Here is a 56398-nt window from a genome sequence, read left to right as displayed (position 1 = left end):
TGGCGCACCGAAAGCCCCTCCTCGACGATCCGCTTGGCCAGGCCCGCCGGATCCTGCGCCGTAACCAATGTGCGGGCGTGGCCGGCCGACAGCGCGCCGTCGACCAGCATGTCACGGATCACGTCGGGCAGCTTCAAGAGCCTGAGCGTGTTGGCGACATGGCTGCGGCTCTTGCCGATCACCTGACCGAGATCGGCCTGGGTGTAGCCGTGATCGTCGATCAGCTGCTGATAGCCCATCGCCTCCTCGACCGGATTGAGGTCGGTGCGCTGGACGTTTTCGATGATCGCCAGCTCAAGCGCCGTGCGATCGTTGACATCGCGCACGATGATCGGGATCTCGCTCAGCCCGGCGCGTTGCGCCGCCCGCCAGCGCCGCTCGCCTGCGATAATCTCATACCGGCCAGCTTGCGTCGGCGACGGCCGCGCCACCACCGGCTGCACGACACCATGTTCGCGGATCGACTGGGCAAGATCGGTGAGGTCGGCGTCGCCGAAATGCCGGCGCGGATTTTTAGGATTCGGGCTCAGGAACTCGATCGGCACCTTGCCGTCAGCATTCATGCCCTGCTTTTCCGGCGCCGCCGGACGATCGATTTCGCCGATCAGCGCGGCCAGTCCTCGCCCCAGTCTTTTTCTTGAAAAGTCTTCGCTCATCGTCTGTCCAGATCGTTTCGGTATCGAATCAGCTTCTGCAAGTCGTTATCCCTAGGCGGCGCGCAATTTGCGCTCGCGGCGGATCACCTCGGAGGCAAGCTGCAGATAGGCCTGGCTGCCCGAGCATTTGAGGTCGTAGAGGATCGCCGGCTTGCCATAGGACGGCGCTTCGGAAACACGCACATTGCGCGGGATGACGGTTTCATAGACCTTGTCGCCCATATGCGCCCGCACATCCTGCACCACCTGGTTGGCGAGGTTGTTGCGGCCATCATACATGGTCAGCACGATGCCCTGAATGATCAGATCGGGATTGATCGAGCGGCGCACCTGCTCGACCGTCTCCAGCAACTGGCTCAAGCCTTCAAGCGCGAAGAATTCGCATTGCAGCGGCACGAGGACCGAATCGGCCGCCGCCATCGAGTTCAGCGTCAGCAGATTGAGCGATGGCGGGCAATCGATCAGCACATAGCCGAAGGGCGCGCCACGCTCGCTCGCGGCACGTAGCGCATTGCGCAGCTTGAGCACCCGGTCGGGCGCGGAAGCGATCTCCATCTCGATGCCGAGCAAGTCGAGTGTCGACGGCACGATCGACAGGCCGGGTACGGCCGTCGGGATCGCCGCTGCTTCCAGTTCCAGATCGCCGGTCAGCACGTCATAGGACGAGACGGTACGGTCCTTGCGGTCGATGCCAAGGCCTGTCGAGGCATTGCCTTGCGGATCGAGGTCGACGATCAGCACCTTTTCGCCGATCGCCGCCAGCGCCGTGGCCAGATTGATGGCCGTCGTCGTCTTGCCGACGCCGCCCTTCTGGTTGGCAACGGTGATGATTCGGGGGCCATTCTTCATCATGGGTCTATGCCAGAAATTCATTCCGAGGTCGCCGATCTAGTCAGTTGGCGCAAATCAGACAGTTCGAGTATGACGCCATGAGCGTCGGTCGCGCTGGCATGTTCTACCAGATCGAACGACCATCGTTGAGCGCTTTCTGCCACTTCGGCGCGGTAATCCCGGCCTTTGTGGAACAGGCCGCGCGCGCCCGCCGTCAGCCACGGCGCTGATAGGTCAAGCAACATCGGAAGCGAAGCCAGCGCCCTGGCTGTGACGATTTCAGGTGTCGAAACAAGCGAATAAGCATCGTCGATGCGCCGCGCAATGATTCTCGCGGGCAGATTGAATTGCCCGACGACCGTTTGCAGGAACGATGCTTTTTTCCGGTTGCTTTCAACCAGGTCGATGCTGGCGCCGTCACGGTCGGCGAGCAGAAAGGCAAGCACAAGGCCGGGAAAACCGCCGCCAGAGCCCAGATCGACCCAGCGCTTCGCGCCCGGTTTGATTCGCGCCAGCTGCGCGCTGTCGAGGATGTGGCGGCGCCAGACATCGTCTAGCGTCGATTGCGCCGCCAGGTTTATCCGGCGGTTCCATTTATGGAAGACCGTCTCAAACTCGACCAGGCGTTCGAATGTTTCACGTGAAACGGGACCTGCAGCCTCTTGCAGGCTCGCCCACCAGGCAGCGCTCACGCTACATTCCTTCGCGCAGCAGCCTCGGCGTTGCGGACATGCGCGACGATGATCGCCAGCGCCGCCGGCGTCATGCCTTCCATGCGCTGGGCGTCGGCAATGGAACCCGGCTGCCGCACCAGCATCTTCTGCTTCAGCTCGTTGGACAGGCCGGGAACAGAAGCAAAGTCGAGCGAAGCCGGGATCAGCCGGCTCTCTTCATGCCTGATCTGCGTGACATCAGCCTGCTGGCGATCCAGATAGACCGAATATTTCGCCTCCGTTTCGAGGCGTTCGGCCGTTTTGGCGTCGATTGCCGCGAACTCCGGAGCGATTCGGGTCAGCCAGGCGACATCGACCCCGGGATAAGCCAGCAACTCGTAAGCGGAACGGCGCACACCGTTCCTGTTGATCTCGAGCCCATGGCGCGCCGCTTCGTTGGGAGTCATGGTCGTGCCAAGCGCAATGTCCCTCGCCTTTTCAAGGTCCTGCACGACCTCGCTGAACCGATGCATTCGCTCCGGCGAAGCGATACCGAGCCTCACAGCCAGTGGCGTCAGCCGCTCATCGGCATTGTCGGCCCGCAGCGACAGCCGGAACTCTGCCCGTGAGGTGAACATCCGGTAGGGTTCGGCGATGCCGCGGCTGGTCAAATCGTCGACCATCACCCCGATATAGGCCTCGGTGCGGCTGAGCACGATCTGATCGCTCGCCGACGCTTGACGCGCGGCATTGAGGCCAGCCAGCAGCCCTTGCGCCCCGGCCTCCTCGTAGCCGGTGGTGCCGTTGATCTGTCCAGCAAGGAAAAGAGCGCCGATTCGCTTGGTTTCCAGCGTCGGCTTGAGCTCGCGCGGATCGACATGGTCATATTCGATGGCGTAGCCGGGCTGCAGCATGGTGGCGCGTTCGAGGCCTGGGATGGTTTTTAGAATGTCGAGCTGCACGTCCTCGGGCAGCGAGGTCGAAATGCCGTTGGGGTAAACGGTGTCATCGTCCAGCCCTTCCGGCTCCAGAAAGATCTGGTGGCCTTCGCGGTCGCCGAACTTGACGATCTTGTCCTCGATGGACGGGCAGTAACGCGGCCCCACCCCTTCGATCGAGCCGGAATACATCGCCGAACGGCCCAGATTGGCGCGGATCAGCTCGTGTGTGGCTGCGGTCGTACGCGTGATGCCGCAATGGATCTGCGGGGTGTCGATGCTGTCGGTTAACAGCGAGAACGGCACCGGGTCGTCATCCGCCGCCTGGCTTTCCAGCGAGGCCCAATCGATGGTCCGGCCATCCAGCCGCGGCGGCGTCCCGGTCTTCAGCCGTCCGAGCTTGAAGCCGGCACGGCTCATCGTCGCCGACAGGCCGAGGCTGGCCTGCTCGTTCATGCGGCCGGCAACGATCTTCTTCTCGCCGATATGGATCAGCCCGCGCAGGAAGGTGCCGGTGGTCAGCACCACGGCGCCGCAGGCAAGCCGGCGGTCACCCGCCAGCAGCACGGCCGCTATGCGTCCATTGTCGATTTCGAAATCCAGAACTTCGCCCTCGACCACGTCGAGGTTAGCCTGCTCGCGAATCGCCGCCTGCATGGCGAGCCGGTACAGCTTCCGGTCGGCTTGCGTCCGCGGCCCGCGCACCGCCGGTCCCTTGCGGCGGTTGAGCAAGCGGAATTGGATGCCGGCCGCATCGGCAACGCGCCCCATCAAGCCGTCCATGGCGTCGATCTCGCGAACCAGATGCCCCTTGCCGAGCCCGCCAATCGCTGGGTTGCAGGACATGACGCCGATCGTCTCGAAGCGCAGCGTCACCAGTGCCGTTCTCGCGCTGGCGCGCGCGGCGGCGCTGGCCGCCTCGCAACCAGCATGGCCGCCGCCCACCACAACAACATCATAGTGATCGGCCATTTCAGAATCCCGAATTCAAGTGGACCGACACATGTCCCCGAGAGCCTGCGCTGTCAAGAACGCTCAGTGAATCGTTTCACGTGAAACAATGCAACTGGTGCCTTGGCACCGAGATTTGGCGGGCGGCAACCAAAGTTCATCGCTGAGTTATCGCGAAGCTTTCGAGATTAGCCAAGGCTTCCCCTCCCTTCGTCATCCTAGGGCGGAGCAGGAGCGAAGCGACGCCGCGAAGACCCTAGGATCCATGCCGTTACCTCACGGCAGTGCTCTGTCGGGCTAGAACAGAGCGGGCGGCGGCGGCGTTACGAACGCAAGCGTCATTCCAAGCCGCCGCATTCTTCGGCCGGCGTTACGGCATGGATCCTAGGGTCCATGCTCCCGCTTCGCGTTCGCTCCGCCCTAGGATGACGAAGTGATGGAGGCCTACGCTAGTCGCAGACGTCGAGATTGGCGGCTGGCGGCTGGCCTCCTCCTGCCCGTCAACGCTCAGCGTTTCACGTGAATCATCCGAAGCCTGCCTGCCTGCAATGTTTCACGTGAGTCATTTGCCGATGCAGAACTGCGAAAAAATGACGTCCAGCATGTCCTCGACATCGACTGCCCCGACAATCCGGCCAAGCCTATCCGCTGCCAGTCGCAATTCCTCGGCCCGTAACTCCTGTCCGCGCTCGGTCCCTGTCACTGCTACAAGCAAGTAGCGGTTCGTCTCGTTGAGGAGTTCGACGTGCCTGAGACGCGACGGCAGGATATCGCCGGCCTGGCCGATCTGCGCGGCGGCGCGGCGGCCGATCTCCGCTAGCAATTCCGCCAGCCCGCTGCCGTCCCTGGTCGAGATTACCGCGTCGTAGCGCCTGGCAAGCGCCGGCGGTTTATCTTGCAGCAGATCGACTTTTGTCCCAACCCGCAATGTCGGGATATCGGCCGGAATCGCGCCGATCGGGACCGGCGCCACCAGATCCTCCAGCACGAGCAACAGACCGGCAGTACCGGCCTTGCTCCTCGCCCTTTCAATGCCGATGGCCTCGATCCTGCCGGGCGTCTCGCGCAGGCCGGCGGTATCGGTTACCCTTATACGCATCCCCTCCAGGTCGAGCACCACTTCGAGCAGATCGCGGGTGGTGCCGGGCTCTTCGGTGACGATCGCCGCCTCGCGCCGGGCCAGAGCGTTGAACAGGCTGGATTTGCCGGCATTCGGCGCGCCGAGGATGACGACCTCGAAGCCGTCGCGGATGATTTCGGCGGCCCGGAACCCTTCGACATGACGCTCGATCTCGCCGATCATCGCGCGGACGTCCGACCAGACCGTCTCCGCAACGGAACCCGGCACATCGTCTTCGTCGGCAAAATCGATCTCGGCCTCGATCATCGCCCGTGCATGAATGAGCCGACGGCGCCAGTTGAGATAGAGCTCGCTCTGCGCCCCTTCGGCATTCTGCATGGCAAAGCGCCGCTGCGCCTCCGTCTCGGCATTGACGAGATCGGCCAGCGCCTCGGTCTCGACCAGATCGACCTTGCCGTTGAGAAACGCACGGCGGGTGAATTCACCCGGTTCGGCATGCCTGACGCCGTCGAAGCCGGCGATCGTCTCCAGCATCCGCGCCACCACGGCGCGCCCGCCATGGACATGGAATTCCGCGATATCCTCACCGGTAAAGCTGTTTGGGCCGGCAAAGAAGACGACCAGGCCGCTGTCGAGCACCGATCCGTCCGGCGCCCTGAACTTGCGATAGGCGGCAGCACGATTCTGAACCATTGAACCGGCAATCGTTTCAACGACAAATCGACTTTGCGGGCCGGAAATGCGGATCACGGCAACACCAGCGGGCAGGCGGCCGCTCGACAGGGCAACTATGGAATCACCTGAAATCATTTGCCGACCCAGCACAACCGCCCTAGCTTCGCTTATTCATCGACAATTCGCCGAGTGCCCGACCGTGACCGCGCAAAATCTGCCCGCGCAAAATCTACTTGCCGAAGAGGCCAGCCCCTACCTGCAGCAGCATAGCGGCAACCCGGTGCATTGGCGGGCATGGTCGCCGGCGTCGCTCGCCGAAGCAAAGGCGCTGCAGCGGCCAATCCTGCTCTCGGTCGGCTACGCCGCCTGCCACTGGTGCCATGTCATGGCGCACGAAAGCTTCGAGAACAACGACGTCGCCGCCGTCATGAACCGTCTCTTCGTCAATATCAAGGTCGATCGCGAGGAGCGGCCGGACATCGACCAGATCTATATGGCCGCGCTGTCGTCGATGGGCGAGCAGGGCGGATGGCCGCTGACCATGTTTCTGACACCGGACGGAAAACCTTTCTGGGGCGGCACCTATTTTCCGCGCCAAGCCCGTTACGGCCGCCCGGGCTTCGTCCAGGTGCTGGAGGCGGTCGACAAGGCGTGGCGGGAGAAGAAAGAAAGCGTTAACCAAAGCGCCGACGGCCTCACCACGCATGTCGAGGCGCGGCTGGCGGGCACGCATGCCAAAGCCGTGCTCGATCGCGACACGCTTGCGACGCTCGCCAACGGCATCGACGGCATGATCGACCGGGAGCTGGGCGGCATGCGCGGTGCGCCCAAGTTCCCCAATGCGCCATTCATGCAGACGCTCTGGCTGTCCTGGCTGCGCGACGGCGCCACAGCCCATCGCGACGCCGTCCTGCTCAGCCTAGAAAAGATGCTGGCGGGTGGCATCTATGACCATATCGGCGGCGGTCTCAGCCGCTACTCCACCGATGCCGAATGGCTGGTGCCGCATTTCGAAAAGATGCTCTACGACAACGCCCAGCTCATCCGGCTGTGCAACTGGGCCTATGCGGCATCAGGCAATGAATTGTTCCGGGTGCGAATCGAAGAGGCGATCGACTGGCTCTTGCGCGAGATGCGCGTCGATGGCGGTGCTTTCGCTGCCAGCCTCGACGCCGACAGCGAGGGCGAGGAGGGGTTGTTCTACACCTGGAGCAGGGATGAGATCGAAACCGCTCTCGGCGACGAATCAGGCTTATTTTTCCAACACTTCACACTTTCCAGCCCGCATGGTTGGGAAGGCAAGCCAATCATCCACCAGACCGAAGCCCAGCAAACACAAAGCGTCGCCGATCGCGACCAGCTCATTCCGCTGAAAGAAAAGTTGCAGGCAGCCCGGGAGCAGCGCGTCAGGCCCGGGCGTGACGGCAAAATCCTGACCGATTGGAACGGCCTGGTGATCGCGGCTCTCGCCGAAGCCGGGCGTGCCCTGAAACGGATCGACTGGATCGAGGCGGCGGAACAGGCCTTTGCTGCCATTGCCAGCGCTGGTCGAGACGGCCGGCTGCCGCATTCGATGCTTGGAGCAAAGAAGCTGTTTCCGGCACTGTCGAGCGACTACGCCGCCATGACCAACGCCGCGATCTCATTGTTCGAGGCTACCGGCACATCGAGTTATACCGAGCTGGCCGGCCAATTCATCGCGCAGCTCGATCAATGGCATAGCGATGAGAACACCACCGGCTACTATCTCACCGCGTCGGACAGCAGCGACGTGCCGATCCGCATCAGGGGCGATGTCGACGAGGCCATTCCGTCAGTGGCCGGCCAGATCATCGAGGCCATGGTTCGATTGTCTTCGCTTTCGGGCGATCTCGAATTGCAGGAAAAGACCTTGAAGGTCGCCGAACACGCGGCCGGCCGTGCGGCGCACCAGGCCTATGGCCAAGCGGGTGTCGTCAACGCCTGTGCCTTGGCGATCGAGCCGTTGAAGCTGGTGCTGGTGGAGAACCCGGAGGATCCGGGGCTTGTTCCGGTCGCGAATCGAAATCCGGACCCGCGCCGGATCGACACTATCGTGCCAGTCGGTTCGGCGACAAACCTGCCGATGCTCCCAGGCGGCGTTCTGCCGCCAACGACCGAGCCTGGCGCCTGGCTGTGCACCGGGCAGGTCTGCCTGCCGGTGATAACGGACGCCGAGGAGCTTGAGCGACGGTTGCGGCGCCAGTAGGTGAAGGAGCTGCGCGGCTCTCCCTTCTCCCCTTCTTGTGGTAGAAGGTGGCCGAGCGATAGCTCGGTCGGATGAGGGGTGTTCAGCTTGGCACCAACCGCGTTCCGTCCAGCACCCTCAACCGTCTGGCGCGCCACTCCACCTTCTCCCACAGGGGAGAAGGCAAGAGAGGGCAGCGCCTTTTCCCCTTTACGTATTCATCGAATCGAAGAAATCCGCGTTGGTCTTGGTCTGCTTGAGCTTGTCGATCAGGAACTCGATGGCGTCGGTGGTGCCCATCGGCGCCAGGATGCGGCGCAGCACGAAGATCTTCTGCAGATCCTGGCGGGCTACCAGCAGGTCTTCCTTGCGGGTGCCGGACTTGAGGATGTCCATGGCCGGATAAATGCGCTTGTCCGCCACCTTGCGATCGAGCACGATTTCCGAGTTGCCGGTACCCTTGAACTCTTCGAAGATGACCTCGTCCATGCGGCTGCCGGTATCGATCAGCGCGGTGGCGATGATGGTCAGCGAGCCGCCTTCCTCGATGTTGCGGGCGGCACCGAAGAAGCGCTTCGGCCGCTGCAGCGCATTGGCGTCGACACCGCCGGTCAGCACCTTGCCGGATGACGGCACCACGGTGTTGTAGGCACGGCCGAGGCGGGTGATCGAATCCAGCAGGATGACGACGTCGCGCCCGTGCTCGACAAGGCGCTTGGCCTTCTCGATCACCATTTCGGCGACCTGGACGTGGCGCACCGCCGGTTCGTCGAAGGTCGAGGAGACGACCTCGCCCTTCACCGAACGCTGCATGTCGGTGACTTCCTCCGGCCGCTCGTCGATCAAAAGCACGATCAGATAGCATTCCGGATGATTGGTGGTGATCGAATGGGCGATGTTTTGCAAGAGCACCGTCTTGCCGGTGCGCGGCTGCGCCACGATCAGGGCGCGCTGGCCTTTGCCGAGCGGCGCCACCAGGTCGATGACGCGGGCCGAAATGTCCTTCGAGGTCGGAACATCCATTTCCATCTTCAGCCGCGAGGTCGGGTAAAGCGGCGTCAGATTGTCGAAATGGATCTTGTGGCGGATCTTTTCCGGGTCGTCGAAATTGATCGTGTTGACCTTGAGCAGCGCGAAATAGCGCTCGCCCTCTTTCGGGCTGCGGATCGGGCCTTCGACCGTATCGCCGGTCTTCAGCGAGAACCGGCGGATCTGCGACGGCGAGATGTAGATATCGTCCGGACCCGGCAGATAATTGGCATTGGCCGAGCGCAGGAAGCCAAAACCGTCCTGCAGCACTTCGACAACGCCGTCACCGATGATCTCTATATCCTGGGTCGCCAGCCGCTTCAGGATCGCGAACATCAGCTCCTGCTTGCGCATCACACTGGCGTTCTCGACCTCGAGCGATTCGGCATAAGCGATCAGCTCTGGCGGTTTCTTGTTCTTGAACTCGGTGAGTTTCATTTCTTGCATCATTAGACGGACTCTGAGTGAGTAAGCATGGGGAAAATATCGGCGGGATGCGACAAATGCCGGGCGCGGCCGAAGCGATGAATGGGCGGCGCATGACGGGAAGGAAGACCCGTCTTTTATCGTCGGTCGACTAAAAGAGCAAGCCGCCTTTTGTGGCCGCTGCGCGTCTCTCTTGACGCGCAAAGGGACGCTGTAAGACTTTTTGAGTTCCGCATCGTGCTTTCCGAAAATCAGTTCCGATTTCTGGCCGATGCGGCGGCGTCAAAACGGCTTCACGATGACCAGCACGACGACGACGATCATCAGCAATGTGGGGATCTCGTTGACGATCCGCCAGTGCTTCGCGGGCTTTTCGTTGCGGTCCTCGGCGAATTTACGAACCGCACCGGCCAGATAGCCGTGAACGGCCGACAGGCCAAGCACCGCGGCGATCTTGGCATGCAGCCAGCCGCCCTGAAAACCGAAACCCTTCCAGGCAAGCCAGAGGCCGAACGCCCAGGTGATGATCATGGCCGGATTGATGATGCCGCGCAGCAGCCGGCGCTCCATCACCTTGAAGGTTCCCGACTGGCGGGAGCCTTTCTCGGCGTCGGCATGATAGACCAGCAGCCGCGGCAGATAGAGCATGCCCGCCATCCAGGAGATGACGGCGATGACATGGATCGCCTTCGCCCAGGGATAGAAATCATCCGGCCCGAACAGGAACAGAAGCGCAGCCAGGGCGAGGAAGATGACGATGGCGATCGCTGCTCGACGCATCGCTCCCGCCCCGCTGCTGTCCGCACCACTGTTGGCGTTATTCGTGTCGGTCATCGACGTGCCCGCACCATCTTCACCATCGCCTCGACATGCGCGATCGGCGTCTCCGGCGTGATGCCATGGCCGAGATTGAAGATCAGCGGCCCATCGCCCAATGCTTTCAGGATTGCGTCGACGCCGTCGGCTAGCGCCTTGCCGCCGGCCACCAGCCGCAACGGATCGAGATTGCCCTGTACGGCGCCACCGCGCTGCAGTTCCTTCGCCGTCGTCAACGGCACGGTCCAGTCGAGCCCCAGCCCCGTCACGCCGGTCTTCTGGCGATAGCTGCGATAGTGGGCGCCGGCGCCCTTGGGAAAGCCGATGATCGGAACGTTCGGATGGACGGCCCGAACCTGCCTGACGATCTCCGCCACCGGCCCGACGCAAAAGGCCTCGAACGAAACTTCATCGAGCACGCCGGACCACGAGTCAAATATCTGCACCACATCGGCGCCGGCTTCGATCTGGCTGATCAGATAGGCGGCCGAATGATCGGCAAGGACGTTCAGCAGCTGCAGGAAAGCCGCCGGCTCGCGATAGGCAAACAGCCGCGCCGGCGCCTGGTCTGAGGTGCCGTGGCCGGCGATCATATAGGTCGCCACCGTCCACGGCGCGCCGCAGAAACCGATCAGCGTCGTTTCATCTGGCAGCTTTGCCCGCAAACGTCTGACCGTCTCGTAGACCGGTTCGAGATTCACGTGAAACGTTTCGCCGTCGAGAGCCGCAATCTCCGTTGCCGAGATCGGCGTCAACAGCGGCCCGCGTCCTTCCTCGAAGCGCACGTCGCGGCCCAGCGCATGCGGCACGACAAGGATATCGGAAAACAGGATCGATGCATCGAAGCCGAAGCGTTCGATCGGCTGCAGTGTCACTTCCACGGCAAGATCGGGATCGTAGCAAAGGTCGAGGAACGATCCGGCCCGCCTGCGTGTCTCCCGATATTCCGGCAGATAGCGGCCAGCCTGGCGCATCATCCAGATCGGCGGCGGAAACGCAGCCTTGCCGTTCAACACGTCCAGCATGATCCGGTTTTCAGGCATTCAGCACTCGCCTCTCCAGGCTTCTCTATAATTAAATATTCTATTTCTAGGAATCTTATGATTCTAAGAGTCTGTTGGTATCGGTGGTTGTCTGCTGTCCCGCTTTGCCCCGGAAAAGGCCAGCCAGCATATTGTCGCGTGCTTCTTCTGCCGGATAGGAGGGTTTTGGGGACAGTTGGAAATTTCCGACTGGAGTCAATGCGTTGCCGCCCGCGCAAAGAAAATGGGCCTGTGGATAAGGCCAAGTCAAAAAAGCCCATCCCCGGACTTGTCCCCAGCCGCCCGACGAAGCCGACAGCGCATCGAATTGTGGACAAACTGGCATCTGATACAGTCGCCCCGAACCGGCCGATCTTTCCGACCGACCTTATCCACATCGGCCCACAGCTTGGAACGAACCCCTGTGAACAAACCCCAGAGCTTCTTTCACCTTCACCTGATTTCCGATGCCACCGGTGAAACGCTGCTGGCGGCCGGGCGCGCGGCTTCGGCGCAATATAAGGACGCGCGCGCCATCGAGCATATCTACCCGCTCATCCGCACCGAAAAGCAGGTGACGAAAGTGTTCGAGGACATCGAGGAGGAGCCGGGCATCATCCTCTATACGGTCGTCGACCAGAAGCTCGCCCGCGGCATCGACGAACGCTGCGCCGCCATGGGCCTGCCTTGCGTCTCAGTGCTGGAACCGGTGCTGACCGTGTTCCAGTCATATCTCGGCACGCCGGCCGGCCGCCGCGTCGGCGCCCAGCATGTCCTCGACGCCGAATATTTTCGCCGCATCGACGCGCTCAACTTCACCATGGAGCATGATGACGGCCAGCTGCCGGCCAATATGGACGATGCCGACATCGTGCTCGTCGGCATTTCGCGCACCTCGAAGACGCCGACCAGCATCTATCTCGCCAATCGCGGCATCAAGACCGCCAACATCCCGATCGTGCTCGGCGTGCCGGTGCCGGAAAGCCTGGTCAACGCCACCAAGCCGCTGATCGTCGGGCTGATCGCCACCGCCGAGCGCATCTCGCAGGTCCGCCAGAACCGCATCCTCGGCAATACCAGCGCCTATGAACCGACCGACTATGTCGACCGCGCCGCGATCGCCGAGGAACTCGCCTACGCCCGCCAGATCTGCACCCGGCATGGCTGGCCGATGATCGACGTCAGCCGCCGCTCGATCGAAGAGACGGCGGCGGCCATCGTTGCCCTGCGCGGAAAGACAAGATAATGAGGCCAAGGAGTTGGGCGAGGTGTTGCCCAACCATTCAGCGCTGCGAAGATCGAAGGTCATGGATCCTAGGATCTCCGCTGCGTCGCTTCGCTCCTTGTTTCGCCCTAGGATGACGAAGTGAGGAGCGTTTCAGCCAATTACGAAGGTCTGCGATTTGGCATTAGCCGCCACCCGCTATGCGCGACGCAACTGCCAATCTCGGACATCTGCGATTGGCCTATATCACTATGCCTTCGTCATCCTAGGGCGGAGCAGGAGCGAAGCGACGTAGCGGAGACCCTAGGATCCATGCCGTTACAGTGGCCGAAGGATACTACGATCCAGCAGATGCTTGCACGTCCGTCTCCGGATCTGAATCTCGACACACCCCAGTGAGCGTCAGAAATCGGGAGATAAAAATGACCGAAAAAATCATCCTTGCCTCGGGCAGCCCCTTCCGCAAGGCGCTGCTTGTCAATGCCGGCGTGGCGGTCGAGGCGGTTCCGGCGGAAGTCGACGAGCGCGCGCTCGAAGCACCTTTGCAGGGCAGCGGTATCTCGCCGGAGGATGTTGCCCTGGTGCTCGCCGAGGCGAAGGCCACCGAAGTCAGCGAGCGAAAGCCCGGCGCCCTGGTGCTCGGCTGCGACCAGACGCTGTCGCGCGGCGACGAAGTGTTCCACAAGCCGGCCGACATGGAAGCCGCGCGCCGCCATCTTTTGGCGCTGTCGGGAAAGACCCATCAGCTCAATAGCGCCGTGGTGCTGGCCCGCAACAGTGCGGTTCTGTGGCGGTATGTCGGCATCGCCAGCCTGACCATGCGAAAGCTCGACCCGGCCTTCATCGGCCGCCATCTGGCGCGGGTCGGCGCCAAGGCGCTGTCCAGCGTCGGCGCCTACCAGATCGAAGGCGAGGGCATCCAGCTGTTCGAAAGAATAGAAGGCGACTACTTCACCATCGTCGGCCTGCCGCTTCTGCCCGTTCTGGCCAAGCTGCGTGACCTCGGAGCCATCGATGGCTGAGGCCGAAAAAAAGGCCTTCGTCACCGGCCACCCGGTCGCGCATTCCCGGTCGCCGAAGATCCACTCCTATTGGCTGGCGAAATACGGTATCGACGGCAGTTACCGGGCGATCGACGTCGCGCCGGAGGCGTTTGCCGAATTCGTCAAAACGCTCGAGGCGAATGACTACCGTGGCGGCAACGTCACCATCCCGCACAAGGAGGCCGCCTTCGCGCTGGCGACGCACCGCGACGATGCGGCCGAACAGATCGGCGCCGTCAACACGCTATGGTTCGAAGGTCGAAATTTGTGGGGCGGCAACACCGACGCCCATGGCTTTGCCGCCAATCTCGACGAGCATGCGCCGGGCTGGGCAGACAATGGCCCGGCCGTGGTGCTCGGCGCCGGCGGCGCCTCCCGCGCGGTCATCCATGCGCTGATTGAGCGCGGCATCGGTGACATCCGCATCGTCAACCGGACGCTCGCCCGAGCCGAGGAACTGCGCCACCGCTTCGGCGCCGGTGTTTCCGCCCACGGCACGGCCGCAACCGGCGAGCTGCTTGCCGATGCCGGCCTGCTGGTCAACACGTCAGCGCTCGGCATGCATGGCAATGAAGGCCTGTCCGCCGATCCGGCCAGGCTGCCGGACCATGCCATCGTCACCGACATTGTCTATGTGCCGCTGGAAACGCCGTTGCTGGCCGCGGCCAAGGCGCGGGGCCTGAAACCCGTCGACGGGCTCGGCATGCTGCTGCATCAGGCGGTGCCCGGCTTCGAGCGCTGGTTCGGCATCAGGCCGCAGGTCACTGCCGAATTGCGGCAGATGATCGTCGCCGATCTTGGCGCCCAAGCAATGACCAGGGAATGAAAGGCATGATCGTGCTCGGCCTCACCGGATCGATCGGCATGGGCAAGTCGACCACGGCGAAGATGTTTGCCGAGGCCGGCGTACCCGTCCACGATTCGGACGAGGCGGTGCATCGCCTCTACGCCGGCAAGGCGGCTCCGCTGGTCGAGACGGCGTTTCCCGGAACCACCAGATCCGGCGCGGTCGATCGCACCAAGCTGGCCGAGCGGGTGCTCGGTGATGCAGCCGCGCTGAAGCGGCTGGAAGTGATCATCCACCCGCTGGTCCGCGCCGACGCCGACGCCTTCCTAGCCAGGAACCGCGCCGCCGGCGCGCCGCTTGTCGTTCTCGACATCCCTCTGCTGTTCGAAACCGGCGGCCGCGACCGCGTCGACAAGGTCGTGGTCGTCACCGCGTCGGCCGAAATCCAGCGCGCCCGGGTGCTTGCGAGGCCGGGTATGAGCGACGAGAAACTGGCGTCGATCCTGGCCAGGCAGGTTCCCGACGCGGAAAAGCGCAAGCGCGCCGATTTCATCATCGACACCGGACAAGGTTTTGATGCGGCGCGCGCGGCGGTCAATGCGATCGTCGCCGAACTAGCCGGGGATAAGGCCGGCAAGCCTGCTTAACGACGCTTGCATCCGGCGTAATATGTTGCCAATTTGTTCCCCTCATGATTCGGCTGGAATGACGCCGGAACCAACGGACTGATTCGATGCGCGACATCATCTTCGACACGGAAACCACCGGTCTCGATTTCCGTGATGACCGCGTCATCGAGCTTGGCTGTATCGAGCTGGTCAATCGGTTCCCGACCGGCCGCACCTTCCACCATTACATCAATCCGCAGGGACGACCGATTCATGCGGAGGCGCAGGCCGTTCATGGCATCAGCGCCGCCGACCTCATGGGAAAGCCGACCTTCAGCGATATCGCCGAGGAGTTTCTTGCCTTCATCGACGGCGCCAAGCTGGTCGCCCACAATGCCACTTTCGATATCGCTTTCCTCAATGTCGAGTTCGGCCGGCTTGGCCACCCGCTCGTTGACCCCGGACTTGTCGTCGACACGCTGGCGCTGGCGCGCCGCAAGCATCCGATGGGTCCGAATTCGCTGGACGCGCTGTGCCGGCGCTACGGCATCGACAATGCCCGTCGCACCAAGCACGGCGCGCTGCTCGATTCGGAATTGCTGGCCGAGGTTTATATCGAGCTCATCGGCGGCAAACAGGCGGCGCTCATCCTCGACAGCGCCACGGCGCCGGCCGGCGGCAGGAGAAATGTCGACGATATCGACATCAGCATCGGCGCGCGGCCGATAGCGCTGCCGTCTCGTCTGACCGACGCAGAACGCACCGCGCACGCGAGCATGGTCGGCACCTTAGGCGAAAAGGCGCTCTGGCTGCGCGTCGCCCCGGAAGCGAGTTCCGCGGCATAGCGATTTTTGGCGGGGCGGATGCCGATCGGCGGGCGGACGTCGATGGTTCAGTTCCTGGCAAATCGCAAACCTTCTAGATTAGCTGAAACACCCCTCTCGCTTCGTCATCCCAGGGCGAAGCAAGGAGCGAAGCGACGCGGCGCAGATCCTGGGATCCATGCCGTGACATCAGCCGAAGAATGCAACGGCCCAGAACGGCGCTTGCATCCGCAACTGGCTCGCTACCGTTCCGCCTTGACCGGCTATGCCTATATGACCGCGAGCCAGAAGCGCGGCACGATCTACATCGGCGTCACCAATGATCTTGGCCGCCGCCTGCCGTAGCACAAATCTGGCGAAGGCTCGCGCTTCACCAGCCGCTACGGCGTGCAGCGTCTGGTCTGGTATGAAGAACATTTCGACATTCGCGATGCCATCCAGCGCGAGAAGTCGCTGAAGCGCTGGCCACGCCAATGGAAGATCGAACTATCGAGGAGACCAATCCAGAATGGTTCGAGCTTTTTCGCGGAACGGGGTGGTAGTGTTCGGTTCCGGTCCGCTGCATTCTTCGGCTGAGGTAACGGCATGGATCCCAGGGTCTGCGCCGCGTCGCTTCGCTCCTTGCTCCGCCCTGGGATGACGAAGTGGAAGGGTGTTTCGGCCAATCCTAGATGTTTGCGATTTGCCACTGAATTGGCCGCTGACAGGGCTTATCTACGTTCGCGGCCGATCGGCATCCAACTTGTAGGATCGAGGAGCTCGTCTCAAAACAAAAAAACCCGGCGCGAGGCCGGGTTTTTCAAACCTCACCGAGCACTCGCCTCAGCTCACCTTGACCTTGCTGGCAGCCTGGTCCTCGGCCAGCTTCTGCTGGAACATCTGGGCGAAATCGATCGGGTCGAGCATCAGCGGCGGGAAGCCGCCATTGCGCGTCGCCTCGGCAATGATCTGCCTGGCGAACGGGAACAGCAGCCGCGGGCATTCTATGAACAGCAGCGGCAGCATGTGTTCCTGCGGGAAGCCGCTGATGGCGAACACGCCGCCATAGACCAGCTCGACGTTGAACAGCACTTCCTTATCGAAGGACGCCTTGGCGTTCAGCGTCAGATTGACGTCGAACTGCTTGTCCGAAAGCGGGTTGGCGTTGACATTGACGTTTATGGCGATGCCGGGAGCCTTGTCGCGGCCGCGCAGCGAGTTCGGTGCGCCGGGGCTTTCGAAGGAAAGGTCCTTCACATATTGGGCAAGTACGTTGAGCGAAGGCTGCGTCGCGTCGCCGTTGCCGCTGGCCGCGCCGGTCGGCGCGTCGTCTTTGCTGGCCATAAGCCTTTGTCCTTTTGCCTGGGCAGCGTTGCTGACCGGATTGAAATCGGGCGTTCGCTACCATGGTCGGCATGACAAGACAAGGTTTGCTGACCTAGTCGTCCCTGAAGCGTTTGCCGACCTACTCGTCCTCGAGGCGACCTACTCGTCCTTGAGGCGGCGCCAGGGGGAATTGTGATCCGGCCCGTGATCGTCGCCGCGCGAATAGTCGGTGTCGTCGAGGTCGATGGTCTTGTCACGCTGCCGGGCCCGGAATCCGCCGGTGCCGAAACTGGTCGCCAGCACGATGCGGCCTTTCAGCAGGCGCCAGGCGAGGTCGCGGACCGGCGGCAGGAACAGCAGAATGCCGAAAACGTCGGTGATGAAGCCGGGAATGATGAGCAGGATCGCCGCCAGCACGATCATCGCGCCATGCGCGAGCTGGCGGCTTGGATCACGTCCGGCGTCCATTTCGGCACGGACCCGCCTCATGACGCCGAAACCCTGGTATCGCAACAACAGCGCGCCGGCGATGCTCGAAGCCAGCACCAAGCCGACCGTCGCCAGCGCGCCGACCTGGCGGCCGACAACGACGAAACCGGCGATCTCCAGCAGCGGAAGCGCGAGGAGGAACAGGGGAAGCAGCGAAATGCGCAAATCTTGACCGATCGTTACCGTGTTTTGCCGGCCGGCGGGCAATCGCCGCTGGCACTGGACCTTTTAGATAGGTATGGCTGCCTTTAATTTGAATGATTGCAGCTTGCGTTCTATATGCTTTGGATGTTGAACGCTATGCGACCGCAGCCATTGCCTGGCCGGGCGGTCCGGCCGGAGTAGGGATTGATTGGCGGAAGATATGGGATTCTTCGACTTCGGCACGATTTTCTTTCTGGTTGCGGCGGTTGTGATCTTTTTCCAGCTGCGCAATGTGCTCGGCCGCCGTACCGGCAGCGAACGCCCGCCCTTCGATCCCTATACGGCGGGCCGGACGCGCGACGACGCCCAGAAACCCGAGAATGTTGTCTCGCTGCCGCGCAAGCGAGCGCCGGGAGAGCCGGCAATCGACGCCTATGCGGCGATCGACGCCTTCGCCAAGCCTGACACCGATCTCAACAAGGGCCTGCGCACGATCAAGGACAATGACCCGTCATTCGACCCGAAGACCTTCGTCGACGGCGCCAAGATGGCGTATGAGATGATCGTCATGGCCTATGCCGATGGCGACCGCAAGACGCTGAAGAACCTGTTGTCGCGCGAGGTCTATGACGGCTTTGTCGCGGCCATCGGCGACCGCGAGGCGAAATCGGAAAAAATCCAGTCCTCCTTCGTCGGCATCGACAAGGCCGACATCGTTTCCGCCGAGATGAAGGGCAGCGAGGCGCATATCACGCTGCGCATCGTCAGCGAGTTGATTTCGGCGACGCGCGACAAGGCCGGCGCCGTCATCGACGGCGATCCCGAGACCGTTGCCGAGGTCAAGGATGTCTGGACTTTCGCCCGCGATACCCGCTCGCGCGACCCGAACTGGAAGCTCGTCGCCACCGAAGAAGAAGACTGAGCCGGACCACGGCGAGGCTCCGGTGCCGCTTTCTCAGGCGTTCAGCGAAAAATCCTTTGACGATCTGCCCGGTTGGGACGAGGACGACCATCTGGCTGCGTTCGCGGCTTTCCGGCGTTCGGCCTTTCATGTCCTGACAAAACCCTATCGCACCGGCGGGCTCGGCGTCGACTTCAAGGCCTTCACCGAAGCCTACGCTGCAGCCCGCACCGTTTCGCCAACGGACCGGCGCCAAGCCCGCGCTTTTTTCGAGCGTCATTTCATCCCGGCGCACATAAGGGCCGAAAACGGCGGCGCCGGCCTCGTCACCGGCTTCTATGAACCAGTGGTCGACGCCTCGCCCGTGCGAACCGAACGATTTACGGTGCCGCTGCTGTCGCGTCCGGCCGATCTCGTCGACATCGACGACGTCAACCGGCCGCCCGGCATGGATCCCTATCTCGCCTTCGGCCGCGCCACGTCGAATGGGCCGGTCGAGTATTTCGACCGCGGCGAGATCGAGCGCGGCGCGTTCATCGGCAACGGTTTGGAAATCGCCTGGCTCGCCGACAAGGTCGACGCCTTCTTCATCCACGTACAGGGTTCTGCGCGGCTCACTATGACCGACGGTCGGCTTTGCCGCGTCACCTATGCCGCCAAATCCGGCCAGCGCTTTACCGGACCGGGCACGATCCTGAGTGAGCTAGGCGAAATCCCGCTCGAAGCGGTGACCATGCAGTCGATCCGCGCCTGGTTCAAGGCGCATCCGGAGCGCATCGACGAGATCCTGTGGCGCAACCGCTCCTATATTTTCTTCCGCGAGACTTCGGTCAGCGAGGCGGGGGGCGACGACCCGGAACTCGGACCGATCGCTGCCGCCAAAGTGCCGCTGACGCCGGGCCGCTCCGTCGCTGTCGACCGTCTGCTGCATACATTCGGCACGCCGTTCTACATCGATGGGCCGTCGCTCACCGCTTTCGACAACAAGCCGTTCCGGCGGCTGATGATCGCGCAAGACACCGGCTCGGCCATCACCGGCCCGGCCCGCGGCGACCTGTTCGCCGGAACGGGAGATGCGGCCGGCGAGATCGCCGGCATCGTCCGCAACCCTGCCGATTTCTACGCGCTGATCCCGCGTCCGCTTGTACCGGGAGCGGGGCAATGACCCGACGCATCGACAGGCTGAGCGAGGACGATCGGGTCCTGTGGAACCTGGTGGCGCGCACCGCCAAGCCGCTGAAGGGCAAGTCCGCCATCTACATCCCGGATATCGGCCCGGAGATCAGTGATGACACGACGCCACCGCCGCGTGTCCAGGCGATGGCTCCGGCTGCGGCGGCGAAAGCCAAGACGCAGCATGTTTCGCATGCGCTCGATGAACCGACGCTGGAAAAACTGTCGAAGGGCCGGTTGCCGATTGAAGGCCGCGTCGACCTGCATGGCCTGAGCCAGGACGAAGCCTATTCGCTGCTGTTTTCCTTCCTGCACCGGGCGCATGCCGGCGGAATCCGCTACGTGCTGGTCATCACCGGCAAAGGCTCGTCGTCGGGCGGCGACGGCATCTTGCGGCGCGCCGTGCCGGCCTGGCTGTCGACACCCGCATTCAGGCCGCTCGTCTCCAGCCACGATCACGCCGCCCGCAACCATGGCGGCTCGGGCGCGCTCTATGTCCGCCTGCGGCGCGCGCGCGGATGACTCCGTTCGGCGAAAAGCTTCGCGCCCTGCGAAGCGAACGCGGCGTCAGTCAGAAGGCGATGGCCGCGGCGATCGGCGTCAGCGCCGCCTATCTGTCGGCGCTGGAGCATGGCCGCCGCGGCGCGCCGACCTGGACGCTGATCCAGAAGATCATCGGCTATTTCAATGTCATATGGGACGATGCCGAAGAACTCGCGCGGCTGGCCGAGACCTCGCATCCACGGGTGAAGCTCGACACGTCGGGCCTCAGCCCCGCCGCCACCGAGCTTGCCAATGTTTTGGCCGAAAACATCGAAAAACTCGACGAAGCAGAGCTTCGCCGCATCACCGCGTCGATCCGCGCCGCGCTGAAGCAGCCAAAGTGACGGACTGCTACTGAACCGCGCCGACCAGAACCGGCTGGCCATCACGGATCGAGACCCAGTGGCCGGTATTGTCGATCGCCTGCCGCTTGAGGAAGCGGTAGCCGGTCCGGTCCCATGAGCGGACCTTTCCGTCCAGATTGTCGAGGATGTAGTCGCCCTTGCTTGTGCGCACCGTCAGCACGGCATGGCCCTCCCCGTCCGGCTTGCGCACGACGGTCATCAGAAGATTGGCGAACGAGACGCCCAAGCGGTTCAATTCGCGGCGCTTTTCCAGGACATAGTCCTCACAGTCGCCAACGCCCTTGACGGGATAGGCCCAGACCTCGTCCTTGCCGTAGATGTCGATGTCGCTTATCGGCTTGACGGCGGTGTTGACCCTGGCATTGACGCTGAGGATCTTGCGCCAGAGCGCACCACTCATGGTGGCCGGGGCGAGATTGCCCGGGTGGATCGAGCATTCGGCCGGACTGGTCTTGCAGAAATCGTAGTGGCCGATCGGCTGCGATGTCGGCCCGCCGGTTGCCATCGGTCCGGCCGCCGATGCCGTCGTCGACCAGCCTCCCGCGAGTGCCAGCCCAAACAGTGCGCACACGCGTAGCGTTCTCGCCAGTGGTGAGGAAATCATTGTCCCCCTCGTCCCTTGTTGTTAACGAAAGGTTAAGGGCGATCTACAGTCCGTGTCAATTATACCAACGGCCAGTTTTGCGACATGGTTACCCGCGCGGCCGAAACAGCGGCTATTGTGCAACAGATCGACTAAGCGGACACGAGACCGCCGTTCCACGGCCGTTCCTTTACTTTCTGGCGGTGCGAACCAGCTTCGGCTTCACCGCAACGCGGGTTTGGCGGCCATAGCTGGTGATGAAGTCGACGATGCGCGGCACGATTTCGGAGCGGAAGCGCGAGCCGTTGAAGACGCCGTAATGGCCGACCGCCGGCTGCACATAGTGAGCGTGCCTGTCAGCGGGGATGTTGATGCAGAGGTCGTGCGCGGCCTGGGTCTGGCCGAGGCCGGAAATGTCATCGTTCTCGCCCTCGACCGTGAACAGGGCGACATTGCGGATATCGGAGGGATCGATGGCCACGCCGCGATGCATCATTTCGCCCTTGGGCAAAGCATGGCGGACAAACACGGTGTCGACCGTCTGCAGGTAGAACTCCGCCGTCAGATCCATCACCGCCAAATATTCATCGTAGAAGTCGCGGTGCTTCTCGGCATTGTCGCCATCATGCTTCACCAGATGCATGAAGAAGTCCTTGTGGGCGATGATGTGGCGGTCGAGATTCATGCTCATGAAGCCCGAAAGCTGCAGGAAGCCGGGATAGACATCACGGCCGAAGCCGGGCACCGGCCACGGCGCCTGCATGATGACGTTGTCGCGGAACCAGTCGATGCCCTTTTCCTCGGCCAGAAGGTTGACCGCGGTCGGATTGCGGCGGGTATCGATCGGCCCGCCCATCAGCGTCATTGTCGAGGGAACGAACGGGTCGCCACGCGTTTCCATCAGCGCCACCGCCGCCAGCACTGGCACCGAGGGCTGGCATACCGCCATGACGTGGGTGTCGGGTCCCAGCGCATGCAGCATATCGACGATGTAGTCGATGTAGTCGTCGAGGTCGAAGCTGCCCTCGCTGAGCGGCACCATGCGGGCGTCGACCCAGTCTGTGATGTGCACATCGGCATGGGGCAGCATCGCCTCGACCGTGCCGCGCAGCAGCGTTGCATAGTGGCCCGACATCGGCGCCACAATCAGCAGCTTCGGATCAGGCCGGCGGCCGGCGGGAACCGCCCGCTCGAAACGGAGGAGATTGCAGAACGGCCGCGACCACACCGTCTTTTCGATGAGATCGACGCTTTTCCAGTCGACCACCGTCTTGGTTAGGCCAAATTGCGGCTTGCTGTAGCGGCGCGTGGTGCGCTCGAACAATTCGGCCGTTGCCGCGATCGAGCGGCCCCAGGACGTGTGCGTGAATGGATTGAGCGGATTGGTGTAGAACATCCGCACCGCATCGGCATAGAGGCGGGCCGGTTGCACGGCGGCGTGATTCAATTCGTAGAACTGGTAGAACATCGAGAACCCCGCTGCTGCGACCGAAGGGACGACAGCAGTGCCGAGCCTTGAATCTCTCGCGCGGAGGTTAACAACAAACTGCTGCGATGCAATACGTCAAGTGCCGTGATTTATGCTGACACTTTCGTCTAAGCTGTTGAAAACCGGCTTGAACGGCGGCAGCCGGCTTATTGTGCGGTTGCGAAGGCGCAACGAGGCAGAGCGTGTCCGGCTCTGGCCGGACACAAGAAGGGTCACACGCGGTCGGTGCACACGGAAGTATGGCCCGAACTGATGAAGCCGAGCCGCCTTGCGGCGCTCTTCGACAGATCGATCACGCGCCCCTTGATGAACGGGCCGCGGTCGTTGATGCGCACGACGACGCTGCGGCCGTTGTTGCGGTTGGTGACCTTCAGCTTTGTGCCAAAAGGCAAGGTACGGTGCGCGGCGGTCAGCGCCGACGGGTTCATCCGCTCGCCGGAAGCGGTCTTCGAGTACAGCGCGTACCAGGATGCGCGGCCGCATTGCGCGGCGGCAGGGGAGGTGGATGCGCCGACCATCAGGCCAGCCGCGATCGTCACCGCGACAAGCGCGGTCTGGTGGGGTTTCTTCATCTGTGGCAAGTGCCTCCGTTTGACTGGCCCCGGCCGTTACGGATCGAATCTGGCACGAAATGCGGCAATCATCTGGCGGTTCCATGACTACAGCACACGTTTGGAGTCGGCGGGAAACAGTCCGTCAGGTAAGTGTTGGGGCTGCGACGATGTATGTCTGGTGTCTTCGAACCAGCACCATGGGTGTTTCCGCCATGACCTGGGCTTACTATGCAAGTAGATGTGAGAGCGATCGGGTCGCTTCCTTTCGCTATGTCGTCGCGGTCATGGCTGAATTGACAATCGACTTGGGAAGGAAATTTCGGCGATGAGATTTATCAAAAATCTGCTGGCGTTGATTGTGCTCGCCATCGGCGCGCTCTGGTCGCTGCAAGGCGTCGGCCTCGTCGGCGGCAGCTTCATGACCGGCCAGCCGCAATGGCTCTATATCGGTATCATCACTGCGCTGGTCGGCCTGGGCGGCCTGGTGTGGGCGAACCGTTCGCGCGGTTGAGCCAATGCATGGCGCTCAAAGCAAGCCCTCGGGCTTGGAGCGGGGTGCGCAGCGGTTTGTTGCAGGGATCAGATCAGATGGCGCGGGAGGCCGGTAGGCGCCACTCACTGTGACCAATACTGCCAGGCCCAGTAGAAGCTTTCGTCGCGCGGCGGCAGGCGGTTGCGCTCGGCGTCCAATCGGACGGGAACTGGCGATCTGGGCTCGTCCTCGGCCGCCTGATTGTCCCTTGTCTGAATCAGGCGAAGCCGGCTGCCTAGAAAGGCAAACAGCGTTGCGGTGGAATGGTCCATCACTGTCTCTCCTTTGTTCACTCCCGTCCTGCCCACGGGACGAGCGCGCGCTCGAGCCTGCGAATGATGAATTCGAGCACGAAGGCGATGGCCGCGATCACCAGGATGCCCATCACCACGACGTCGGTGACGAGGAACTGGGCGGCCGACTGGATCATGAAGCCAAGCCCGCGCGTCGCCGCCACCAACTCGGCGGCGACCAGCGTCGACCAGCCGGCGCCAAGCGCGATGCGCAGGCCGGTCAAGATCGAGGGCAGGGCGCTGGGCAGGATCACATGCCGTATGACCTGCGCCCGCGTCGCGCCAAGCGAGCGGGCCGCGTTGACGCGTTCCTGCGAGACGCCGCGAACGCCCGAAGCCGTCGACAGCGCGACCGGTGCCAACATGGCGATGGCGATTACCAGGATCTTCGACGGCTCGCCGATGCCGAACCAGATGATGACCAGCGGCAGATAGGCGAGCGGCGGGATCGGCCGCAGGAATTCCAGCAGCGGATCGAAGATGCCGCGACCTATCACGCTGATGCCGATGGCCAACCCGACGGGGACGCCGATGATGACGGCCGCGACCAGCGCCGCGGACACGCGGCCCAGGCTGGCGACGATATGCTGGACGAGCGTCGCGTCCACGAAACCGTCGCGGGCGATCGCAATGAACTTGGTCCAAACGGCGGCAGGCGACTGAAGAAAGACCGGCGACACCAGTTGCAGGCGAGCCGACAGCGCCCATGCCGCCAGCACGGCCAGAATGGTGACAGTGCTGACCACGCGTGCCGAAACCCGGCCTCGTTTCGGCCGCGGCCGCGACCACGGCACCGACAAGATATCGGCTTCGTCGGCCTTGGCGCCGGCGTTGGCAATTGGCCGTTCCGTGTAGGAGGTGACGGTCATGCCGCCTCTCCCTCGAAGATCGCGTCGGTCAGCTCGCCTCGGGCCGCCGCGAAGGCCGGATCGGCCTTGATGGCGCGGATGGGCTCGCCGGCCGCATAGCGCCGGCTGAAGCCGGCTTCGAAAGTCCGCACTACCCGGCCCGGCCCGAGCGCCAGCACCACGATACGGGTGGCGAGCACCAGCGCTTCCTCGATGCCGTGCGTGACCATCAGCACGCCGACATGGCTTGCGGTCCACAGATCGAGCAGCGTCGTCTGCATACGCTCGCGCGTCAGCGCATCGAGCGCGCCGAGCGGCTCGTCGAGCAGCAGGAATTGCGGTTCGGCGGCGAGAGCGCGGGCCAGCCCGACGCGCTGACGCATACCACCGGAAAGCTCCCAGATGTGCTTGTCGCCGGCGCCGTCGAGCTTCACCAGCTTGAGCAGTGCGTCGGCGCGCCGCGCCCGCTCAGCAGGCCTGATACCGCGCAGCCTGAGAGCAAAGGCAACATTCTCCCGTGCGGTCAGCCACGGAAACAGCGCGTCGTTCTGGAACACCACGGCGCGGTCCGAGCCGGGCGCGGTGATCGGCCTGCCGCCGATCGAGGCGCTTCCGCGCACCGGCTCGACCAGGCCGGCGGCGACATTGAGCAGCGAGGTCTTGCCGCAGCCGGAGCGGCCGACCAGAACGACGAAGTCGTGCTTGGCGACGTCGATCGACACGCGCTCGACGGCTGACGTCGGCTGGCCGTCATAGTGGACAGAGACTTTGTCGAGCACGAGATGCGTCATGTGGCCTCGCTGATAGTCCGAATCTCCCTGTCCCGAAGCCGCTCCTTGTTAGAGCGACGTGCGTCCGCTTGGACGCACAAAGTACGCTCTAACACTTGAATCTACGCATCGTGCTTTCCGAAAATCGAACCCGATTTTCGGGCCGATGCGTAAAGCGGCTCCGGGACAGGCAGCACGCGGCGTTAGGGAGGAGAACCGCGCGCGTTCTTTTCCGGAACCGACAGTTCCGGACTCATGCACTCAGTTCGAGGCCAGCGCCTCGCTGACATATTTCGACGACACATATTTCGAATAGTCGGGCAGCACGGCGTCGACCTTGCCCTGCTCCTTGAGGAAAGCGGATGTCGCCTCGATCGCCTTGACCGTGCCGCCGCCGAGAAACTCGTCCGAGGCCTGTTCTCCGAGCGTCGGGAAGACATAGCCCTTGAGCAGCAGCGGCACGTCGTCCAGCTTGGCGCCGGTGAGCTTGGCGATCTTGGCCGCTTGTGGCGACGACACCGACCAGGCGTCCGGCTTGGCCAGGAACTCGGCATAGGCGGCGCCCGTCACCTTGACGAAGTCGCGCACCGCTTCTGGATTCTTCTCGGCGAAGTCGGTGCGCACGATCCAGGCGTCGAAGGTCGGCGCGCCCCAGGCGGCGACCTGCGATGAGTCCAGCACGAGCTTGCCGGACGACTTGATCTGGCCGAGCGCCGGATCCCAGACATAGGCCGCGTCGATGTCGCCCCGCGCCCAGGCCGCTGCGATCTCCGGCGGCCTGAGATTGAGGATTTCGACCGACTTTGGATCGACGCCCTCATGCTTCAGCGCGGCAAGCAGGCTGTAATGCGTCGTCGAAACGAAGGGCACGGCCACTTTCTTGCCGGCGAGGTCGGCGACCTTTTCGATGCCGACGCCGTTGCGGGCGACAAGCGCCTCGGACTCACCGATCAGGCCGACGATGAAAATGGTCTGGATCGGAAGCTCGCGGCTGGCGGCCGCCGCCAGCGGGCTCGACCCGACATAGCCGATATCGACCGACCCGGAAGCGACGGCGGCGATCACGTCGGCGCCGGAATCGAACTTCCGCCAGTCTATGGCCGCCTTGGTCGTGCTCTCATAGACGCCGTCTGCCTGCGGCACTTTCGAGGGTTCGACCACCGTCTGGTAGCCGATGGTGATCTTGAGGTCTTGCGCCTGGGCCGGGCCGAGGAAGGCGGCGCCCGCAAGGGCTGCGGACGACAGGAGAACGATGCGTCGCGAAATGGTGGACATGGAAGGCTCCTTGAAAAGAGAAAACCGGACTGCCCTTCATAGTCTGCTAATTCTATCAGTCTTGTAGAGTAAATCCTTCCAACCGCGGCGGGTTCGGCGGAAAAAAGCTGTCGGCGACGGGCTGGCGAGCGGATCGAGCGGCTGCGGCGGGGTCCTCGCAATAGTTGGCGCTAGAACCTTGGAGGTTGGTCGAGGCCTACGAGCTTCGCCATCCAGGGCGTAGCGAACGCGAAGCGGAGCGCAGCGGGATCCATGCCGTGACATCAGTGCGTCGCTATGGTGCGGAACTTTCTTTGATGCCGGGAAGCAAGCGGAAGGGCAGCCTACATTCCCAGGGTCTCCGCGACGTCGCTTCGCTCCTGCTCCGCCCTGGGAGGACGAAGCCATTAAGGCCAACGCTAATGGCAGACCTTGCAGATCAGGCTCAGCGCTAGCCGTTGCGGCCGGCCACACGGCACGCACTGGAATTCCCCATCAGGCCACTGGGCTAAAAATCCCTGCTTCAAACAGCCGGCGAATTGGAACCTATTCCCTGTCTTCGAAGGTAACTATAGTATTCTTATCGACATTAGGGAGTTCAAGACATGAGCGACCATACCCACCGTACCGCGGCGATCGCTCTTGGTATCGGCTCTGGGCCGTGTATGCGAGCCGTGTTTCTGTGTCCTCGGCGTCACAAGCCTGGGCTTAAATCGCCACAGCGGCTTGAAAACCAAACTAAATCAACAATTCTCGGCTTGTATATCATGTCACTAGAAATTATGAGGCATACAAGCTTGGACGCGGTGGGGAGACACGCCAGGGACGCAACCGATGGCCTTGCGCCATCCCATGACAGAGAAACGTTCGGTCTATGCTCACGAAAAAGGGCAAGTACGGCCTTAAGGCGCTCGTCCATCTCGCGCGGCTGCCGGCTGGACAGCTCGCCTTCGTTGGCGATATCGCCACCGGAAACAACATTCCGAAGAAATTTCTCGATGCCATCCTCGGCGAATTGCGCAACGCCGGTTTCGTCCAGAGCCGCAAGGGCAAAGAGGGCGGCTATCGCTTGGCGCGGTCGGCGGATGAAATCAAGATCGGCCATGTCGTGCGCGTGCTCGACGGGCCGCTTGCCCCCATTCCCTGCGCCAGCCGCACCCGTTATCAGCGCTGTGAAGACTGCAACGAGGCGACATGCCAAGTCCGACACCTGATGCTCGAGGTCCGGCAAGCGATCGCCGAGGTGCTGGATCAGCGCAGCCTCGCCGAGATGCGCGATATCGCCGGCGACGACGACCTTTCGGCTGCGTTGAAAATCCAGGCCTGAGCCGGAACCGACGGCTCCTAAGGCAATTGGTGCGCGCATGACCGGCCGCGCAAATTCGATTATCCCAAATTCGATCGTTATCGTCGGCGGCGGCGCCAGCGGCGGCGTCCTTGCCGCGCATCTGTTGAAATCGCCCAATCCCGATCTCCGCGTCACGCTGATCGAAAAGCGCCCGCATTTCGGCCAGGGCATCGCCTATTCCACGCTGCTGTCGGCGCATGTGCTGAATGTCAGCGCGGCCGGCATGAGCGCCTATGCCGACGATCCCGGCAATTTCTGGCGCTGGCTGCTTGAACGCGGCCTGGCAACCCCAGAGCAAGCGCCGGTCTATGCGCCGCGCAGCGTCTATGCCCGCTACCTGAAGGAGCTGCTGGACGAGCTCCAGGCTCGCGAGACGGGGCGTCTTCGCCTGATCCGCGAGGAGAGCCTGTCGATCTCGCCGACCGGGTCCGGGGCCGAGGTGACGCTGGCCAACGGCACCAGCGTCGTCGCCCACCTTGCCGTGCTGGCGACCGGGCACGACGAGGAGCCGGGCGCCGGCCAGGGCCATGCGATCAGGATGGGATCGGAAGCCGACACCGCGCTCGACCCGGAAGCCCGAGTCCTGGTGCTGGGCACCGGCTTGAGCATGGTCGATGCCTTCCTGTCGCTCGAACAACGCGGCCATCGCGGCGAGATTATTGCGGTGTCACGGCGCGGCCTGCTGCCTTCGCCGCACCGCAAGGGCAATCCGATCAAGCTCGACGTTGCCGACATTCCGCTCGGCACCCAGCTTTCCTATTTCGTCGGCTGGTTCCGCGGCCTGATCCGGGAAAACCAGAAGGCCGGCACCGACTGGCGCGACGTTGTCGACGGTCTCAGGCCGTTCAACCAGAAGATCTGGCAGAACTGGCCGCCTTCGGCCAAGCGCCGCTTTGTCGAGCACACCAAGGCGTGGTGGGACATCCACCGCCATCGCATGGCGCCACAGGTTTACGCCCGCGTCACCGAGGCGGTTCAATCGGGCCGCATCCGGCTTGTCGCCGGGCGCGTCGTCGGCATCACGGCGGGCGATGAATTTACGGTCGAGGTCCAGTCGCGGCACACGCAAAACATCGAGACGTTCGACGTCGCCCGCATCTACGACTGCACCGGCATCGCCAGGGACATCTCGACCACCTCGAACAGCGTGGTGCGGTCGCTGGTCGACCGCGGGCTGGCCCGGCCGGATCCGCTGCGCCTTGGCCTCGACGTATCAGACAATTGCGAGGTCATCGCCAGCGACGGTACTGTCTCGGCCAAGATCCTGGCGGTCGGGCCGCTGACGCGCGGCACGTTTTTCGAGATCGACGCCATTCCGGACATCCGCGCCCAGTGCGCGCGGCTGAGCCGGCGGTTGCTGGGCTGAAAAGGATTCCTTTGGTTACCCTCCCTTCCGTCATCCTAGGGCGGAGCAGGAGCGAAGCGACGTCGCGGAGACCCTAGGATCCATTCCGTGACCTGCGAGCGTCACAGTAGTGCAGAAAACTTTGAGGCGGAGACGGTGCATCGACGAAGGTCTGGACCGCCCCATTCCTCGGTATCCGCCACGGCATGGATCCTCGGGTCCAGCCCGAGGATGACGAAGGTGCGAGTTGGAATCCCATTCCTCGTCTGGCCATTGGATTGGCACGATCTATCTTCTTTCAGACTGCAAATGTCTGGAAAAGAGGATAGGCTGACAGCCTGCCAAGGCGGTCGCTTGACCATGGAGCATCTGATATGAGCAAGCATAAGATCGTGGCACGGGACGATGAACTGTCCCGCCTGCGTCCGCCCTATGCATCGGTTCTCGACCTGATCGGGCAGACGCCGGTCGTCGAGCTGACCAAATTCGACATCGGCAAGTGCCGGCTGTTCATCAAGCTCGAAAGCCAGAATCCCGGCGGCTCGATCAAGGACCGCATCGCGCTGTCGATGATTGCCGCCGCCGAAAAACAGGGCAAGCTGAAGCGCGGCGGCACCATCGTCGAAGCGACCGCCGGCAACACCGGTCTTGGCCTTGCCCAGGTCGGCATCCCCAAGGGTTACCGCATCATCCTCGTCGTGCCCGACAAGATGTCGCGCGAAAAAATCCAGCATCTGCGCGCGCTCGGCGCGGAGGTGCGCATGACGCGTTCCGATGTCGGCAAGGGCCACGCCGAATACTATCAGGACATGGCCGAAAAGATCGCCGCCGAGCTACCCGGCGCCTTCTATGCCAACCAGTTCGCCAATCCGGCCAATCCAGACGCCCATGAAACCACGACCGGTCCTGAGATTTATTCGCAGCTCGACGGCGACGTCGACGCGGTGGTCGTCGGCGTCGGCTCGGGCGGCACGCTGACCGGGCTTGCCCGCTATTTCGCAAAGGCCTCGCCGAAGACCGAGATGATTCTCGCCGATCCGGTCGGCTCGGTGCTGGCGCCCCTGATCAAGACCGGCAAGATGATAGAGGCCGGAAGCTGGACCGTGGAAGGCATCGGCGAGGATTTCGTCCCGCCCAATGCCGATCTGTCGCTGGTCAAGAAGGCCTACTCCATCACTGACAAGCAGAGCATGCTGGCGGTCCGCGACCTGCTTTCCAGGGAAGGCATCCTTGCCGGCTCGTCGTCCGGCACGCTGCTTTCGGCAGCACTTCGCTATTGCCGCGAGCAGACCGTCGCAAAACGGGTCGTCACCTTCGTCTGCGACAGCGGCAACAAATATCTGTCGAAAGTGTTCGACGACTTCTGGCTGGCCGAGCAAGGCTTGGCCGAGCAGGAGCAGCATGGCGATCTGCGCGATCTGGTGATGCGCACGCTCCGCACCGGCGACATCGTGTCTGTCGGCCCGGACGAAAGCCTGCTCAACGCCTATGGCCGCATGCGCCGTTCGGATGTCTCGCAACTGCCGGTGCTGGACGACGGCAAGCTGGTCGGCATCGTCGATGAAAGCGATATCCTCGCCCACGTGGAAGGCCCCTATGACAGCCGCTGGGACCGTTTTAAGGCCCCGGTCCGCACGGCGATGACCTCCAATTTGCACACGCTGCAGGCCAGCCAGACGCTGGACGCGCTGCTGCCGGTGTTCGATCGCAACGAAGTCGCCATCGTCTTCGATGGCTACGAGTTCATCGGCCTGATAACCCGCATCGACCTGATCAACCATCTGAGGCGCCGCGCAAAATGACTATCAAAGCCATCGTATCGGGCAGGAACCGTCTGGCCTTCTCGACGCGCACGATCCATGGCGGCCAGAGTCACGACCCGACGACGGGCGCGGTGATGGTGCCGATCTACGCGACCTCGACCTATGGACAGCAGAGCCCGGGCGTGCACAAGGGTTTTGAATATGCGCGCAGCCAGAACCCGACCCGCTTTGCGTTCGAGCGCGCAGTGGCCGATCTCGAAAGCGGCACGGCCGCCTTCGCCTTCGCTTCGGGGCTGGCGGCGATCGCCACCATTTTCGAACTGCTCGATTCGGGCGCCCATGTCGTCGCCACCGACGACATCTATGGCGGCACGTTTCGGCTGCTGGAGCGGGTGCGCAAGCGCTCGGCCAACCTCCAGGTCGACTTCGTCGATTTCACCGATCTGGCCGCGGTCGAAGCGGCGATCCGCCCGGAAACCAAAATGCTCTGGGTCGAGACGCCGACCAACCCGCTGCTGCGTGTCGTCGATCTCGAAGCGGTCGCGGCACTGGCAAAGCGCAAAGGCGTGCTCTCGGTCGCCGACAACACCTTCTGCAGCCCCTACCTGCAGCGGCCGCTGGAGCTCGGCATCGACATATCAGTCCACTCGACGACGAAATACCTTAACGGCCATTCCGACATGGTCGGCGGCGTCGCCGTGGTCGGCGACAACAAGGATCTGGCCGACCAGCTAAAGTTTCTGCAGAACGCCATCGGCGCCATATCAGGGCCGTTCGACAGTTTTCTCGCGCTGCGCGGCCTCAAGACGCTGGCGCTGAGGATGGAGCGCCATTCGTCGAACGGCCAGAAGATCGCGCACTGGCTGAAACGCCGCCCCGACATCCGCCGCGTCATCTATCCCGGTCTCCCCAGCCATCCGCAGCACGCAATCGCCAGGCGGCAGATGCACGCCTTCGGCGGCATGATCACGGTCGAGCTCGACCGCGACCTCACCGGCACCAAACGCTTCCTCGAACACACTCAGCTGTTCACCCTGGCCGAGAGCCTTGGCGGCGTCGAAAGCCTGATCGAGCACCCGGCGCTGATGACGCACGGCTCGATCCCGGCCGGGAAGCGGGCTGAGATCGGGATTTCCGATTCGCTGGTGAGGTTGTCGGCGGGGATCGAGGATGGCGATGATTTGATTGCGGATCTGGATCAGGCGCTGGCGAGTTGAGGGGGGGCAGCTTGGGGCACCCGCTTCTGCCATCGAAAACCGTTCAACCGGTGTTGAGGCCATCAATCACAGATGCCGGCGCTGCCCCTCATCTGCCTGCCGGCACCTTTGTAACTTGTTCTGTGCCGACTCTGCTATGAAAGCAGGTGCGGCGGCGGACGGGAGACCGGAGCATCTTTGGGTGATCGAGCCCGTGGGAGAGCAAGGGTCTTCGTCCGCCGTTCCATCGAACCCGAACAGTCGCTGGGCCGCAAGCGAAGCCCGATTAGGCAAGGATGGGACAGGATGGAAATCATTGTTGGCATCGACGTTTCGAAGGACCGGCTGGACGTGCATGTTTTGAGCATTTTGGGTGACAACGACCACGCCGGGGTGGAGGATCTGGTCGAGCGGCTCGTAGGCCTTTTGCCGCGCTCGCCGGCCTGGCGCCATGGACGAGGCAGTCCGGCAAATGGCGCGGCAAGAGCTTCATCGGTGCGGCAGGAGCCGCGTGCGCGCCGTCCTCTTCATGGCTGCCCTCGTCGCCATCAGACACAACCCCGTCCTCAAGGCCTTCCGCGAGCGCCTTGTCGCGGCCAGCAAGCCGAAAATCGTCGCAGTCGTCGCCACAATGCGAAAACTCCTCACTACCCTCAACGCTATCGTGCGGGACCAAAAACCATGGCAAACCGCTTGACAACCAAGACAGTCGCTCTCCCCGTAAAACGGGGAGAGGGACACTCTCGTCGATGATTTCGCCAATTTCCAGCATTGCAGAAAGAGTGCAGAGGCAGCAGCCAGCGGGCTTCTCCCCGTTAACGGGGAGAAGGTGCCGGCAGGCGGATGAGGGGCAGCGCAAACCTGAAGCGATTTCCCTAGGGCCTGTGCAATAGCTCGTTGACCTCCGCCGCATCCGGCGGAATTGTGGCCATTCCCGCATTTGCCGACAGGGCACGGTTGAAGTCATGAAAATCCTCACGCACGATCAACCAAAACCCACCGACACCCCCCTCACCTTCGCCGTCCTTGTCTTCCCCGGCTTTCCGATGATGGCGTTCAGTTCGGTGATCGAGCCGTTGCGCGCGGCCAACGTGCTGGCGAAGCGGGACTGCTATCGCTGGATCATCGTCGGCGCCGCCAAAGGGCCGGTCGAGGCCTCGAACGGCGTCGTCATCCAGCCCGGCTTTTTCGCCGGCGATGCGCCGAAGGTCGACCGCATCGTCGTCTGTTCGGGCGGTGACGCCGATCATCTCGTCGCCGACCATGCGGTGAGCTGGATCCGCAGGAGCCTGCGCGGCGGCGCCCATATCGGCGCGGTGGCGGATGCCGCCTTCTTTCTGGCGCGAGCCGGCCTGCTCGACGGCCATGCCTGCACCTTGCACTGGACCAGCCAGGCGGCGTTCACGGAGGCGTTCCCGGACATCGAGCTTAGGCGCGATCTCTACGTCATCGACCGCAAGCGCTTCACTTCGGCCGGCGGCGTCGGCAGCCTCGACATGATGCTGGAGATCATCACCAACGACTATGGCCCCGAACTCGCTGCCGGCGTCGCCGAATGGTTCGTGCACAGCCCGCTGCGCTCCAGCGTCGACCGCAAGCTGATGCCCTTGCGGCTGCGCACCGGCGTCCAGAACGAGCTGGTGCTGTCGGCCATCGCCATCATGGAGGATGCGGTGGAGGAGCGGCTGGGCATGGCGGCGCTGGCGGAAAAGCTCGGCGTCTCCTCCGACAAGCTCGAACGAAACTTCCGCTCCGAGCTCGGCATCTCGCCCAATGGCTATTACCGCCGCCTGCGGCTGAAGCGCGCCGCCGATCTCCTGGGGCATTCGACGCTGATGGTGCGGGACGTGGCGCTCGCCTGCGGCTTCGCTTCGATGTCGAGCTTTGCGCGGGCTTTTAGGGAAGAGCATGGACATGCGCCGAAGGTGGCGCGCAGGCATTAGGTCCGAAAAAGCGCAAAGCCTATTAGCCGAAACACCTCCCACTTCGTCATCCCAGGGCGGAGCAAGGAGCGAAGCGACGCGGCGCAGACCCTGGGATCCATGCCGTTACCTCGCGGCAGTGCTCCTGCGGAGCAGAACCGAACGCTACCACCTGGTTCCGCGAAAAAGCTCAAACCATTCTGGATTGGTCTTCTCGATCAGCTCGATCTTCCATTGGCGCGGCCAGCGCTTCAGCGACTTCTCGCGCTGGATGGCGTCGCGAATGTCGAAATGTTCCTCGTACCAGACCAGACGCTGCACGCCGTAGCGGCTGGTGAAGCGCGAGCCTGCGCCGGATTTGTGCTCCGGCATGCGGCGGCCGAGATCATCGGTGACACCGATGTAGATCGTGCCGCGCTTCTGGCTCGCGGTCATGTAGGCATAGCCGGTCATGGCTGAACGGTAACGAGCGCAGTTGCGGATACAAGCGCCATTCTTGGCCGCTGCATTCTTCGGCAGATGTAACGGCATGGATCCCAGGGTCTGCGCCGCGTCGCTTCGCTCCTTGCTCCGCCCTGGGATGACGAAGGCGAGGGATGCTTCGGGCTAATCTTGAAAGTTTGCGACCTGCCACTGAAAGAGGCAGCGGCATTCAGCACGACATTTGCGGGATTCCGCACAAGCTCTTCACGGCGCACAGCTATGTTCAGGGCTTCCAGGAGGCACCCCATGAGCATTGTCGTTTTTGACCCCGACAGCACCGAGGACGTCGACTTCAAAGACCGCATGCGCCACCCGGCGGCGGCCGATCCGGCCGGCGGCATGTGGCTTTCCGACACCGAGCCGTCCTTCATCGATGCGGACGCGCTGCGCAAAGGCCGGCTGGCGAAGCTGCGCGCCTGGATGCGCGAGGCCGGTTATGGCGCCGTCGTGCTGTTCGATCCCTACAACCAGCGCTACGCCACCGGCTCGCGCAACATGTTCGGCTATTTCCTGCGCAACTCGACCCGCTACTTCTTCATCCCTACCGAAGGGCCGATCGTGTTGTTCGAGTATCCGCAGAGCTACCATGTCTCGATGGTGCTCGACACGATCGACGAGGCGCGCCCGTCCAAGCTGGTCTGGTCCTCGGTGTCGGGCCGCGACGACGAAACCGCAGGTCCCTTCGCGGACGAGATCGCCGAACTGCTCAAGGCGCATGGCGGCGGTTCGATGAAGCTCGGCCTCGACCGTTGCGGCCATCTGCAAGCGCTGGCGCTGGAAAAGCGCGGCTGCGAGGTCCGGGATTGTCAAGGTGAAATTCTCGCCGTGCGGGCGGTCAAGACGCCCGAAGAAGTAAAATGCCTGCAGGTCTCGATGGCCGGCGCCGAGGCCGCCGTCTATGCGGTGCGCGAGGCGATCAAGCCCGGTGTGTCCGAAAACGACCTGTTCGCCATCATGTATCACGAGGTGATCCGGCAAGGCGGCGAGTTCATCGAAACCCGCCTGCTGACTTCGGGTCAGCGCACCAACCCATGGTTCAACGAAGCCAGCGGCCGCAAGATCAGGCCGGGCGAACTTTTGGCGCTGGATACCGATACGATCGGCTGCTACGGCTATTATTCGGACTTCTCGCGCACCTTCCGCTGCGGGCCGGGCAGGCCGACGGACTATCAGAAATCACTCTACCGCATGGCCCACGACCAGGTTCAGCACAACATCTCGATAGTCAGGCCGGGCATGGCGTTTCGCGACATCGCCGAAAAGGCCTGGAAAATCCCCGACCGCTTCGTCGACCAGCGCTACACGTCTGTCATGCATGGCGTCGGTATGCATGGCGAGACGCCGTTCATCGCGCACGCCATGGACTACGAGACCTATGGCCGCGACGGGTTTGTCGTGCCCGGCATGGTGGTCAGCGTCGAGAGCTATATCGGCGAGAAAGGCGGCCGCGAGGGTGTCAAGCTCGAGGACGAGATCCTGATCACCGAGACCGGCACCGAGCTTCTGTCGCGATTTCCGTATGAGGACGATTTTGTGGAGAAACAAGTTTGATCCCAGCATCCACCACTGGTCGCAGTGCGGTATCGCAAATCGTCGGGACTAACCGCAGCGCTCATGCTTTCGTCATTCCAGGGTCTTCGCGACGCCACTTCGCGGCTGCTTCGCCCTGGAATGACGAAGTTCAGGTATCCGAATGAGGAGCCCGGTCTCCATCAAACGCGGCACGGTGGCCGCAGTGTTCGTCGACCTCCAGGAGGAGCATCGGCAGGACCAGCGCTACCTGGTCGAGGGTTTCGCCGACATCCTCGCCAACGTCCAGCGGCTGCAGGCGGCGGCACGGGCCAACGATGTGCTGCTCTACCATTCGGCCTATATCGTCGATCTCACCCGGGAGGCGCGGCGGTTCCATCCGGTCGATGCCAATGGCAAGTCGGCCTTCTCCGACAAGGACGATCCGCTGACGGCGATCTGTCCGGAAGTGGCGCCGGTCGACGGCGAGATGATGCTGGTCAAGACCGAGGCCAGCGCCTTCGGTTCGGGCCCTGCCGCGGGCCGGCTCAAGGCCGAAGGGATCGAGTGGCTGGTCGTTGCCGGCGTGTGGACCGAGGCCTGCATCGACGCCACGGTCAGGGATGCCGTATCACTCGGCTTTCGCGTGCTTTTGGTCAAGGACGCCTGCGGCAGCGGCAGCACGGCAATGCACCAGACCGCCATCCTCAATCTTGCCAACCGGCTCTATGGCGGCGCCGTCACCACCACCGACGGCGCCTGCCGGCTGATGGCAGGCGAGACGGTCGATGCATGGCAGGTCGTGGGTTCCGTACCTTTGCGCTTCACCTATGAAAACGCGGCCCGGCTTTACGACGAGCTCTGACGCTTCCAGCGGATTTGGTGGGACCGGATGGCGATGGTCAGTGGCGCCGAACAGCCCGAGACAGCAAAACGGGGGAAATACGCAACTTTGCTCGAGCCGGCGCTGTGGGCCTATATCGACCGCGTCAATGCATGGTATCCGCCCGAAATGGACCTGCCGGTCGACAAGCAGCGGGCGGTCTATGACGCGATGTGCCGGGCGTTCCACGCGGGGACTCCCACAGGCGTCGAGACCAGCGACAACACGGTTGCCGGCGACCATGCGATCCCGATCCGGCGCTACCAGCTGGCAGGCAAGGCGCCGCAGGCGATGGTCGTCTGTTATCACGGCGGCGGCTTCGTGCTTGGCGGGCTCGACAGCCATGACGACATCTGCGCCGAGATCTGCGCCGGCACCGGCTTTGCCGTGCTGTCCGCTGACTACCGGCTGGCGCCCGAACATCTGCATCCGGCCGCCTTCGACGATGCGCTGGCGGTGTTCGAATGGGCGGCGTCGACAGGTGGCCTGCCGGTCGTGCTGTGCGGCGAGAGCGCCGGCGGCAATCTTGCCGCTGGGGTGGCGCACGCGGCGCGCCGCCATCCTCGCCCTGCAATCGGCCAGGTGCTGATCTATCCCGAGCTGGGTGGTGACGAGAGCGCCGGCTCCTATGTCGAGCACGCCGAGGCGCCGCTGCTGACGCTCAGCGACATCGAATTCTATCGCCAGGTCCGCTCCGGCAAGGCAAAGTCACCGGACGACCCGACCTTCCTGCCGCTGCGCGACAGCGATTTCTCCGGCCTGCCGCCGACGGTCGTCGTCACCGCGCAATGCGACCCGCTGTCGTCGGACGGCGAGGCCTATCGCGACCGCATCCTTGCCGCCGGCGGCCGCGCCTGGTGGTACGAGGAGCCGCGCCTCGTGCACAGTTTCCTGCGCGCCCGCAAAACCGTGCCGCGGGCCGCCGAAGCCTTCACCCGCATCGTCGCCGCCATCGCCACGCTCGGCAAGGGCGAGTGGTTGTAGGGAGGCTGCGAATGCCGGACGAGGGGGACCTTCCTCTTGCGGAACAGCGCACAACAACTGCGGAAATCCGAACACTTCACCCGTCAAACCCGCACTATCATCGCCGATGGCTAACGGCGCCCGGCGATCGCATCCGCCCCCGCGACGCGGTCGGCCGGGCGCCGACAGGGAGGATTCGACGATGAAGTTCATGTTGACCGACAGAGCGTTGCATCCGCAGGCTGAGCCCGTCGCGGACGGCTTCAAGAAAGGCGGCATGAACCGGCGCGAATATCTCGCCACCATGGCCGCACTCGGCGTCAGTGCCGCGGGCGCGCTGGCGCTGGGCGGCCTTGCGCCCTCTCCGGCCAAGGCGGCCGAGGAGCCGAAGCGCGGCGGCGTTCTGCGCGTCGCCATGAACGTCAAGGGCTGGAAGGACCCGCGCACCTTCGACGGCGTTGAAATGTCCAATGTCGCACGCCAGTGCAACGAGTATCTGGTGCGCTGGAACCGCGATTTCACCTTCGAGCCGTGGTTGCTCGAGAGCTGGGAGACCAGCGACGACGCCCGCGTGCTCACACTGCATGTCCGCAACGGCATCACTTGGTCGAACGGCGACACCTTCAACGCAGACGATGTCGTCCACAATCTGACGCGCTGGTGCGACGCGAGCGTCGCCGGCAATTCGGTCGCCGAGCGGATGGGAGCGCTGGTCGACGCCGCCACCAAGAAACCGATCGACGGCGGCATCGAGCGTGTCGACGACTTTACCGTCCGGCTCAATCTGCCGAAGCCCGACATTTCACTGATTGCCGGCATGACCGACTATCCGGCGCTGATCATGCATCGCAGCTACGACGGCGACGGCGACCCGCAGAAGGCGCTGGCGATCACCACTGGACCTTGCGAACTGGTGCAATGGGACGCCGAGGTCGGCGCCGAGGTCCGCCGCAAGGACAAGCCGTGGTGGAAAGGCGACTTTTGGCTCGACGGCATCCAATGGGTCGACTACGGCTCCGATCCCAATGCGATGTTCTCGGCCTTCGAATCGGGCGAGATCGACACCAACCACGAAACCGCCGCCGATACCGTCTCGCAGACCGACGCCATGGGTCTGAGCAATTCCGAGCTTGCCACCGGCTCGACCATCGTCGCGCGTTTCAACGTCGGCAATGCGCCCTATGACGACATCAGGCTGCGGCGCGCCGCCCAACTCGCCGTCGACAACGCCGCGATCCTGAAGATCGGCATGGACGACCGCGGCAAGCCGGCCGAGAACCACCATGTCGGGCCGATGCATGCCGAATACGCCGATATCGGTCCGGCCGTCCGCAATATCGATCAAGCCAAGGCGCTGCTTGCCGAGGCCGGTAAATCCGACCACGAATACGACCTCATCTCCGTCGATGTCGACTGGCAGAAGAATACCGGCGACGCCATCGCCGCGCAGATGCGCGACGCCGGGCTGAAGGTCAAACGAACCGTGCTGCCGGCGGCGACGTTCTGGAACGACTGGAGCAAATATCCCTTCTCCTGCACCGAGTGGCTCGGCCGGCCGCTGGGCGTCCAGGTGCTGGCGCTGGCCTACAGATCGGGTGCTGCCTGGAACGAGACCGCTTATGCCAATCCGGAATTCGACGCCCTGCTCGACAAGGCGCTGGCCACACCCGACGCCAGTGCACGCAAGGAGATCATGGCCAAGATCGAACAGAATCTGCGCGATTCCGGCATCATCATCCAGCCCTATTGGCGCTCGGTCTACCGGACGTTCCGCAAGGGCGTGCATGGCTGCGAGCAGCACCAGTCGCTGGAGCAGCATTTCGAGAAGGTTTGGATTGAGGCGTGATGGCGGGTCTTTCCTTCTCCCCTTGCGGGAGAAGGTGGATTGGCGCGTAGCGCCAAGACGGTTGAGGGGTGCTGGCCGGGGCGAGGTCGGTGCCAAGCTGGAACACCCCTCATCCGGCCGCTTCGCGTCCACCTTCTCCCACAAGGGGAGAAGGGAGAGCCACGCCAGGCCTTGAAATCTCTCGTCCAAGCCGCACTATTTCCCGCACCAGCAGGTCCAGGTCCTCGCGCCGGGTGCGGTGGTTATTGATCGCTACCCTGAGGCAATGCTGGCCGTGCACCGTCGTGTCCGATAGGACGGCGATGCCTTCTTCCTGCAGCCTCAGCATGATCTCGGTGTTGAGCGCCTTCAGGGCCTCGCTGGTCAGCCTGTCGCCGCGGTAGCGAAAACACACGATGTTGATGTTCGGTGGCGCGACGAGTTCCAGCAGTGGCTCGGCTTCGATCAGCGTGCTGAGATAATGTCCCTGGGCGATGTTCTGGTCGATCAGGCGGCCGAATTTCTCGATGCCGTGCTCTTTGAGCGCCATCCACACCTTCAGCGCGCGAAAGCCGCGTGACGTTTGCAGGCCGTAATCATGCAGCCATTGTCCGGATGCCAGTCCGCGTGGCGTCGATTCCAGATATTCCGGCGTGACCGCAAACGTATTGCGATGCGATGCTGCGTCCCTGATCAGGGCGCAGCCGACCTCAAACGGGGCGTGCAGCCATTTGTGCGGATCGAGCGCGATGGAGTGGGCGCGTTCGATGCCGGCAACACGGTGGGAATTTTCCGGTGCGATGGCGATCAAGGCGCCGATGCAGCCGTCGACATGGAACCAGAGGTTCTCTTGCGCCGCCAGTTCCGCCAGCGCCCGCAGATCGTCGATCGCTCCGGTATTCACCGTGCCTGCCGTGCCGATCACGCAGGCCGGCTGAAAACCTGCCTTGCGGTCCTCGGCAATCGCCGCCCGCAAGGCGTCGATGTCGATCCGCAATCCGGCATCGCTCGGGATGCGGCGCAGCGCCTGGTTGCCGAGGCCGAGCGCCTCCATCGCCTTGCGGTGGCAGGAGTGAAGCTGATCCGAGCCATAGAAACGCAGCGGCTTGTCGATAGCGGCGACGCCATGCTCGCGCACGTCGATGCCGGCCTTGACGTTGCGCGCCACGGTCAGGCCGATGATGTTGGCCATCGAGCCGCCGCTGACCAGCGTGCCGCTGGCCGATTGGGGAAAGCCCATCATCTGCTTGCACCAGTCGACGACCTGGCTGTCCATCAGCGCGGCGGCATGGTTGCCGCCGCCGAGGTTGGAGCCCTGGATCGCCGCCAGGAAATCACCGAGCGCCCCGGTGAAATTGCTCGACCCCATATACCAGGACCAGAAGCGCGGATGGATGTTGCCCATCGGGTAGGCCATCACCTTCTCGACGACCTCGCCATAGACCTGGGCAAGCGGTTGAGGCGATCGCGGCAGCGGCGCGGCGAAGAAGGCTTTCACTTCTTCGGGCATGTCCTGCCACACTGGACGTTCGCGGACGTCGCGCAGATAGTCGACGGCATCGTCGACGATCCGGTGCGACAGCGCCTGCACACCGGCCCAGTCGACCGGATCGAGCGTTTCTTCGGCAACCACACCGGCCGTGCCGGTGGCCTTCAGCATAGCGTCCATCCGCGTCGCTCCCGATGCGCCGTTATTCAGCCGGGAACTGGCAGCCCGGCGTCGAGCGCGAAAGGGCTGTCTCCTCCGCGTCCATCTCAGCTTCGATGCCGTCGAACAGCGGCGTCGTCATGTAGCGTTCGCCGGTGTCGGGAAGCATGCACAGGATCACCGAGCCGGGTGCAGCTTTTTCCGCGATATGGCGTGCCACGGCAAAAGTGGCTCCGCCGGAGATGCCGGTGAAAATCCCTTCCTTTTGCGCCAGCGCCTTGGCCCATTTGATGCCTTCAGGCCCGGGAACAGGCACGACCTCGTCATAGAGGCTGGCGTCGACCGCCTCCTGGAGGACGTTGGGGATGAAATCCGGGGTCCAGCCCTGGATCGGGTGCGGCTCGAAAGCCGGATGGCTGGCGGCGGGCGCGCCGTCGGCGCCGCGCTCCTGCGCCTTGCCGCTGCCGATAAGCTGGGCGTTGGCGGGTTCGGCCAGCACGATCCGCGTCTCGGGACGCTCGCGGCGCAGCACACGCCCGACACCGACGACGGTGCCGCCGGTTCCGTAGCCGGTGACGAAGCAGTCGAGCCGCGACCCGGCGAAGTCGTTGATGATCTCGCGCGCCGTCGTCGCCTCGTGGATGGCGGCATTGGCCTTGGTCTCGAACTGGCGGGCCAGGAACCAGCCATTGGCCTCGGCGAGCTCGACCGCCTTGTTGTACATGCCAAAACCCTTCTGGGCACGCGGCGTCAGCACCACCTTGGCGCCCAGCATGCGCATAAGCTTGCGGCGCTCGATGGAGAAACTGTCGGCCATCGTCACCACCAGCGGATAGCCTTTCTGCGCGCAGACCATGGCCAGCCCGATGCCGGTGTTGCCGCTGGTCGCCTCGACGACCGTCTGGCCCGGCTTCAGGGCGCCGCTGCGTTCGCCCTCCTCGATGATGTTGAGCGCCAGCCGGTCCTTCACCGACGCCGCCGGATTGAAGAACTCGGCCTTCACATAGATCGTCACATGATCGGGGCCGAGATTGTTGATCCTGATCACCGGCGTGTCGCCGACCGTGTCGATAATGCTGTCGAACAGGCGGCCGCGGCCGGCCGTGGTCCTGATTTTCCGTTGCTGCAACATGTCTGCTCTCCTCTTTTTGTTGTCGTCACGAGCCGGTTACAAACCGGCGGCTTGGGCGGCGAAGTTTCGAGACCTTGCCGCGGTAAGGTGCCTGTGCCGGCAATGCGGCCCGGAAAGACCGCAATGCCGGCGTCCGGCGCGGAAATTCGTTGCCGGATGCACTCTATCGCTTTCGATGGTAGAACAGAGGACAACTGGCCAGCGTGGGAGCAAGCGTGGAAACGCACGTGGAATCCGCTCGATCGAGCCTGGACGGCGCAACGGCCGGGCTGTCCGTGCGGCTGCTCGGACCGCTGACGGTCATCCGCGACGGCGCCACCGTGCAGCTGCCGGCATCGCGCAAGCTGCGCGCGCTCTTCGCCTATCTGGCGCTTGCGCCGCATGCCGTCGGCCGCAGCCGTCTGTGTGAGCTGCTGTGGGATGTGCCGAACGATCCGCGCGGCGAGCTTCGCTGGTGCCTCAGCAAGCTCAGGGGCATTCTCGACGAACCGGATCGCCGCAGGATCGAAACGTCAGGCGACACGATCGCGCTTGATCTGAAAGGTGTTTCCGTCGACGCGATCGACGTCGCCTCGGCCGCCGCTGGAAGAATCGAGACGCTCGATCTGCAGCGGCTGCAGGCGCTGTCCGGACTGTTCGTCGGCGATTTCCTCGATGGGCTGGAGATCGACCGCAGCCCGCATTTCAACAGCTGGCTGATCGCGCAACGCCGCCGCTTCAGCTCCTGGCACGCCGCCATCCTGGAACACCTCGTCAGCAAGCTCCCGGCGGATGCCGACGAAATGTCCGCGCATCTGGAAAAGTGGGTGGAACTCGCTCCCTTCGACGGGCGCGCGCATGTGGCTCTTCTGGCAAGGCTGGCGCAGCGCGGCCAGATCGCCGCGTGCGAGGAACATCTCGCTTCTGCGGCGCAGCTGTTTGCTTCCGAGGATCTGGATTTTGGACCAGTTCGTGAGGCATGGCGGACGATCCGCAGCGAACGAACTGCTGCGACACTCTGGGCGCGACCGGCACTCTTGGCCGCGGCACCGCAAGCGTCAATTGTGCTGCCCGATTCCGAAGTTGCTGCAACGTGCAAGGCCTCGCTCGCGATAATGCCGTTTGTCGAGGAGGCGGCTGTCTCTGGTGTTTGTGGGGACCCTCGCGGCGGCCCCTCTCGCGGTGGATTGGCCGACGGCCTGACCCACGACATCATCACCCGTTTGGCCAAGCTCAGGGATTTCTTCGTCATCGCCCGCGGGTCGGTCTTTGCACTGGCGGAGAAAAACATCGCGCCGGAAGATGCCGGCCGGCGGCTCAACGTCGACTACGTCGCCACTGGCACGGTGCGCAGCCAGGCAGGCCGCGTCGTCGTCTCAGTCGAACTTGTCGAGGTCCGCACGGCCAGGATCGTCTGGGCCGACACGTTCGAACGCAAGCCCGACGATATCTTTGCCGTCCTCGATGATATCGGCAACAGCATCGTCTCGTCGATCTCGGCCGAGATCGAGATGGTCGAGCGCAACCGCGCCATGCTGAAAGCCCCCAACTCGCTGAACGCCTGGGAGGCCTACCATCGCGGCCTCTGGCACATGTATCGCTTCACCCGCACGGAAAACGAGCAGGCCCGGCATTTCTTCGACATGGCCTTGAAGCTGGATCCGACCTTCGCCCGCGCTTATGCCGGCCTGTCCTTCACCCATTGGCAAAACGCCTTTCAGCGCTGGGGAGACCGCGATCAGGAAAGCGCGCTCGCCTTCGAGGCAGCCGGCCAAAGTCTTCTGGTCGACGATCACAATCCGGCCGCCCACTGGGCTATGGGCCGGGCTCTGTGGCTGCGCGGCGAGCAGAACGGCTCTCTCATCGAGCTGGAACGGGCCGTGGATCTCAGCCCGAACTTTGCGCTCGGTCACTACGCGCTTTCGTTCGTGCACTCGCAGGCGGGCGATCCGAACGCGGCGATCGGTTCATCCGACCACTCGCGGCATCTGAGCCCGTTCGATCCGCTGCTGTTCGGCATGCTCGGCGCTAGGGCGATGGCGCATGTCCGCCTCGGCCAGTTCGAAGAGGCCGCCGAATGGGCGCTGAAGGCCGCTGCCCGCCCCAACGCCCATGCCATCATCCTGGCGATCGCAGCCCATTGCCTTGCGCTGGCGGGGCGGCTTGACGAGGCCCGCACTTTCGCGGCCGCCATCCGCAAGACGCTGCCGAACTACTGCGCCGACGATTTTATCGGCACCTTCCGCTTCGAGCCGGACGCGGAGGCCATGTTCCGGCAAGGCGCCAAGCGCATCGGGCTGGCCTGATCCAACCCAGCCCGGGCCTGCTTCAACCGGTCAAGTCCGCGATCCTCAGCGGCCGACAACCGAACAAAAGCCCTGCATCGGCCAAGAAAATCGGCCAGGAAAGCCGCGTTGATCGCAGCTAAATGCCGAGCATCGTCTTGGCTTGGTTGAGGGCAGCCTCTGATCCTGCGTGATCGCCGGCGGCGTGCAATTTCTCGCCCTGGGCGCGCAGTTCCTTGACTTTGGTCTTATCGGCCTCGGCCAGCGTCGCGGTCGGCAACGCCGCGTCGATCGCGGCCATAGTGGTCGGGCATGAATTTGCAAACGCTGTCGCAGGAACGACCGCCAGGAAAACTGCAAGCGAAATTGATCGTAACATGGACGTTTCTCCCTCGCCGGAACACGCCACGTCGACGACCGGCGCAGGAATGGTACAGCTAATGCCCGAATGTGCCAATCACGATGATGGCGCTGGGTTGAGGCAAGCTGCGGTCGGCCGGGCTTTTCTCGGGGTTTCTGAACCTTCACCACGGCTGGTTGTCACCAACGTCGTCACGTACGAAGTCGACGCCAGGTTCGCAGCAATCGTCAGATCGCCGCACAATTCTTCGACCAGAGCGGATCGAGGCCGGCAAAGGCAATAAGCGTCCCCATCTCGCGCACATCGGCATCGATACTTCAAAACGCGGCCGCCGCGTCCAATGTCTAGGATGTCCGCGGTGGCGGTCAAGGCCGCCGAGAATCCGAGATGGTCAATAGCAGTGAAATGATGCAGGTTCTTCTGGACCACGTGGCAAGCAGGCCGCTAAGTAGACGCAGCTTCCTGGTTTCAGCATATGGCCCTCTTGAGTAATACAAATTGAAAATTGCGCCCTCATGTTTCAAAACAGGTCGGTAGGCTCGCGAGGATGGTTTCGTGCGGGTCACCGACGGTCCTCAAGCCGAGAATTCTAAAAGACGTTCAACAATGACCCAGCACGTACCAAACGCTCGAATTCTCATGTACAGCCACGACACGTTCGGGCTCGGCCACTTGCAGCGCTGCCGGACGATCGCGCATTCGCTGGTCGAGGATTTCCGCGGACTTCAGGTGCTTATCATTTCGGGTGCGACTATCGCTGGCGCCTTCGACTACCGCGCCCGTGTCGACTTCGTGAAGATCCCCAGCGTCATCAAGTTGCGCAACGGCGAATACACCTCGCTGGAAAAGGATATCGATCTGCATGAGACGCTAAGGATGCGCCAGTCGATCATCCGCCACACAGCCGAGACCTTCCGGCCGGATATCTTCATCGTCGACAAGGAACCGCTCGGCCTGCGCGGTGAGATCGAGGACACGCTGTCCTACCTCAAGACGCGGGGCACCACGCTCGTGCTTGGCCTGCGCGAGGTGATGGACGCGCCGCATCTGCTCGAAGCAGAGTGGGCACTCAGGGATGTGATGCGCAAGATAGGCCTGCTCTACGACAAGGTCTGGGCCTATGGTCCGCCGGATTTCTACGATCCGTTGACCGGCTTGGATGTGCCGCCGGCCGTCAGGGCAAAGATGAAGTTTGTCGGTTTCCTGCAACGGAGCCTGCAGAAGAACGAGTTGCCCGGCCACCGGCCCGAGGGCGACTATATCCTCGTTACCACCGGTGGCGGCGGTGACGGCGCCGAACTGATCCACAACGTCATTGATGCCTATCAGCAGGATCCGCAATTGCAGCATAGGGCGCTGCTCGTGCTTGGGCCTTACATGCCGGCGCGCAAGCGCAACAAGCTGATCAAGAAGGGGTCCAAGATCCCCTATATCAAGATCATCGAGTTCGACAACCGCATGGAAGAGCTGATTGCCGGCGCCAAAGCGGTAGTGGCGATGGGCGGTTACAACACCTATTGCGAGATACTGTCTTTCGACAAGCCGGCGCTGATCGTGCCGCGCGTCAAGCCCCGCGAGGAACAACTGATCCGAGCACGGCGCGCAGCCGAACTCGGCCTCATCGAGATGCTTTTGCCGGAAGAAGCCGGGGATTCCCAGCGGTTTGCCGATGCACTGAAGGTGCTGCCGGACCGGCCCGGCCCATCGCAGAGCCATCCGCATCTGACGCTGGAAGGGCTGCCTCACATTTCCGAAATCGTCGCGGAACTGTTCGACCGGCGGGCCGGCCATCACCTTTCAGTCATCGAAGGCATGAACTGAGTTGCAACATCGCAAGATCGTCGTGGTTCTGAAGGGCTATCCGCGGCTGTCGGAAACCTTCATCGCGCAGGAACTGCTCGGTCTGGAGCGTGCGGGGTTCGACCTGATACTCGTCGCGCTCCGGCGGCCGACCGACGCAAAACGCCACCCCGTGCATGACGAGATCAAAGCGCCCGTCCATTATCTGCCGGAATATCTGCATGAAGAGCCGCTGCGCGTGGTTCGCTCGCTGTTTGCTTATCTGCTGCGGCCTGGCTTCTGGCGCGCGCTCCGATCGCTGGCTACCGATATCCGCCGCGACTTTACGCGCAATCGCGCGCGCCGCTTCGGGCAAGCGCTGGTACTGGCGGCCGAATGGCCGGAAGGCGCGGGCTGGCTGCATGCACATTTCGCGCACACACCGGCATCGGTGACGCGCTATGCCAGCCAGCTTCGTGGCCTGCCCTGGAGCTGCTCGGCCCATGCCAAGGACATCTGGACTTCGGCGGACTGGGATCTGGCTGGCAAGCTTTCCTCGGCGCGCTGGACGGTCACTTGCACGAAAGCCGGCTTCGACCGTTTAAAAAAACTCGCTAACGGCAGCTCGCCTGTGCACCTGAGCTATCATGGGCTCGACCTTGATCGCTTTGGCAGTTTCGGCGAGGCGCGAAAACAGCATGACGGCTCGGCGCCGGACGAACCGGTTATCGTTCTGAGTGTCGGGCGCGCCGTTGAAAAGAAAGGTTACGATACCTTGCTGGAGGCCTTTGCCCTCTTGCCTGGTGATTTGGCGTGGCGCTTCGAGCATATCGGCGGCGGCGAGGAACTGGAACGGTTCAAGGCGCTGGCGCAAAAGCTCGGACTGGATGGTCGCGTCTCTTGGAAAGGCGCGCTTGCGCAGGAGGAGGTGCTTGAGCACTACCGCTGCGCCGACATCTTCGCCCTGGCCTGCAGGATCACCGCAAATGGCGACCGGGACGGTCTGCCGAATGTTCTGGTGGAGGCTGCTAGCCAGCGGCTTGCCTGCGTATCGACCGATATTTCCGGCGTGCCGGAGCTTTTATCGCCGGATGAAACCGGGCTGCTGGTTCCGACGGAAAACCCGATTGCCCTGGCACAGGCGCTGGAGCGCCTGATCCGTGATCCCGTGTTGCGCGCCCGCCTCGGCGACGCCGCAGAGCGGCGCGTGCGCGGCAATTTCGATCATATGGCAAGCATTGGACAGCTCAAGGAACTGTTCGAGCGGGAGTGGCGGGCCGCCGAATGAAGCGGCTGCGCGCTTTCTTCTATGTCCAGCACCTGCTCGGTATCGGCCATCTCGCGCGCGCCAGCCGCATTGCGGCGGCTCTGGTCGATGACGGGTTTGACGTAACCGTCGTGACCGGCGGAGCGCCGATCGCGGGGTTTCCGGGACTGGGCGTAAAATCTGTAACCCTGCCGCCTGTCACCTCCGGTGATGAAGGATTTTCCGGACTTGTCGATCTGCAGGGCAAACCCATCGACGATGATTTCAAGAAATGGCGTTCAGAGATGCTGCTGCAGGCATTCCGGGATTGCAGGCCTGATATCGTCATTGTCGAGGCGTTTCCATTTGGACGCCGGCAGATGCGTTTCGAACTCCTGCCGCTGATCGAGGCCATCGACGCGACGTCGCCCAGACCGCTGCTGGCGACGTCCGTCCGTGATATCCTTCAGGAGCGCGTCAAGCCGGGCCGAAACGAGGAAACGGTCGATCTGATCAACAGGCATTTCGACCTTGTTATGGTCCACGGCGATCCGGCTTTCGCAACCATCGACAAGACATTTCCACTGGCTGGGGCGATCAGGGCCGAGGTCACCTACACAGGGCTCGTTGCCGCGCCGCCATCGCCCGCGGCCTCCGAGCGCTTCGACGTTCTGGTGTCGGTTGGCGGCGGGGCTGCCGGAAAGAGCCTTGTCAGCTCCACCATCGCAGCGGCGCGGAATGCCAACAACGGTTGGAAATGGTGTTTGATCACCGGCCCAAACCTGCCGAAAGACGAGTTTGACGCGATCGCACGCGATGCCACGCCGGTCCTGTCCATCTTCCGGTTCCGCGAGGATTTCGCCAGCCTGCTGACCGGCGCCCGCCTGTCAGTCTCGCAGGCGGGTTACAACACGGTCTGCGATGTCCTGCGCGCGGGTTGTCGCTCTCTGCTCGTTCCATTTGCAGCCGGCGGGGAAACCGAACAGACGGTTCGCACCCTGATGCTCGAAGAACTCGGTCTTGCAACGGTGCTGATGGAAAAGGACCTAACGCCTGAAGGTTTGGCGCAAGCGATCGAACAGGCGCTTGTGGGACCGACGCCAGCCGCGCATCGTCTCGATCTGGACGGCGCGCGTCGCTCGGCGCAAATCCTGCGCGAGCGGTATCGAACATGGTCCCTAAAAGTGGGGCCCGGTTTGGGAAAAGTTCATGATCAAACAGACGATAGATGCTAACGCGCGTCGCGTCAGGCGAGATTCGTGCGACGCGCTACGCACTTTTGGGCGAAATGCATCAAACAGTTCCAATCAGCATGAAGCGCGTATAATTCTTTGTCGGCAGATCGCCGGAGAACCGCACCTCCCGTAGCGCCGCCATAGCTTCGAAGGCTGCAAGTGAAGCCACGCAGTTGATGTGCGTCGGCTCGCTGAAATAATCGTTCGATTGCAGCAGTACATTCGTGCCCCGCGGAAGCAGAGCAAGCCAAGCGGGCAGATCGGCTATGTGTTCGCAGCTCGTATTGACCATCAGGTCGGGCCGCCCGGCCGCATAGTCGAGTGCGTACATATCTGCCGTCAGAGCCCGGAACCGGTCGCCGGCTTCCCGGTTGAGGGTCCGGGCGACCGGCGCGACTTCGGGATCGATGTCGATGCTATCGACAGCCGCGATGTCGAAGCGGGCATCGTTGAAAAACATCGCCGGCAATACGCCGTACCATCCACCCAGAACCCATATGCGCCCGAACCGGCCGCCGCAGCTTTCGAACAGCCTGTCGAGCGCCCACATCTTGCAGGCGACCTGCTTGTGGTTGAAGGCGTTGGCGATATCGGCCTTCGGATGCTTGGTGATGACGCGGGCCAGCCCTGCCACGAGAGGGCAGTTGACATAGGCAGCAATTCCCCGCGTCAGGTCGAAGGCCTGTTCGTGCCAGTCCAGGCCGGCATTGCGCGGTTGCGTGACATCCATCATATTCGTCTTGTATGTTGGGATTTCGGGCGACACAACGCAATCTTGCCTCCCGGAAGGCTGTTGATTCGCGGACGTGATTATGCAGCAAGCCGCTTCGCCATTGCCCGGTGCCGGAGAGAGCCTGTTGCATCTGTCCGGACCATCGGCGTCCATCCGCCAGCACCAGCGGCGCAGCTGCGGCCTTGTGCTGCTCGGCTATTCGCCAGAACCCTACGGAAGCCGCGAACCGTTTGGCCAGATGCTTTCTTCGCTGATCAACAATGCCCACGGCGTTGTCATCGACCATGCGCCGGAACTGGATCGCGCCGCATCGCAGGTTCCTGCCATCGTCGAGCGCAGGACGATCTCCGTGCGCTGCAGCTTCGAGCTTGTCGTTGGCGACGAAGAAATTGCCGACACGCCATTCGCCAGCAGGTGCTTTTACATCCTGCCTTATTCCAACTGAAGGGTCCACAGCCGCATATGGAACCCAGCCTAGCCCGCTATATCTGGACACACACCAAGAAGCAGCAGCTCTGGATATTGATGATCGTCGTGCTTTCGATGATCCCGTATTTCATGTCCTTCGACCTGCCGAAGCTGATCGTCAACGGCCCGATCCAAGGTAGCGGCTTCGAGCAACCGGGCGCGACCCAGCCATTCATGAGGCTACACTACAACCTGCCGTTCATCGGAGAGGTCCAGTTCTTCTCCGGATTTCAGCTCGACCGCAAGGAGACGCTGTTTGCCCTGAGCATTGTCTTCCTCTTGCTAGTCGTCATCAACGGCTTGTTCAAACTCTACATCAACACCTACAAGGGCCGCCTCGGCGAACGCATGCTGCGGCGTATCCGCTTTGATCTTCTCGATCGTGTGCTGCGGTTTCCGCCGGGTTACTTCAAGCGGGTGAAATCCGCCGAAGTGGCGACCATGGTGAAGGACGAGGTGGAGCCGCTGGGCGGCTTCATCGGCGATGCCTTCGTGCAGCCGGTGCTGCTCGGCGGCCAGGCGCTGACGGCCATGCTGTTCATCATGATCCAGAACTTCTGGCTCGGAATGATAGCCGCCGTGATCGTGGCGTTCCAGATCGTGCTCATCCCGCGAATGCGGCGGCGGCTGATTGTGCTCGGGCGCCAACGGCAGTTGACGGCACGCGCGCTTTCGGGCCGGATTGGCGAAATCGTCGACGGCATCGGCGCGGTTCACGTCCACGATACATCAAACTACGAGCGGGCCGACATAGCTGCCCGGCTCGGGCTCATCTTCAAGATCCGCTTCGATCTTTACCAATGGAAATTCATGGTGAAGTTCCTCAACAATTTTCTCGCGCAGATCACGCCTTTTCTGTTCTACATGATCGGCGGGTACCTGGTTATCCAGGGGCGGCTGGACGTCGGCCAGCTCGTGGCCGTGATCAGCGCCTACAAGGAACTGCCCGGGCCGATGAAGGAACTGATCGACTGGGATCAGGCGCGGCAGGATGTCCAGGTCAAATATCAGCAGGTCGTTGAACAGTTCACCGTCGAGGATCTCATTGCGCCGAGAATCGGGGCATTGACGATCGACGCTCCCGAGCCGATGACCAAACCCCTGTCCGCGATCGGTCTGTCCATAGCAGACGATGGCGGTGCAATGCTCCTCGACCGTATCTCCCTCCAGGTCAAGCCGGGTGAGACGGTGGCGCTGGTCAGTACCGCAACAGGTGGAGCCGAGGCGCTTGCAGAAGCCTTCGCGCGGCTGAACTGGCCGGATAGCGGAAGGGTCGTTTCGGGCGCCGACGACCTGCTTGAACTCCCCGAAGCAGTGACCGGCCGGCGCATGTCCTATGCCTCATCGGATGTTTTCCTGTTCCAGGCAAGCCTCCGCGATAACCTGCTCTACGGGTTGAAGCATGCGCCGCTGACATCGGTGACTTATGACGGTGCCGCGGCAGACCAGCACCGCTGGAACATCCACGAGGCGCGCCGGTCGGGCAATCCGGAGCTTGATATCCACAGCGACTGGATCGACTATGCTGCCGCCGGCGCTACCGGCCCGCACGACCTTTTTGAAGCCGTGCGCCGGGTGCTCGACGCGGTTGTTCTGTCGCGCGACATCCTGGATCTCGGCTTGCGCTCTTCGGCCGACCTCACGCGCCATACGGAGCTTGCAAGGCGGATCGTCGAACTGCGTGCGGCGCTGCGAACCCGGCTGGAACGCGAAGGGCTGAGCGGACTGGTGGTTCCTTTCGAACCAGGCGCCTACAACAAGGAAGCAACGATCGGCCAAAACCTGCTCTTCGGCGCTGCCGCCGGCCCCGAACTGGCCGACAGGGCTCTAGCGGCCAATCCCTATTTTGCTTCTGTGCTGAGGCAAGCCGGCCTCGACCGCACGCTCTACGAAATGGGCATGGAGATCGCCGAACAGGCGATCGAGCTATTTGCCGACCTGCCGCCCGATCACCAGTTCTTCCAGCAGCTCGCCTTCATGAGCGCCGAGGAGATCCCCACCTACGAAACCTTGCTGCAACGGCTCAAGAACCGTGCCTACGAGGCGGTTTCGGAGAGCGACCGCGCCATGATCGTCTCCTTGAGCTTTGCCTATATCGAGCCCCGGCACCGTTTCGGACTGCTGAGCGACGAACTGATGAGCAAGATCGTCGCTGCACGCAACCGGTTCTATGAAAACCTGCCGCCCGAGCTGCAAAATGCGATCGAACGGTACGATCCTGCCAAATACATTGCCGCGGCCACCGTCATGGATAATGTCCTGTTCGGGCGTGTGGGCAACAACCATCCCGACGCGCCGGACCGCATACGGACCATCGTCTATGACATTCTTGACGAACTGGGGCTTTATGCCGAACTTCTGGATGTCGGCCTGGACTTCAACGTCGGAGCCGGCGGCAGGCGGCTGACCGGTGGACAGCGACAGAAGCTCGATGTTGCCCGAGCCCTGCTCAAGCGTCCCGATTTTCTCATTCTTAACCGGCCGCTGTCGGCGCTCGACCAGCGCATGCAGGATAAGGTGCTGCGAAACGTCCTCGAGGAAGCCAGGCGCGACGGCCATTCGCCGGCAATTGTGTGGGTCCTGACGAATCCGGCAATGGCGATGATGTTCGATCGCGTTATCGTCTTCGACTCGGGTCAATTGGTGGAAGACGGAACACACGAGACACTTTTGGCAGGGAACGGTATCTTCAAGGAACTGCTGTCATAGAGCAACGAACATTCAGATGGGATCATTCTGCCGGTGGGAATTTGCTGCAAGGTCAAGGGATTCGGCGAAGGGCGTAGCGGCCGCAAATTCACCCGGCTCTTCGGGTTTCCGGCTGGCGGACGCCATTTTGTCAGGCGGCATCGCCCGATCGCTCGACATCGGGCTCGCCACCTTTCGCGTGGTTCGTCTCGCCACCGGAAACAGAATTCCATCTGGGCGGCCGTTGCTCTAGTCTGGCAAAGGCGAAGTTGGGAAGGTTTGCGACAATGCTGCTCAAGGACGAAGTTGGAATGCTGCAACGCGTTCCCTTGTTCTCTGCCATCGAGCCGACAAAGCTCAAGCTGCTTGCGTTCACATCCGATCGCGTGAGCTACAGCGCCGGCCAGATCCTTTTCCGGCAGGGCGACGAGGGAGACGCCGCCTATGTCATCCTTTCAGGCAGGGCGGATATTCTGGTCGATTCCGACCGCGGACCGATAAAAGTTGCCGAACTGCAGCCAAATTCGATTGTTGGCGAGATCGCCATATTGTGCAACAGCTCCCGCACTGCCACCGTCAGAGCGGCAAGTCAGCTGGAAGCCTTGAGAATCCGCAAGGATCATTTCCTGAGGCTTATGAGGGAGTTCCCGGAAATGACCATCGAAATACTGCGGGTTCTTGCCGATCGCCTAAGCCATACGACCGCGGATCTGATCGACGCACGAAGCGCCAAATAACGAATGACGTGCGCTCGATCCTCGCCGTCGTGATGGCACTGTCCTCTTGCTGAGAAGGTCACCCGGAGAAAACCTGTCTCGCCTGTTTGTTTTGACGCAATTCCCGACGGAAAACCGTTTCACACTTTTCCTGGAATTGCTCTAGCAGCAGTTGTTTGGCTACTATGGGCGGCGGGGACTGCGAAGGGCTAGCATGAACGACGACGTTTTCCTGGTCAGGTTTTGGGGCGTTCGCGGCAGCATTTCGGTATCGGGGCCAGAATTCTCTCGCTATGGCGGCAACACAATCTGCGTTGAGATGCGATGCGGTGAGCATACGCTTCTGTTCGACGCGGGCACTGGCCTACGGCCTGCCGGCGGGGCGCTTCGGGCGTCGGGCGTGACCGATTTCGACCTGCTTTTCACCCATTGCCATTACGATCACATCATCGGGTTGCCGTCTTTTGCGCCGATCTATGACCGGAGCGTTAAGGTTACGCTTTGGTCCGGGCATCTTGCAGGACACATGACGACCCGGCAGATGGTCGATGAGTTCATGCGGCCGCCATGGTTTCCGATGAAACTGGAGTTCTGCAAGGCAAGGCTCGACTATCGCGATTTCGTATCCGGAGACGTGCTTCGGCCGCGCGAAGGGGTGGTCGTCCGAACCGGCAGTCTTATCCATCCGGGCGGCTGCATAGGCTACCGGGTCGAATGGGGCGGCCGCGTCGTGGCGGTGATCACAGACACTGAGCACGAGCCGGACAAACTCGATCTGGCGGTGCTTGGCCTGATCGAAGATGCCGACCTCGTCATTTACGATTGCACCTACACCGAGGAGGAAATGGAACACCGCCGCGGTTACGGGCACTCGACATGGCAACAGGGCGTCAAGCTCTGTGAGGCGGCCGGCGCGCGGGGGCTTGCGCTGTTTCACCACGATCCGACACGAACCGACGCGGAACTGGACGAGATCGAGAAACTGGCCAAAGACAGGTTTACCGGCGCTTTTGCCGCGCGGGATGGCCAGACGCTCAAATTTCCAGTCTCATTGCGCAAAAAGCGCTGAGCTATTTTCCTCACCGGCGCTGCGCCCGATCAATGTCCTAATCGGAAGCCATGCGCAGGCTTCACTCTGTGCGGTGACTGTGAACAGCCGTTCGAGGAAAAGCCAGGCCGATTCATCATGTACGAGATGGTGGGTGAGCAGGCCGACCGGTTCGCCGCCGTCGAATGCATGCTGCAATTGCGCGATGATAGCCTGAACCAATAGGCCATGATCGCGGCAGCCGCGCGTGCCATGCCAATCCATGATGTCGACATTGCTGTTGATGACCGCCATTGACGCCGGCTTCGGCGGCCCATAGACCGACAATGCTGCGAATCCTATCGACCCAAGGTCGGATACCAAGCCAGCGTCGATCCTGTTCCAGGGTGGCACCAGCATCGGAACGGCACGTGCGCCGTGCAGGTCGGTTAGGTGCGACAGCCCGCGAGCCAGATCATCGAGCACCGCCTCGCGTGGCCGATGCGCGCCGAGCTCCTGCTTTTTCTGGTGCTCGGGCGCATGATTTCGGTGCGCCCAGCCATGGATGGCGACCGTGGCATGCGGCGCCTCGTCAAGCCGGGCGACAAGCTTTTCATCAGTCAGGGCCGGAATGACGGCCAGAGTGACCGGAACCGCGAACTCACCGGTGAGGTCGAGCAGCCGATCAAGCGCAGGCGTCGGATCCACGGCGTCATCGTCACGCAGCCAAAACTCTGCCTTACGGTCCGCCCGTTGCCGGCACGCCAGTTCTTCCACCAAAGGCTGCCATATCTGATCGGATGTCATGAAACCGGGATCTTCGCAAGAAGTTCGGCCAGACGCGCCGCTG

General features: G+C 62.8%; 52 protein-coding genes and 2 pseudogenes (2 of these 54 only partly in view). 30 read left to right on the top strand and 24 right to left on the bottom strand.

Features of this window, described 5'->3' with window-relative positions; all coding sequences use genetic code 11:
• The 5 genes from NKH36_RS26230 to mnmE form a co-directional block, all read right to left on the bottom strand.
• On the bottom strand, window positions 1–656 hold the 5' portion of the coding sequence (locus NKH36_RS26230; protein ID WP_352965082.1) for a ParB/RepB/Spo0J family partition protein. Its footprint begins 229 nt before the window's first position; 656 of the gene's 885 nt are visible here — the first part of the coding sequence; it begins with the start codon at window positions 654–656; the stop codon falls past the left edge of the window.
• Between the two features lie 51 nt (window positions 657–707).
• Complete coding sequence (locus NKH36_RS26225) at window positions 708–1508, bottom strand: ParA family protein (protein WP_352965085.1); 801 nt, start codon at window positions 1506–1508, stop codon at window positions 708–710.
• 17 nt (window positions 1509–1525) lie between these two features.
• Window positions 1526–2179 carry a 16S rRNA (guanine(527)-N(7))-methyltransferase RsmG gene (gene rsmG / locus NKH36_RS26220; RefSeq protein ID WP_352965087.1) on the bottom strand — a complete coding sequence of 218 codons (654 nt, stop codon included), beginning with the start codon at window positions 2177–2179 and terminating at the stop codon, window positions 1526–1528.
• Window positions 2176–4050 (bottom strand): tRNA uridine-5-carboxymethylaminomethyl(34) synthesis enzyme MnmG, encoded by a 1875-nt coding sequence (gene mnmG / locus NKH36_RS26215; protein ID WP_352965089.1) that lies wholly within the window; start codon window positions 4048–4050, stop codon window positions 2176–2178. The genes rsmG and mnmG overlap by 4 nt, the downstream gene beginning before the upstream one ends.
• A gap of 541 nt (window positions 4051–4591) precedes the next feature.
• Window positions 4592–5920, bottom strand: a complete 1329-nt coding sequence (gene mnmE, locus NKH36_RS26210; RefSeq protein ID WP_352965091.1) for a tRNA uridine-5-carboxymethylaminomethyl(34) synthesis GTPase MnmE — start codon at window positions 5918–5920, stop codon at window positions 4592–4594.
• Between the two features lie 64 nt (window positions 5921–5984).
• Here mnmE and NKH36_RS26205 point away from each other — a divergent pair, with 64 nt between their 5' ends.
• Window positions 5985–8012 carry a thioredoxin domain-containing protein gene (locus NKH36_RS26205; RefSeq protein WP_352965093.1) on the top strand — a complete coding sequence of 676 codons (2028 nt, stop codon included), beginning with the start codon at window positions 5985–5987 and terminating at the stop codon, window positions 8010–8012.
• A gap of 189 nt (window positions 8013–8201) precedes the next feature.
• Here the strand turns inward: NKH36_RS26205 and rho are convergent, their stop codons facing one another.
• The 3 genes from rho to hemE all read right to left on the bottom strand — a co-directional run bounded on the left by rho (window position 8202) and on the right by hemE (window position 11305).
• Entirely contained in the window at window positions 8202–9467 is a 1266-nt protein-coding gene (gene rho / locus NKH36_RS26200) for a transcription termination factor Rho (protein ID WP_027153631.1), read from the bottom strand.
• 261 nt (window positions 9468–9728) lie between these two features.
• Complete coding sequence (gene hemJ, locus NKH36_RS26195; RefSeq protein ID WP_352965095.1) at window positions 9729–10280, bottom strand: protoporphyrinogen oxidase HemJ; 552 nt, start codon at window positions 10278–10280, stop codon at window positions 9729–9731.
• Entirely contained in the window at window positions 10277–11305 is a 1029-nt protein-coding gene (hemE, locus tag NKH36_RS26190) for a uroporphyrinogen decarboxylase (RefSeq protein WP_352965098.1), read from the bottom strand. Before hemE ends, hemJ begins: the two co-directional genes overlap by 4 nt.
• Window positions 11306–11708: 403 nt before the next feature.
• Between hemE and NKH36_RS26185 the strand changes: the two genes are divergently transcribed.
• The 6 genes and pseudogenes from NKH36_RS26185 (at window position 11709) to NKH36_RS26160 (ending at window position 16313) form a co-directional block, all read left to right on the top strand.
• Entirely contained in the window at window positions 11709–12530 is an 822-nt protein-coding gene (locus NKH36_RS26185; RefSeq protein ID WP_029348035.1) for a pyruvate, water dikinase regulatory protein, read from the top strand.
• 401 nt (window positions 12531–12931) lie between these two features.
• A complete protein-coding gene (locus NKH36_RS26180) occupies window positions 12932–13531 on the top strand; it encodes a Maf-like protein (RefSeq protein WP_352965102.1) in 600 nt (199 codons plus the stop codon).
• Complete coding sequence (locus NKH36_RS26175) at window positions 13524–14378, top strand: shikimate dehydrogenase (RefSeq protein ID WP_352965104.1); 855 nt, start codon at window positions 13524–13526, stop codon at window positions 14376–14378. Before NKH36_RS26180 ends, NKH36_RS26175 begins: the two co-directional genes overlap by 8 nt.
• A 5-nt stretch (window positions 14379–14383) precedes the next feature.
• A complete protein-coding gene (gene coaE / locus NKH36_RS26170; protein WP_352965111.1) occupies window positions 14384–14986 on the top strand; it encodes a dephospho-CoA kinase in 603 nt (200 codons plus the stop codon).
• Between the two features lie 86 nt (window positions 14987–15072).
• Window positions 15073–15792 (top strand): DNA polymerase III subunit epsilon, encoded by a 720-nt coding sequence (gene dnaQ, locus NKH36_RS26165; protein ID WP_352965106.1) that lies wholly within the window; start codon window positions 15073–15075, stop codon window positions 15790–15792.
• Between the two features lie 234 nt (window positions 15793–16026).
• Window positions 16027–16313: pseudogene (locus NKH36_RS26160) on the top strand (GIY-YIG nuclease family protein).
• 280 nt (window positions 16314–16593) lie between these two features.
• Here NKH36_RS26160 and secB read toward each other — a convergent pair.
• Both secB and NKH36_RS26150 read right to left on the bottom strand, forming a co-directional pair.
• Window positions 16594–17094 (bottom strand): protein-export chaperone SecB, encoded by a 501-nt coding sequence (secB, locus tag NKH36_RS26155; protein ID WP_027153623.1) that lies wholly within the window; start codon window positions 17092–17094, stop codon window positions 16594–16596.
• 141 nt (window positions 17095–17235) lie between these two features.
• Window positions 17236–17730, bottom strand: a complete 495-nt coding sequence (locus NKH36_RS26150) for an FxsA family protein (protein WP_352965103.1) — start codon at window positions 17728–17730, stop codon at window positions 17236–17238.
• A 199-nt stretch (window positions 17731–17929) separates the two neighbouring features.
• On the opposite strand from NKH36_RS26150, the gene NKH36_RS26145 reads away from it, so the two are divergent.
• The 4 genes from NKH36_RS26145 to NKH36_RS26130 are packed head-to-tail and all read left to right on the top strand — an operon-like array spanning window position 17930 to window position 20670.
• Window positions 17930–18631, top strand: a complete 702-nt coding sequence (locus tag NKH36_RS26145; protein WP_352965101.1) for a Tim44/TimA family putative adaptor protein — start codon at window positions 17930–17932, stop codon at window positions 18629–18631.
• 22 nt (window positions 18632–18653) lie between these two features.
• On the top strand, window positions 18654–19775 hold the full coding sequence (gene mltA, locus NKH36_RS26140) for a murein transglycosylase A (protein ID WP_352965099.1): 1122 nt from the start codon (window positions 18654–18656) through the stop codon (window positions 19773–19775).
• Window positions 19772–20305: a Smr/MutS family protein gene (locus NKH36_RS26135; RefSeq protein ID WP_352965096.1), complete on the top strand. Its 534-nt coding sequence runs from the start codon at window positions 19772–19774 to the stop codon at window positions 20303–20305. The genes mltA and NKH36_RS26135 overlap by 4 nt, the downstream gene beginning before the upstream one ends.
• Entirely contained in the window at window positions 20302–20670 is a 369-nt protein-coding gene (locus tag NKH36_RS26130) for a helix-turn-helix domain-containing protein (RefSeq protein WP_352953170.1), read from the top strand. The genes NKH36_RS26135 and NKH36_RS26130 overlap by 4 nt, the downstream gene beginning before the upstream one ends.
• Before the next feature lie 7 nt (window positions 20671–20677).
• On the opposite strand, the gene NKH36_RS26125 is transcribed toward NKH36_RS26130, so the two are convergent.
• The 3 genes from NKH36_RS26125 to NKH36_RS26115 form a co-directional block, all read right to left on the bottom strand.
• Window positions 20678–21295: a transglutaminase-like cysteine peptidase gene (locus tag NKH36_RS26125; RefSeq protein ID WP_352959914.1), complete on the bottom strand. Its 618-nt coding sequence runs from the start codon at window positions 21293–21295 to the stop codon at window positions 20678–20680.
• 169 nt (window positions 21296–21464) lie between these two features.
• Window positions 21465–22742, bottom strand: coding sequence for a polyhydroxyalkanoate depolymerase (locus tag NKH36_RS26120; RefSeq protein ID WP_352959916.1), 1278 nt, complete (start codon window positions 22740–22742; stop codon window positions 21465–21467).
• Window positions 22743–22975: 233 nt separating this feature from the next.
• Window positions 22976–23335, bottom strand: coding sequence for a septal ring lytic transglycosylase RlpA family protein (locus NKH36_RS26115; protein WP_352959918.1), 360 nt, complete (start codon window positions 23333–23335; stop codon window positions 22976–22978).
• Between the two features lie 307 nt (window positions 23336–23642).
• Here NKH36_RS26115 and NKH36_RS26110 point away from each other — a divergent pair, with 307 nt between their 5' ends.
• A complete protein-coding gene (locus NKH36_RS26110; protein ID WP_352959920.1) occupies window positions 23643–23828 on the top strand; it encodes a hypothetical protein in 186 nt (61 codons plus the stop codon).
• 104 nt (window positions 23829–23932) lie between these two features.
• On the opposite strand, the gene NKH36_RS26105 is transcribed toward NKH36_RS26110, so the two are convergent.
• The 4 genes from NKH36_RS26105 to tauA all read right to left on the bottom strand — a co-directional run bounded on the left by NKH36_RS26105 (window position 23933) and on the right by tauA (window position 27035).
• The gene (locus tag NKH36_RS26105; protein ID WP_352959922.1) at window positions 23933–24121 is read right to left on the bottom strand and encodes a hypothetical protein; all 189 of its coding nucleotides are present in this window, start codon (window positions 24119–24121) and stop codon (window positions 23933–23935) included.
• 17 nt (window positions 24122–24138) lie between these two features.
• Window positions 24139–25011 carry an ABC transporter permease subunit gene (locus NKH36_RS26100; protein ID WP_352959924.1) on the bottom strand — a complete coding sequence of 291 codons (873 nt, stop codon included), beginning with the start codon at window positions 25009–25011 and terminating at the stop codon, window positions 24139–24141.
• Entirely contained in the window at window positions 25008–25781 is a 774-nt protein-coding gene (locus tag NKH36_RS26095; protein ID WP_352959926.1) for a taurine ABC transporter ATP-binding protein, read from the bottom strand. The genes NKH36_RS26100 and NKH36_RS26095 overlap by 4 nt, the downstream gene beginning before the upstream one ends.
• A 240-nt stretch (window positions 25782–26021) precedes the next feature.
• A complete protein-coding gene (gene tauA, locus NKH36_RS26090) occupies window positions 26022–27035 on the bottom strand; it encodes a taurine ABC transporter substrate-binding protein (RefSeq protein WP_352959928.1) in 1014 nt (337 codons plus the stop codon).
• Between the two features lie 853 nt (window positions 27036–27888).
• Here tauA and NKH36_RS26085 point away from each other — a divergent pair.
• From NKH36_RS26085 to NKH36_RS26060, 6 genes and pseudogenes are all read left to right on the top strand, one after another.
• Window positions 27889–28341, top strand: coding sequence for an RrF2 family transcriptional regulator (locus NKH36_RS26085; RefSeq protein WP_352959930.1), 453 nt, complete (start codon window positions 27889–27891; stop codon window positions 28339–28341).
• Between the two features lie 37 nt (window positions 28342–28378).
• Window positions 28379–29728 carry an FAD/NAD(P)-binding protein gene (locus NKH36_RS26080; RefSeq protein WP_352959932.1) on the top strand — a complete coding sequence of 450 codons (1350 nt, stop codon included), beginning with the start codon at window positions 28379–28381 and terminating at the stop codon, window positions 29726–29728.
• A 353-nt stretch (window positions 29729–30081) separates the two neighbouring features.
• Window positions 30082–31509 (top strand): pyridoxal-phosphate dependent enzyme, encoded by a 1428-nt coding sequence (locus NKH36_RS26075; RefSeq protein ID WP_352959934.1) that lies wholly within the window; start codon window positions 30082–30084, stop codon window positions 31507–31509.
• Window positions 31506–32687, top strand: coding sequence for a cystathionine gamma-synthase (locus NKH36_RS26070; RefSeq protein WP_352959936.1), 1182 nt, complete (start codon window positions 31506–31508; stop codon window positions 32685–32687). Before NKH36_RS26075 ends, NKH36_RS26070 begins: the two co-directional genes overlap by 4 nt.
• 395 nt (window positions 32688–33082) lie before the next feature.
• Window positions 33083–33363, top strand: a pseudogene (locus NKH36_RS26065) (transposase); the annotation flags it as partial.
• A gap of 268 nt (window positions 33364–33631) precedes the next feature.
• On the top strand, window positions 33632–34609 hold the full coding sequence (locus NKH36_RS26060; RefSeq protein ID WP_352959938.1) for a GlxA family transcriptional regulator: 978 nt from the start codon (window positions 33632–33634) through the stop codon (window positions 34607–34609).
• Window positions 34610–34753: 144 nt separating this feature from the next.
• Here NKH36_RS26060 and NKH36_RS26055 read toward each other — a convergent pair whose 3' ends face one another.
• Complete coding sequence (locus tag NKH36_RS26055) at window positions 34754–35041, bottom strand: GIY-YIG nuclease family protein (protein ID WP_352960055.1); 288 nt, start codon at window positions 35039–35041, stop codon at window positions 34754–34756.
• A 276-nt stretch (window positions 35042–35317) separates the two neighbouring features.
• On the opposite strand from NKH36_RS26055, the gene NKH36_RS26050 reads away from it, so the two are divergent.
• The 4 genes from NKH36_RS26050 (at window position 35318) to NKH36_RS26035 (ending at window position 40272) form a co-directional block, all read left to right on the top strand.
• Window positions 35318–36622 carry a M24 family metallopeptidase gene (locus NKH36_RS26050; RefSeq protein WP_352959940.1) on the top strand — a complete coding sequence of 435 codons (1305 nt, stop codon included), beginning with the start codon at window positions 35318–35320 and terminating at the stop codon, window positions 36620–36622.
• 142 nt (window positions 36623–36764) lie between these two features.
• Entirely contained in the window at window positions 36765–37445 is a 681-nt protein-coding gene (locus NKH36_RS26045) for an isochorismatase family protein (protein WP_352959942.1), read from the top strand.
• A gap of 27 nt (window positions 37446–37472) precedes the next feature.
• The gene (locus tag NKH36_RS26040; RefSeq protein WP_352965084.1) at window positions 37473–38447 is read left to right on the top strand and encodes an alpha/beta hydrolase; all 975 of its coding nucleotides are present in this window, start codon (window positions 37473–37475) and stop codon (window positions 38445–38447) included.
• 181 nt (window positions 38448–38628) lie between these two features.
• On the top strand, window positions 38629–40272 hold the full coding sequence (locus NKH36_RS26035) for an ABC transporter substrate-binding protein (protein ID WP_352959946.1): 1644 nt from the start codon (window positions 38629–38631) through the stop codon (window positions 40270–40272).
• Between the two features lie 109 nt (window positions 40273–40381).
• Here NKH36_RS26035 and NKH36_RS26030 read toward each other — a convergent pair whose 3' ends face one another.
• Both NKH36_RS26030 and NKH36_RS26025 read right to left on the bottom strand, forming a co-directional pair.
• Entirely contained in the window at window positions 40382–41920 is a 1539-nt protein-coding gene (locus NKH36_RS26030; RefSeq protein WP_352965081.1) for a pyridoxal phosphate-dependent decarboxylase family protein, read from the bottom strand.
• A 22-nt stretch (window positions 41921–41942) separates the two neighbouring features.
• A complete protein-coding gene (locus NKH36_RS26025) occupies window positions 41943–43031 on the bottom strand; it encodes a PLP-dependent cysteine synthase family protein (RefSeq protein WP_352959950.1) in 1089 nt (362 codons plus the stop codon).
• Window positions 43032–43258: 227 nt separating this feature from the next.
• Between NKH36_RS26025 and NKH36_RS26020 the strand changes: the two genes are divergently transcribed.
• Window positions 43259–45316, top strand: a complete 2058-nt coding sequence (locus tag NKH36_RS26020) for a transcriptional regulator (RefSeq protein ID WP_352959952.1) — start codon at window positions 43259–43261, stop codon at window positions 45314–45316.
• A gap of 118 nt (window positions 45317–45434) precedes the next feature.
• Here NKH36_RS26020 and NKH36_RS26015 read toward each other — a convergent pair whose 3' ends face one another.
• On the bottom strand, window positions 45435–45674 hold the full coding sequence (locus NKH36_RS26015) for a PA2433 domain-containing protein (RefSeq protein ID WP_127313999.1): 240 nt from the start codon (window positions 45672–45674) through the stop codon (window positions 45435–45437).
• Between the two features lie 588 nt (window positions 45675–46262).
• Between NKH36_RS26015 and NKH36_RS26010 the strand changes: the two genes are divergently transcribed.
• The 3 genes from NKH36_RS26010 to NKH36_RS26000 are packed head-to-tail and all read left to right on the top strand — an operon-like array spanning window position 46263 to window position 49916.
• Window positions 46263–47477, top strand: coding sequence for a glycosyltransferase family protein (locus NKH36_RS26010; protein WP_352953184.1), 1215 nt, complete (start codon window positions 46263–46265; stop codon window positions 47475–47477).
• Between the two features lies 1 nt (window position 47478).
• The gene (locus tag NKH36_RS26005) at window positions 47479–48723 is read left to right on the top strand and encodes a glycosyltransferase (RefSeq protein ID WP_352959954.1); all 1245 of its coding nucleotides are present in this window, start codon (window positions 47479–47481) and stop codon (window positions 48721–48723) included.
• Window positions 48720–49916 (top strand): glycosyltransferase family protein, encoded by a 1197-nt coding sequence (locus NKH36_RS26000; protein WP_352959956.1) that lies wholly within the window; start codon window positions 48720–48722, stop codon window positions 49914–49916. The genes NKH36_RS26005 and NKH36_RS26000 overlap by 4 nt, the downstream gene beginning before the upstream one ends.
• A gap of 58 nt (window positions 49917–49974) precedes the next feature.
• On the opposite strand, the gene NKH36_RS25995 is transcribed toward NKH36_RS26000, so the two are convergent.
• The gene (locus tag NKH36_RS25995) at window positions 49975–50646 is read right to left on the bottom strand and encodes a class I SAM-dependent methyltransferase (protein ID WP_352960057.1); all 672 of its coding nucleotides are present in this window, start codon (window positions 50644–50646) and stop codon (window positions 49975–49977) included.
• A gap of 82 nt (window positions 50647–50728) precedes the next feature.
• On the opposite strand from NKH36_RS25995, the gene NKH36_RS25990 reads away from it, so the two are divergent.
• The 4 genes from NKH36_RS25990 to NKH36_RS25975 all read left to right on the top strand — a co-directional run bounded on the left by NKH36_RS25990 (window position 50729) and on the right by NKH36_RS25975 (window position 55590).
• Window positions 50729–51094, top strand: coding sequence for a hypothetical protein (locus NKH36_RS25990; RefSeq protein ID WP_352959958.1), 366 nt, complete (start codon window positions 50729–50731; stop codon window positions 51092–51094).
• Window positions 51095–51111: 17 nt separating this feature from the next.
• Window positions 51112–53826: an ABC transporter transmembrane domain-containing protein gene (locus tag NKH36_RS25985; protein WP_352959960.1), complete on the top strand. Its 2715-nt coding sequence runs from the start codon at window positions 51112–51114 to the stop codon at window positions 53824–53826.
• 266 nt (window positions 53827–54092) lie between these two features.
• Window positions 54093–54542 carry a cyclic nucleotide-binding domain-containing protein gene (locus NKH36_RS25980; protein ID WP_352959962.1) on the top strand — a complete coding sequence of 150 codons (450 nt, stop codon included), beginning with the start codon at window positions 54093–54095 and terminating at the stop codon, window positions 54540–54542.
• 193 nt (window positions 54543–54735) lie between these two features.
• Window positions 54736–55590, top strand: a complete 855-nt coding sequence (locus NKH36_RS25975) for an MBL fold metallo-hydrolase (protein ID WP_352959964.1) — start codon at window positions 54736–54738, stop codon at window positions 55588–55590.
• Here NKH36_RS25975 and NKH36_RS25970 read toward each other — a convergent pair.
• On the bottom strand, window positions 55570–56355 hold the full coding sequence (locus NKH36_RS25970; protein WP_352959966.1) for a polysaccharide deacetylase family protein: 786 nt from the start codon (window positions 56353–56355) through the stop codon (window positions 55570–55572). The two genes, NKH36_RS25975 and NKH36_RS25970, sit on opposite strands and share 21 nt — an antisense overlap.
• Window positions 56352–56398: the 3' portion of a glycosyltransferase family 4 protein gene (locus NKH36_RS25965; protein ID WP_352959968.1), read on the bottom strand. It continues 1042 nt past the right edge of the window; only the last 47 of its 1089 coding nucleotides appear in the window; its start codon lies off the right edge, out of view; the stop codon is at window positions 56352–56354. Before NKH36_RS25965 ends, NKH36_RS25970 begins: the two co-directional genes overlap by 4 nt.

It is taken from the genome of Mesorhizobium sp. M1312, from assembly GCF_040318115.1.
Lineage (GTDB): Bacteria > Pseudomonadota > Alphaproteobacteria > Rhizobiales > Rhizobiaceae > Mesorhizobium.
The sequence above is the reverse complement of the archived record's forward strand: the minus strand, read 5'-3'. Positions and strand labels throughout refer to the sequence as shown.

What these genes read in the sequence shown, in the direction of transcription:
- NKH36_RS26225 (WP_352965085.1), bottom strand. Translation starts at nt 1,508, where the DNA reads ATGATGAAGAATGGCCCCCGAATCATCACCGTTGCCAACCAGAAGGGC.
- mnmG (WP_352965089.1), bottom strand. Translation starts at nt 4,050, where the DNA reads ATGGCCGATCACTATGATGTTGTTGTGGTGGGCGGCGGCCATGCTGGT.
- mnmE (WP_352965091.1), bottom strand. Translation starts at nt 5,920, where the DNA reads ATGATTTCAGGTGATTCCATAGTTGCCCTGTCGAGCGGCCGCCTGCCC.
- rho (WP_027153631.1), bottom strand. Translation starts at nt 9,467, where the DNA reads ATGCAAGAAATGAAACTCACCGAGTTCAAGAACAAGAAACCGCCAGAG.
- hemJ (WP_352965095.1), bottom strand. Translation starts at nt 10,280, where the DNA reads ATGACCGACACGAATAACGCCAACAGTGGTGCGGACAGCAGCGGGGCG.
- hemE (WP_352965098.1), bottom strand. Translation starts at nt 11,305, where the DNA reads ATGCCTGAAAACCGGATCATGCTGGACGTGTTGAACGGCAAGGCTGCG.
- NKH36_RS26180 (WP_352965102.1), top strand. Translation starts at nt 12,932, where the DNA reads ATGACCGAAAAAATCATCCTTGCCTCGGGCAGCCCCTTCCGCAAGGCG.
- NKH36_RS26175 (WP_352965104.1), top strand. Translation starts at nt 13,524, where the DNA reads ATGGCTGAGGCCGAAAAAAAGGCCTTCGTCACCGGCCACCCGGTCGCG.
- coaE (WP_352965111.1), top strand. Translation starts at nt 14,384, where the DNA reads ATGATCGTGCTCGGCCTCACCGGATCGATCGGCATGGGCAAGTCGACC.
- dnaQ (WP_352965106.1), top strand. Translation starts at nt 15,073, where the DNA reads ATGCGCGACATCATCTTCGACACGGAAACCACCGGTCTCGATTTCCGT.
- secB (WP_027153623.1), bottom strand. Translation starts at nt 17,094, where the DNA reads ATGGCCAGCAAAGACGACGCGCCGACCGGCGCGGCCAGCGGCAACGGC.
- NKH36_RS26145 (WP_352965101.1), top strand. Translation starts at nt 17,930, where the DNA reads ATGGGATTCTTCGACTTCGGCACGATTTTCTTTCTGGTTGCGGCGGTT.
- NKH36_RS26135 (WP_352965096.1), top strand. Translation starts at nt 19,772, where the DNA reads ATGACCCGACGCATCGACAGGCTGAGCGAGGACGATCGGGTCCTGTGG.
- NKH36_RS26130 (WP_352953170.1), top strand. Translation starts at nt 20,302, where the DNA reads ATGACTCCGTTCGGCGAAAAGCTTCGCGCCCTGCGAAGCGAACGCGGC.
- NKH36_RS26125 (WP_352959914.1), bottom strand. Translation starts at nt 21,295, where the DNA reads ATGATTTCCTCACCACTGGCGAGAACGCTACGCGTGTGCGCACTGTTT.
- NKH36_RS26120 (WP_352959916.1), bottom strand. Translation starts at nt 22,742, where the DNA reads ATGTTCTACCAGTTCTACGAATTGAATCACGCCGCCGTGCAACCGGCC.
- NKH36_RS26115 (WP_352959918.1), bottom strand. Translation starts at nt 23,335, where the DNA reads ATGAAGAAACCCCACCAGACCGCGCTTGTCGCGGTGACGATCGCGGCT.
- NKH36_RS26110 (WP_352959920.1), top strand. Translation starts at nt 23,643, where the DNA reads ATGAGATTTATCAAAAATCTGCTGGCGTTGATTGTGCTCGCCATCGGC.
- NKH36_RS26105 (WP_352959922.1), bottom strand. Translation starts at nt 24,121, where the DNA reads ATGGACCATTCCACCGCAACGCTGTTTGCCTTTCTAGGCAGCCGGCTT.
- NKH36_RS26100 (WP_352959924.1), bottom strand. Translation starts at nt 25,011, where the DNA reads ATGACCGTCACCTCCTACACGGAACGGCCAATTGCCAACGCCGGCGCC.
- NKH36_RS26095 (WP_352959926.1), bottom strand. Translation starts at nt 25,781, where the DNA reads ATGACGCATCTCGTGCTCGACAAAGTCTCTGTCCACTATGACGGCCAG.
- tauA (WP_352959928.1), bottom strand. Translation starts at nt 27,035, where the DNA reads ATGTCCACCATTTCGCGACGCATCGTTCTCCTGTCGTCCGCAGCCCTT.
- NKH36_RS26085 (WP_352959930.1), top strand. Translation starts at nt 27,889, where the DNA reads ATGCTCACGAAAAAGGGCAAGTACGGCCTTAAGGCGCTCGTCCATCTC.
- NKH36_RS26080 (WP_352959932.1), top strand. Translation starts at nt 28,379, where the DNA reads ATGACCGGCCGCGCAAATTCGATTATCCCAAATTCGATCGTTATCGTC.
- NKH36_RS26075 (WP_352959934.1), top strand. Translation starts at nt 30,082, where the DNA reads ATGAGCAAGCATAAGATCGTGGCACGGGACGATGAACTGTCCCGCCTG.
- NKH36_RS26070 (WP_352959936.1), top strand. Translation starts at nt 31,506, where the DNA reads ATGACTATCAAAGCCATCGTATCGGGCAGGAACCGTCTGGCCTTCTCG.
- NKH36_RS26060 (WP_352959938.1), top strand. Translation starts at nt 33,632, where the DNA reads ATGAAAATCCTCACGCACGATCAACCAAAACCCACCGACACCCCCCTC.
- NKH36_RS26055 (WP_352960055.1), bottom strand. Translation starts at nt 35,041, where the DNA reads ATGACCGGCTATGCCTACATGACCGCGAGCCAGAAGCGCGGCACGATC.
- NKH36_RS26050 (WP_352959940.1), top strand. Translation starts at nt 35,318, where the DNA reads ATGAGCATTGTCGTTTTTGACCCCGACAGCACCGAGGACGTCGACTTC.
- NKH36_RS26045 (WP_352959942.1), top strand. Translation starts at nt 36,765, where the DNA reads ATGAGGAGCCCGGTCTCCATCAAACGCGGCACGGTGGCCGCAGTGTTC.
- NKH36_RS26040 (WP_352965084.1), top strand. Translation starts at nt 37,473, where the DNA reads ATGGCGATGGTCAGTGGCGCCGAACAGCCCGAGACAGCAAAACGGGGG.
- NKH36_RS26035 (WP_352959946.1), top strand. Translation starts at nt 38,629, where the DNA reads ATGAAGTTCATGTTGACCGACAGAGCGTTGCATCCGCAGGCTGAGCCC.
- NKH36_RS26030 (WP_352965081.1), bottom strand. Translation starts at nt 41,920, where the DNA reads ATGGACGCTATGCTGAAGGCCACCGGCACGGCCGGTGTGGTTGCCGAA.
- NKH36_RS26025 (WP_352959950.1), bottom strand. Translation starts at nt 43,031, where the DNA reads ATGTTGCAGCAACGGAAAATCAGGACCACGGCCGGCCGCGGCCGCCTG.
- NKH36_RS26015 (WP_127313999.1), bottom strand. Translation starts at nt 45,674, where the DNA reads ATGTTACGATCAATTTCGCTTGCAGTTTTCCTGGCGGTCGTTCCTGCG.
- NKH36_RS26010 (WP_352953184.1), top strand. Translation starts at nt 46,263, where the DNA reads ATGACCCAGCACGTACCAAACGCTCGAATTCTCATGTACAGCCACGAC.
- NKH36_RS26000 (WP_352959956.1), top strand. Translation starts at nt 48,720, where the DNA reads ATGAAGCGGCTGCGCGCTTTCTTCTATGTCCAGCACCTGCTCGGTATC.
- NKH36_RS25995 (WP_352960057.1), bottom strand. Translation starts at nt 50,646, where the DNA reads ATGGATGTCACGCAACCGCGCAATGCCGGCCTGGACTGGCACGAACAG.
- NKH36_RS25990 (WP_352959958.1), top strand. Translation starts at nt 50,729, where the DNA reads ATGCAGCAAGCCGCTTCGCCATTGCCCGGTGCCGGAGAGAGCCTGTTG.
- NKH36_RS25985 (WP_352959960.1), top strand. Translation starts at nt 51,112, where the DNA reads ATGGAACCCAGCCTAGCCCGCTATATCTGGACACACACCAAGAAGCAG.
- NKH36_RS25980 (WP_352959962.1), top strand. Translation starts at nt 54,093, where the DNA reads ATGCTGCTCAAGGACGAAGTTGGAATGCTGCAACGCGTTCCCTTGTTC.
- NKH36_RS25975 (WP_352959964.1), top strand. Translation starts at nt 54,736, where the DNA reads ATGAACGACGACGTTTTCCTGGTCAGGTTTTGGGGCGTTCGCGGCAGC.
- NKH36_RS25970 (WP_352959966.1), bottom strand. Translation starts at nt 56,355, where the DNA reads ATGACATCCGATCAGATATGGCAGCCTTTGGTGGAAGAACTGGCGTGC.